Origin of the sequence: Microlunatus spumicola, assembly GCF_039536445.1 — a bacterium.
GTDB classification, from domain to species: Bacteria; Actinomycetota; Actinomycetes; order Propionibacteriales; family Propionibacteriaceae; genus Microlunatus; species Microlunatus spumicola.
The window spans coordinates 301,973-344,450 of record NZ_BAAAYR010000005.1; the positions used below are offsets into that span (position 1 = coordinate 301,973).

42 protein-coding genes, 1 other RNA gene and 2 pseudogenes (1 of these 45 only partly in view) are annotated in these 42,478 nt (G+C 72.8%); 17 read left to right on the forward strand and 28 right to left on the reverse strand.

Features of this window, described 5'->3' with window-relative positions; all coding sequences use genetic code 11:
- Positions 1-30, forward strand: partial view of an RNB domain-containing ribonuclease gene (locus ABD665_RS19285; RefSeq protein ID WP_204911251.1) — the end only. It extends 1,428 nt beyond the left edge of the window; 30 of the gene's 1,458 nt are visible here — the last part of the coding sequence; its start codon lies beyond the left edge, outside the window; the stop codon is at positions 28-30.
- Between the two features lie 185 nt (positions 31-215).
- On the opposite strand, the gene ABD665_RS19290 is transcribed toward ABD665_RS19285, so the two are convergent.
- The 3 genes from ABD665_RS19290 to aroQ form a co-directional block, all read right to left on the reverse strand.
- The gene (locus ABD665_RS19290; RefSeq protein ID WP_204911252.1) at positions 216-1,052 is read right to left on the reverse strand and encodes a DNA-formamidopyrimidine glycosylase family protein; all 837 of its coding nucleotides are present in this window, start codon (positions 1,050-1,052) and stop codon (positions 216-218) included.
- A gap of 57 nt (positions 1,053-1,109) precedes the next feature.
- A complete protein-coding gene (locus ABD665_RS19295; protein WP_204911253.1) occupies positions 1,110-1,349 on the reverse strand; it encodes a hypothetical protein in 240 nt (79 codons plus the stop codon).
- Between the two features lie 84 nt (positions 1,350-1,433).
- A complete protein-coding gene (aroQ, locus tag ABD665_RS19300) occupies positions 1,434-1,883 on the reverse strand; it encodes a type II 3-dehydroquinate dehydratase (RefSeq protein WP_204911254.1) in 450 nt (149 codons plus the stop codon).
- A gap of 174 nt (positions 1,884-2,057) precedes the next feature.
- Between aroQ and ABD665_RS19305 the strand changes: the two genes are divergently transcribed.
- A complete protein-coding gene (locus ABD665_RS19305) occupies positions 2,058-2,756 on the forward strand; it encodes a GDSL-type esterase/lipase family protein (RefSeq protein ID WP_204911255.1) in 699 nt (232 codons plus the stop codon).
- 50 nt (positions 2,757-2,806) lie between these two features.
- Here the strand turns inward: ABD665_RS19305 and rnpB are convergent.
- The 3 genes from rnpB to map form a co-directional block, all read right to left on the reverse strand.
- Positions 2,807-3,217, reverse strand: an RNA gene (rnpB, locus tag ABD665_RS19310) — RNase P RNA component class A.
- Positions 3,218-3,388: 171 nt separating this feature from the next.
- Positions 3,389-4,237 carry an alpha/beta fold hydrolase gene (locus ABD665_RS19315; protein ID WP_204911256.1) on the reverse strand — a complete coding sequence of 283 codons (849 nt, stop codon included), beginning with the start codon at positions 4,235-4,237 and terminating at the stop codon, positions 3,389-3,391.
- Positions 4,238-4,316: 79 nt separating this feature from the next.
- Entirely contained in the window at positions 4,317-5,168 is an 852-nt protein-coding gene (gene map / locus ABD665_RS19320) for a type I methionyl aminopeptidase (protein ID WP_204911257.1), read from the reverse strand.
- A 100-nt stretch (positions 5,169-5,268) separates the two neighbouring features.
- On the opposite strand from map, the gene ABD665_RS19325 reads away from it, so the two are divergent.
- On the forward strand, positions 5,269-5,442 hold the full coding sequence (locus ABD665_RS19325; RefSeq protein WP_204911258.1) for an SPOR domain-containing protein: 174 nt from the start codon (positions 5,269-5,271) through the stop codon (positions 5,440-5,442).
- A gap of 76 nt (positions 5,443-5,518) precedes the next feature.
- Here ABD665_RS19325 and ABD665_RS19330 read toward each other — a convergent pair whose 3' ends face one another.
- The 7 genes and pseudogenes from ABD665_RS19330 to ABD665_RS19355 form a co-directional block, all read right to left on the reverse strand.
- Complete coding sequence (locus ABD665_RS19330; protein ID WP_204911259.1) at positions 5,519-6,016, reverse strand: DUF2332 family protein; 498 nt, start codon at positions 6,014-6,016, stop codon at positions 5,519-5,521.
- Positions 6,017-6,126: 110 nt separating this feature from the next.
- Positions 6,127-6,498, reverse strand: a pseudogene (locus ABD665_RS21700) (DUF2332 family protein); the annotation flags it as partial.
- 46 nt (positions 6,499-6,544) lie between these two features.
- Complete coding sequence (locus tag ABD665_RS19335) at positions 6,545-7,558, reverse strand: TOBE-like domain-containing protein (protein WP_204911260.1); 1,014 nt, start codon at positions 7,556-7,558, stop codon at positions 6,545-6,547.
- 7 nt (positions 7,559-7,565) lie between these two features.
- Positions 7,566-8,438 carry a sulfate ABC transporter permease subunit gene (locus ABD665_RS19340; protein ID WP_204911261.1) on the reverse strand — a complete coding sequence of 291 codons (873 nt, stop codon included), beginning with the start codon at positions 8,436-8,438 and terminating at the stop codon, positions 7,566-7,568.
- Positions 8,431-9,309: a sulfate ABC transporter permease subunit CysT gene (gene cysT, locus ABD665_RS19345; protein WP_344742795.1), complete on the reverse strand. Its 879-nt coding sequence runs from the start codon at positions 9,307-9,309 to the stop codon at positions 8,431-8,433. Before cysT ends, ABD665_RS19340 begins: the two co-directional genes overlap by 8 nt.
- Before the next feature lie 4 nt (positions 9,310-9,313).
- Positions 9,314-10,387 carry a sulfate ABC transporter substrate-binding protein gene (locus ABD665_RS19350; protein WP_344742797.1) on the reverse strand — a complete coding sequence of 358 codons (1,074 nt, stop codon included), beginning with the start codon at positions 10,385-10,387 and terminating at the stop codon, positions 9,314-9,316.
- Positions 10,388-10,716: 329 nt separating this feature from the next.
- Complete coding sequence (locus ABD665_RS19355) at positions 10,717-11,109, reverse strand: SRPBCC family protein (protein ID WP_204911262.1); 393 nt, start codon at positions 11,107-11,109, stop codon at positions 10,717-10,719.
- A gap of 155 nt (positions 11,110-11,264) precedes the next feature.
- Between ABD665_RS19355 and ABD665_RS19360 the strand changes: the two genes are divergently transcribed.
- Together ABD665_RS19360 and ABD665_RS19365 are read left to right on the forward strand one after the other, a co-directional pair.
- A complete protein-coding gene (locus tag ABD665_RS19360; RefSeq protein ID WP_204911263.1) occupies positions 11,265-11,552 on the forward strand; it encodes a hypothetical protein in 288 nt (95 codons plus the stop codon).
- Positions 11,549-12,400 (forward strand): transglutaminase domain-containing protein, encoded by an 852-nt coding sequence (locus ABD665_RS19365; protein WP_204911264.1) that lies wholly within the window; start codon positions 11,549-11,551, stop codon positions 12,398-12,400. Before ABD665_RS19360 ends, ABD665_RS19365 begins: the two co-directional genes overlap by 4 nt.
- A 63-nt stretch (positions 12,401-12,463) precedes the next feature.
- Here the strand turns inward: ABD665_RS19365 and ABD665_RS19370 are convergent, their stop codons facing one another.
- Both ABD665_RS19370 and ABD665_RS19375 read right to left on the reverse strand, forming a co-directional pair.
- Positions 12,464-13,393: a DUF2510 domain-containing protein gene (locus ABD665_RS19370; RefSeq protein WP_204911265.1), complete on the reverse strand. Its 930-nt coding sequence runs from the start codon at positions 13,391-13,393 to the stop codon at positions 12,464-12,466.
- Between the two features lie 53 nt (positions 13,394-13,446).
- Positions 13,447-15,486 carry an NAD(+) synthase gene (locus tag ABD665_RS19375; protein ID WP_204911266.1) on the reverse strand — a complete coding sequence of 680 codons (2,040 nt, stop codon included), beginning with the start codon at positions 15,484-15,486 and terminating at the stop codon, positions 13,447-13,449.
- A 130-nt stretch (positions 15,487-15,616) separates the two neighbouring features.
- Between ABD665_RS19375 and ABD665_RS19380 the strand changes: the two genes are divergently transcribed.
- Positions 15,617-16,345, forward strand: a complete 729-nt coding sequence (locus tag ABD665_RS19380) for a hypothetical protein (RefSeq protein ID WP_204911267.1) — start codon at positions 15,617-15,619, stop codon at positions 16,343-16,345.
- Positions 16,346-16,353: 8 nt separating this feature from the next.
- On the opposite strand, the gene ABD665_RS19385 is transcribed toward ABD665_RS19380, so the two are convergent.
- Positions 16,354-17,205 (reverse strand): MmyB family transcriptional regulator, encoded by an 852-nt coding sequence (locus tag ABD665_RS19385; protein WP_204911268.1) that lies wholly within the window; start codon positions 17,203-17,205, stop codon positions 16,354-16,356.
- 85 nt (positions 17,206-17,290) lie between these two features.
- Between ABD665_RS19385 and ABD665_RS19390 the strand changes: the two genes are divergently transcribed.
- The 3 genes from ABD665_RS19390 to glnA all read left to right on the forward strand — a co-directional run bounded on the left by ABD665_RS19390 (position 17,291) and on the right by glnA (position 20,725).
- Complete coding sequence (locus tag ABD665_RS19390; RefSeq protein WP_204911269.1) at positions 17,291-18,109, forward strand: SDR family oxidoreductase; 819 nt, start codon at positions 17,291-17,293, stop codon at positions 18,107-18,109.
- A 34-nt stretch (positions 18,110-18,143) separates the two neighbouring features.
- Positions 18,144-19,322: a serine hydrolase gene (locus ABD665_RS19395; protein ID WP_204911270.1), complete on the forward strand. Its 1,179-nt coding sequence runs from the start codon at positions 18,144-18,146 to the stop codon at positions 19,320-19,322.
- 65 nt (positions 19,323-19,387) lie between these two features.
- Positions 19,388-20,725 (forward strand): type I glutamate--ammonia ligase, encoded by a 1,338-nt coding sequence (glnA, locus tag ABD665_RS19400; RefSeq protein ID WP_204911271.1) that lies wholly within the window; start codon positions 19,388-19,390, stop codon positions 20,723-20,725.
- Between the two features lie 233 nt (positions 20,726-20,958).
- Here the strand turns inward: glnA and ABD665_RS19405 are convergent, their stop codons facing one another.
- Complete coding sequence (locus tag ABD665_RS19405; RefSeq protein WP_204911272.1) at positions 20,959-21,765, reverse strand: sterol carrier family protein; 807 nt, start codon at positions 21,763-21,765, stop codon at positions 20,959-20,961.
- A 111-nt stretch (positions 21,766-21,876) separates the two neighbouring features.
- Between ABD665_RS19405 and ABD665_RS19410 the strand changes: the two genes are divergently transcribed.
- The 3 genes from ABD665_RS19410 (at position 21,877) to ABD665_RS19420 (ending at position 27,015) form a co-directional block, all read left to right on the forward strand.
- Positions 21,877-24,846 carry a bifunctional [glutamine synthetase] adenylyltransferase/[glutamine synthetase]-adenylyl-L-tyrosine phosphorylase gene (locus ABD665_RS19410; protein WP_344742815.1) on the forward strand — a complete coding sequence of 990 codons (2,970 nt, stop codon included), beginning with the start codon at positions 21,877-21,879 and terminating at the stop codon, positions 24,844-24,846.
- 137 nt (positions 24,847-24,983) lie between these two features.
- On the forward strand, positions 24,984-26,456 hold the full coding sequence (locus ABD665_RS19415; RefSeq protein WP_344742804.1) for an MFS transporter: 1,473 nt from the start codon (positions 24,984-24,986) through the stop codon (positions 26,454-26,456).
- Between the two features lie 19 nt (positions 26,457-26,475).
- Positions 26,476-27,015, forward strand: a complete 540-nt coding sequence (locus tag ABD665_RS19420; protein ID WP_204911273.1) for a universal stress protein — start codon at positions 26,476-26,478, stop codon at positions 27,013-27,015.
- Between the two features lie 37 nt (positions 27,016-27,052).
- Here ABD665_RS19420 and mshA read toward each other — a convergent pair whose 3' ends face one another.
- Together mshA and ABD665_RS19430 are read right to left on the reverse strand one after the other, a co-directional pair.
- Positions 27,053-28,339: a D-inositol-3-phosphate glycosyltransferase gene (gene mshA / locus ABD665_RS19425; RefSeq protein ID WP_344742806.1), complete on the reverse strand. Its 1,287-nt coding sequence runs from the start codon at positions 28,337-28,339 to the stop codon at positions 27,053-27,055.
- A gap of 74 nt (positions 28,340-28,413) precedes the next feature.
- On the reverse strand, positions 28,414-29,295 hold the full coding sequence (locus ABD665_RS19430) for an EamA family transporter (protein ID WP_204911274.1): 882 nt from the start codon (positions 29,293-29,295) through the stop codon (positions 28,414-28,416).
- 143 nt (positions 29,296-29,438) lie between these two features.
- Between ABD665_RS19430 and ABD665_RS19435 the strand changes: the two genes are divergently transcribed.
- The 5 genes from ABD665_RS19435 to ABD665_RS19455 all read left to right on the forward strand — a co-directional run bounded on the left by ABD665_RS19435 (position 29,439) and on the right by ABD665_RS19455 (position 33,693).
- Positions 29,439-29,795: a VOC family protein gene (locus ABD665_RS19435; protein ID WP_204911275.1), complete on the forward strand. Its 357-nt coding sequence runs from the start codon at positions 29,439-29,441 to the stop codon at positions 29,793-29,795.
- 211 nt (positions 29,796-30,006) lie between these two features.
- Positions 30,007-30,948 carry a carbohydrate ABC transporter permease gene (locus ABD665_RS19440; protein WP_344742809.1) on the forward strand — a complete coding sequence of 314 codons (942 nt, stop codon included), beginning with the start codon at positions 30,007-30,009 and terminating at the stop codon, positions 30,946-30,948.
- Positions 30,948-31,850 carry an ABC transporter permease subunit gene (locus ABD665_RS19445; RefSeq protein ID WP_204911276.1) on the forward strand — a complete coding sequence of 301 codons (903 nt, stop codon included), beginning with the start codon at positions 30,948-30,950 and terminating at the stop codon, positions 31,848-31,850. Before ABD665_RS19440 ends, ABD665_RS19445 begins: the two co-directional genes overlap by 1 nt.
- Positions 31,847-33,277, forward strand: coding sequence for an extracellular solute-binding protein (locus ABD665_RS19450; RefSeq protein ID WP_204911277.1), 1,431 nt, complete (start codon positions 31,847-31,849; stop codon positions 33,275-33,277). The genes ABD665_RS19445 and ABD665_RS19450 overlap by 4 nt, the downstream gene beginning before the upstream one ends.
- Positions 33,278-33,417: 140 nt before the next feature.
- The gene (locus ABD665_RS19455) at positions 33,418-33,693 is read left to right on the forward strand and encodes a hypothetical protein (RefSeq protein WP_204911278.1); all 276 of its coding nucleotides are present in this window, start codon (positions 33,418-33,420) and stop codon (positions 33,691-33,693) included.
- 95 nt (positions 33,694-33,788) lie between these two features.
- Here ABD665_RS19455 and ABD665_RS19460 read toward each other — a convergent pair whose 3' ends face one another.
- The 9 genes and pseudogenes from ABD665_RS19460 to ABD665_RS19500 form a co-directional block, all read right to left on the reverse strand.
- Complete coding sequence (locus ABD665_RS19460; RefSeq protein WP_204911279.1) at positions 33,789-34,526, reverse strand: HAD-IA family hydrolase; 738 nt, start codon at positions 34,524-34,526, stop codon at positions 33,789-33,791.
- 23 nt (positions 34,527-34,549) lie between these two features.
- Entirely contained in the window at positions 34,550-35,026 is a 477-nt protein-coding gene (locus ABD665_RS19465; RefSeq protein WP_204911280.1) for a ribose-5-phosphate isomerase, read from the reverse strand.
- A 103-nt stretch (positions 35,027-35,129) separates the two neighbouring features.
- On the reverse strand, positions 35,130-36,869 hold the full coding sequence (locus tag ABD665_RS19470) for a dihydroxyacetone kinase family protein (RefSeq protein WP_204911281.1): 1,740 nt from the start codon (positions 36,867-36,869) through the stop codon (positions 35,130-35,132).
- Positions 36,870-36,945: 76 nt separating this feature from the next.
- Positions 36,946-37,947 carry a substrate-binding domain-containing protein gene (locus ABD665_RS19475; RefSeq protein ID WP_204911282.1) on the reverse strand — a complete coding sequence of 334 codons (1,002 nt, stop codon included), beginning with the start codon at positions 37,945-37,947 and terminating at the stop codon, positions 36,946-36,948.
- A 62-nt stretch (positions 37,948-38,009) separates the two neighbouring features.
- Positions 38,010-39,134, reverse strand: coding sequence for an ABC transporter permease subunit (locus ABD665_RS19480; RefSeq protein ID WP_204911283.1), 1,125 nt, complete (start codon positions 39,132-39,134; stop codon positions 38,010-38,012).
- Positions 39,131-40,789 (reverse strand): ATP-binding cassette domain-containing protein, encoded by a 1,659-nt coding sequence (locus tag ABD665_RS19485; RefSeq protein WP_204911284.1) that lies wholly within the window; start codon positions 40,787-40,789, stop codon positions 39,131-39,133. Before ABD665_RS19485 ends, ABD665_RS19480 begins: the two co-directional genes overlap by 4 nt.
- Positions 40,789-41,469 carry a DUF2291 family protein gene (locus tag ABD665_RS19490; protein ID WP_204911285.1) on the reverse strand — a complete coding sequence of 227 codons (681 nt, stop codon included), beginning with the start codon at positions 41,467-41,469 and terminating at the stop codon, positions 40,789-40,791. The genes ABD665_RS19485 and ABD665_RS19490 overlap by 1 nt, the downstream gene beginning before the upstream one ends.
- Complete coding sequence (locus tag ABD665_RS19495; RefSeq protein ID WP_204911286.1) at positions 41,469-42,344, reverse strand: triose-phosphate isomerase; 876 nt, start codon at positions 42,342-42,344, stop codon at positions 41,469-41,471. Before ABD665_RS19495 ends, ABD665_RS19490 begins: the two co-directional genes overlap by 1 nt.
- Positions 42,341-42,478 (reverse strand): annotated as a pseudogene (locus tag ABD665_RS19500) (erythritol/L-threitol dehydrogenase); the annotation flags it as partial. The pseudogene ABD665_RS19500 and the gene ABD665_RS19495, both read right to left, overlap by 4 nt.

A 42,478-nucleotide genomic window follows, 5' to 3' on the forward strand; every position in this document is an offset into this window, starting at 1 on the left:
CAGGGCCGCGTCACCTTCGAACCCGCCTGAGCGCTGCTCGGTCGGGCCTCGCTGGGGCTGGGTCGGCTCGTCCCTCGCGTCCCAGGACTTTCACGTAAACGTGAAAGTCCGGTACTCACCACGGCAGATCTGCTGTTCCCAGTACCGGTCTTTCACGTAAACGTGAAAGTCCTGGGACTCGCGGGACCTCCCGGAGTGCGGGCGTACGGGGTGGGCTAGGTCTGCTCCTTGGGGCACCACCAGGTGGTGCGGCCGCCGACGGTGGCGCGGGTCATTTCCGTGCCGCAGCGGGGGCAGCGGGCGCCGGCGGCGCGGAACGCGATGATCTCGCCGGTGTGGACGCCGCCGTTGGCGATGGCGTCCTTGGTCGCGTGGTGCAGGGCGTCGTGGAGGCGGTCCAGCTCGGCGGGGCTGAGGTCGTCGGCCGGTCGCTGCGGGGAGATCTCGGCCTCCCACAGGGTCTGGTCGGCGAGGAGGTTCCCGACGCCGGCGACGACGGACTGGTCGAGCAGGCGCGCCTTGACCGGGGCCTTGCTGCGGCCGAGCCGGGTGGCGAGGTCGTCGGCGGAGACCTCCTCGGCGTCGGGTCCGAGCTTGCTGAGGTCGGGGTCGAGGCGGACGCGGCCGAGCCGCCGCTTGTCGAACAGCCGCAGCGTGCCGCCGTCGGCGAACGTGATCGTGAACCGGTCCCACACCGGCTTGCGGTCCGGCTGCTCGCCGCCCTGGCCGTAACGCCCGCCCTGCCAGTCGCCGCCCTCGTAGAGCGCGCCGTCGGCGTCGGTCACGAGGATCCGCCCGCTCATCCCCAGGTGCAGCCCGAGGGTCGGCCCGGGCGTGCGGGAGCGGCCGACGCCGGAGGTGTCGCACCACATGCTCTTGCCCTGGCGGTGCGCCGCGGTGATGGAACGCCCGACCAGCGCGTCGCGGATCTCGCCCGGCGGGTGCGGGCGGCACTCGTAGGTGTCGCTGTCGTCGACGTCGGCGATGCGGCGGTCGAGCGCCGCGGCCTGGATGGTCGCGCGGGCGCTCTCGACCTCGGGAAGCTCGGGCACGCGGGCCAGTGTGCCCGAGCGCCGAACCCGCTCACCGCGGGCGACGAGCGGCGGGCGTCAGCGGTAGAAGTCGGAGTCCGCGTACGCGTCCCGCTCGAAGAACGCCGAGACGCTGGCGGAGACGCCGAGCACGAAGGAGGTCCCGCCCAGCAGCGCGCCGACGGTGGTCACCGCGAGCGGGACGACGGGGACCGCGGCCAGCGCCAGGGACAGGCAGACGAGGGCGGTGCCCGCCAGGACCAGGACCGTGGGCCAGCCCGGTCGTCGCGGCCGCAGCAGCGCGACGAGGTAGGCCATGCGTCCACGGTAGGACCGTCTGCGCCGCGTCGGGGCCGATGTGACGGGTGGGCCCCGATGGACTGCTTCGGGGGTGTCGCGCGGCTAGCGGGTGTCCGCCTCCGCGAGCACCGAGGCCAGCCGCTGCACGGCGAAGACGTAGCCCTGGACGCCCGCGCCGACGATGACGGCGCTGGCGAGCGCGGCGAGGTAGGAGTGGTGACGGAACTCCTCCCGGGCGTGCACGTTGCTGACGTGCACCTCCACGAACGGCAGCGCCACCGACGCGAACGCGTCGCGCAGGGCGATCGACGTGTGGGTGTACGCGCCGGCGTTCACCACGACGCCGTCGCAGTCCTCGCGGGCCGCTTGTACGGCGTCGACGAGGGCCCCCTCGGAGTTGCTCTGGACGGCGCGCAGCTCGAGCCCGAGCGACTCCGCGGTCGTGCGGGCGAGGTCCTCCACGTCCTGCAGCGTCGCCGAACCGTAGACCTCCGGCTCGCGCGTGCCGAGCAGGTTGAGGTTGGGTCCGTTCAGGAGCAGCAGCCGGGGCACGCGCCCACGGTATCGACCCCGTCCGGCGCCCGGCCCGGACGCGGCGCCGGTGGTCGTCACCCCCACGGGTGACAGGGGGCCGGACGGCCTGCGGGCCGGGCGCGGCCTGCCCATGCTGACGCCATGGATCGGGGGATCTCAGGACCACGCACGTCTCGAGCACGGGGGACGGCGGTGCTGCTGGCGTTGCTCGTGACGCTCGCCGGCTGGACGACCGCCGGACGGGAGGCCGCGTGGGCGGCCCCGCCGGTGGTGCCTCCTCCGGCACCCGCGCTGCTCGACCTGCCGGTCCAGCCCCAGGTCCTGCTGATGGGGGACTCGTACACGGAGGGCTGGGGCGCGACGCCCCTGAGCGGGGGCTTCGCCTTCCAGATCGCGGGCCCCCTCGGCTGGCGCCTGACGCGGGACGGCATCGGCTCGACCGGCTACCTGAACCCCGGCCTCAAGCAGCAGGGCACCTACCCCCAGCGGCTCTGGCGGCACCCCGCGGACGGGTACGACCTCGTCGTCCTGCAGGGCGGGTCGAACGACGAGAAGGCACCGGAGGCCGACATCGCGAAGGCGGTCGACCTCACGGTCCGCACGGTCCACCGTCGCTACCCGAGGGCGCAGATCCTGCTCATGGGCCCGGTCACGCCGTACGCCACGATCGGGGCCAACCGGGTCAAGGTGAACCGGGTCCTGACCGCCTACGCCACCGCGCACTCCCTGCAGCTCATCAACCCGTGGGCGGAGCAGTGGTTCGTCGCGGGGGACGCGGCGACGATGGTCAACCCGGAGAAGGGGCACCCGAACAACCTGGGCTACGCGCGGATCGCGACGCTCTTCGTCCGCGACGTGCAGGCCCTGAGCGTCGTCCGACCACCGCGCTGACGTACGCGATTGCTAGCAGGGTTGCCGGCCGAGGCGCCGGTGCGGGCAGGGGGACGAGTCGGTCGATAAGCCGGATTCTGTCCCCCCGCCGAGGCGGAGAGGGCGATCATCCATCTGCGACCGCTGTTGCCAGCGGCCTGGTGCGACCTACCCGGGAGCTCGGGCGAGCAGCCCTCGAACGCTCCCGCGGCGTCCTCCTCTGCAGGAGGGCGCCTTCTTGGTCTTGCTCCCGGTGGGGTTTGCCTAGCCACCCCCGTCACCAGGGGTGCTGGTGGTCTCTTGCACCACCGTTTCACCCTTACCCGCGCCGCCGAGGCGGTGCGGGCGGTCTGCTTTCTGTGGCACTGTCCCGCGGGTCACCCCGGGTGGGCGTTACCCACCACCGTGCTCTTCGGAGTCCGGACTTTCCTCGACGCACAGGTTCGCGAGAACCCGTACGCCGCGACCGCCTGACCGACTCGTCCCGGCCCAAGGCTACCGCCGGACGCTCCCACTCTTGTCCACCCAGCCCAGCCCAGCCCCGCACCGCGTCCTCCCCCTGACGCGACGTCGACCACTGGTCACTTCGCGGCACCACGACGACGTACGCGGGTGACGAAGTGACCAGTGGTCGGCAGAGGCGGAGCCGAGGGCTACTTGGCGAGGAAGGCGATCAGCGCCTCGTTGAGCTCGCCGGCGTGGCTCACGTTGAAGCCGTGCGGGCCGCCCTCGACGACGACGAGTTCGGAGCCCGCGATCGCCTCGTGGGTCCTCTTGCCCGAGCCCTCGAAGGCGACGACCGCGTCGGAGTCGCCGTGGATGACCAGGGTCGGCACCGTCACGTGCTTCAGGTCCTCGCGGAAGTCCGTCGTGCCGAACGCGTTCAGGCACCCCAGCTCGGCGCGGTGGTCGGCCTGGGCCTCGAGCGCCAGCGCCTGCTGACGCTGGTCCTCGGTGACCGTGAGCACGCCGTCGGCCGAGAAGAACTGCGTCATGAACTGGTCGAAGAACTTCTCGCGGTCGTTCTTGACCCCGGCCTCGAAGCCGGACGCGGTGTCCTCGTCCAGCGGGCCGTCCGGGTTGTCGTCGGACTTCAGCAGGAACGGCGGGACGGCGCCGGCGAAGACGACGCTGCGGACGCGCTCGTTGCCGTGCTTCGACGCGTAGCGCGCGACCTCGCCGCCGCCCATCGAGAAGCCGACCAGGGTGACGTCGTTCAGGTCGAGCTCGGTGAGCAGGCCGTGCAGGTCGTCGGCGAGGGTGTCGTAGTCGTAGCCCGACGTGCCCAGGCCCTTCGGCTTGTCGCTGCTGCCGAAGCCGCGGCGGTCGTACGTGATGACGCGGTGGCCGGCGGCCGCGAGGGGGCCGGTCTGCTCGCTCCAGGAGTCGCCCGAGAGGGGCCAGCCGTGGATGAGGACGACGGGGCGGCCGGGGCCGCCACTGTCCTCGACGTGGAGGGTGATGCTGGTCAGGAGGCCGTTCTTGATCGTGATGTCGGTCATGAGCCCATCCTGACCGGTTGCGCACGACCGGACCCGTCGGGGTCGCGGCGAGCACCTGAACAGCAGGTGAACGCCCTCGTCAGGGCAGGGTCAGCACCTCGGCGCCGGTGTCGGTCACGACGAGGGTGTGCTCGAACTGCGCGCAGCGGCTGCCGTCGACCGTCAGCACGGTCCAGTCGTCGTCCCACATGTACGAGTCGCCGCTGCCGAGCGTGATCATCGGCTCGATGGTGAAGGTCATCCCGGGCTCGATGACGGTGTCGTAGCGCGGCTCGTCGTAGTGCGGGATGACGAGGCCGGAGTGGAACGCCGTGTGCACGCCGTGGCCCGTGTAGTCCTTCACCACGCCGTAGCCGAAGCGCCGGGCGTACGTCTCCACGACGCGGCCGAGGACGTTCACCTGGCGCCCGGGCCGGACCGCCCTGACCGCACGGTCCAGCGCCTCCTTCGTGCGCTCGGTGAGCAGCCTCGACTCCTCGTCGACGTCGCCGCAGAAGTAGGTGCCGCAGTTGTCGCCGTGCACGCCGTCCTTGTACGCGGTGACGTCGATCTTGACGAGGTCGCCGTCCTCGAGGGGGCGCGCGTCGGGGATGCCGTGGCAGATGACCTCGTTCACCGAGGTGCAGCAGGACTTCGGGAAGCCGCGGTAGCCGAGGGTCGAGGGGTAGGCGCCGTGGTCGAGCATGAACTCGTGCGCGACGGCGTCGAGCGCGTCGGTGGTCACCCCGGGGGCGATCGCCGCGGCGGCCGCGGCCATCGCCTGCGCGGCGATCCGGCCGGCGACCCGCATCCGCTCGATGGTCTCGGGCGTCTGCACGTCGGAGCCGTCGTAGCGGGTGGGGCCGGGGCGCCCGACGTACTCGGGCCTCGGGATGGACGCCGGGACGCTCCGGACGGGCGACACCGGGGCGGGCTGGAGGGCGGTCGGCACGACGTCGATGCTACGTCCGGGCGGCGCGGACCCGGCCGGTCGCGGGCGGTAGCGTCAGCGTCGATCGGCAGCGCACGGGCTGCCCGGGCACGGAGGCGACATGGCCGAAGGCGACTGGTGGTTCGACCTCAGCACCAAGCAGGTGGTCCAGGACGACAAGGCGGGCAAGGCGGCCGACCGGCTCGGCCCCTACCCCTCGCGCGAGGCCGCCGAGCACGCGCTCGAGACGGTGCAGCAGCGCAACGAGGCCGCCGACAAGTGGGACGACAACTGAGCGGCACCTCGCCGATACCGATGCGGATCTGACCGGGCAGACGCGGTCGGATCCGCATCGTTCCTGACCGCCCACCTCAGAGCCAGCGGATGCCCGCGCCGTGCTGGTGGGTGAGGGCGACGGCCTGGCCGTCGACGCCGAGCACGAAGGACAGCCGGTCGTCCGGCGGCGCCGTCGCGCTCGCGGTGACGCCGGGCAGGACGTCGCCGAGCTCGTTGCTGACCCAGTGGCAGCGGCCCGCGGCGACGAGCCCGAGCATCCGCTCCACGAGTGCCTCCCGGCCGGCGCGGTCCAGGTACATCGCGACGGCGCTGTGGAAGACCACCACCGAGCCATGCTCGGACGCCTCCGCCACCTGGTCGTCGACCAGCTCGAGCAGGTCGCCCTGCGTGATCCGCGGCGGGTCGGCCCGCGCGATCGCCACCGCGGCCCGCAGGCGCTCGCGCCGCTCCTCCTGCTCGGGCCACACGCACGTCTCGAGCCAGGCGACCGCTGCGTCGTCGCGCACGTCGACCGGGGAGATGTCGACCCCGGCCCGCCACGCGACGGGGAGCGGGGCCGTCGGCACCGGCACGGGCCTTCGGTGGCCGTGGTGAGCGTCGGCCCGCCGCTGCCCGCCAGCGTGCCGAGCGGCGGCCAGGCGTAGTCGTAACGGTCCGGGAAGAGGCAGAGGCCCGCGCTCGTGCCGAGCTCGAGCAGGGCGAGCGGCCCGGCCTCCGCCGCGATCCGGGCCAGCGCGGGCACCAGCGTCGCCAGCCGCCCGACCTCGTTCGTCTGCGTGCGGCGCTCGAGGATCGTCCGCCGGATCGTCCCGTCGTCGTCGAGCAGCGCCGCTCGCAGCCCCGCGTACGGTCCGGGTGCCGCGACCCCGTGCCAGCGCGCGGCGGCGAAGACGAGGCCCGGCTGCTGCTTGCCGCGGGGGAGCGTCGCGATCCAGCCGAGGACCTCGGGGTCGTCGGCCACGCCCCGGGACCACGCCTCGAAGCACGCCGACTGGCCGCGCGTGGACACGGCGAAGCCGCGGTAGTGCCGGGCGACGGACGCGAGGTCGGTCATGAGGGCACGCTAGCCAAGCCTCCGCCCGACCGCGCCCGGGCCCGGGTCAGGCGACGGGCGCGGCCAGCTCGGGTTCCGCGGCGACCGGGACCCGGCCGCTGACCGCGACGCGCGAGGCGCCCGGCACCGGCAGGATCCACACGCTGCTGCCCTCGGCCAGGTCCTTGCGGGCCGCGTCCGCTCTGGTCAGCGTGACCAGCACCGGGGCCCGCTCCCCGCTGACCGCGACCTCGAGGCGCACCTCGAACCCCACCCGCGTGAGCCGCTCGACCCGCCCGGCGACGGCGTCGCCGAAGGGGTGCGTCTCGACCTCGAGGTCGTGCGGGCGGATGAGGTGGCCCTGCAGCGTCGTCACCGGGCCGAGGAAGCTCATCACGAACTCGCCGGCCGGGTGGTCGTAGAGCTCGTCGGGCGTGCCCTCCTGCTCCAGCCGCCCGTTGTTGATCACGACGATCCGGTCGGCGACCTCGAGGGCCTCCTCCTGGTCGTGCGTCACGAAGACGGTCGTCACGTGCACCTCGTCGTGCAGGCGCCGCAGCCAGTCGCGCAGCTCCTTGCGGACCTTGGCGTCGAGCGCCCCGAAGGGCTCGTCGAGCAGCAGCACGGTCGGCTCGATCGCGAGGGCCCGGGCGAGCGCCATGCGCTGCCGCTGCCCGCCGGACAGCTGGGCGGGCAGCCGGTCGGCGAACTGGGCGAGGTGCACGAGCTCGAGCATCTCCTGCGTACGGGCGCGCACCTCGGCCTTGGGCCGCTTCCTGATCTTGAGCCCGAAGCCGACGTTGTCGGCGACGCTCATGTGCCGGAAGGCGGCGTAGTGCTGGAAGACGAAGCCGACGTTGCGCTTGCGGGCGGGCAGCCGGGTAGCGTCCACGCCCTCGATCTCCACGGAGCCGGTGTCGGCCAGCTCGAGGCCCGCGATGATCCGCAGCAGCGTGGACTTGCCGCCGCCGCTCGGACCGAGCAGGGCGGTCAGCTGGCCGCTCGGCAGGTCGAGGTCGATGTCGGTGAGCGCCGCGAAGTCGCCGAACGACTTGTTGACGCCGCTGATCCTGATGCTCACTTCTTGATCACCTGTCGTGCTCCTGGGGACGCAGGCTGGACACGACGACCAGCGCGATGACGGCGAGGAGGGCCAGGACGAAGGCGGCCGCGTACGCCGCCGTCTCGTTGTCCGCCCCGAACTGGGAGTAGCGCTCCTCGACGAGCAGCGTGGCCGTCTGGGTCCGCAGGGCGACGCCGCCCGAGACCACCTTGACGGCCCCGTACTCGCCGAGCGAGCGGGCCAGGCTGAGGACGACGCCGTAGAGCAGGGCCCAGCGGATGGCGGGCAGCGTGATCCGCAGGAACGTCTGCAGCGCGGAGGCGCCGAGGCTGCTCGCCGCCTGCTCCTGCTCGGTGCCGATCTCGTGCAGCACCGGGACGACCTCGCGGATGACCAGCGGCAGGCTGACGAACGCGGTGGCCATGATCATGCCGGGCTGCGCGTAGATCACCTGCAGCCCCAGCGACTCCAGCGTGGGCCCGAACCAGCCGGTACGCCCGGAGTAGACGAGCAGCAGCGCGAGGCCGACGACGACGGGCGAGACGGACAGGGGCAGGTCGATCAGCGCCGAGAGCGCGCGGCGGCCCGGGAACTCGTAGCGGACGAGCAGCAGCGAGATCCCGACGCCGAAGATCGTGTTGATCACCACGGCCCAGAAGGCGTTGGCGACGGTCAGCTCGAAGGCGAAGAGGACCTCGGGCTGGCCGAGGGCCTCCAGCACGGGGGACAGGCCCCGCTCGAAGGTCTTCACGCCGACGATGACGACCGGCCAGATCACCAGCAGCGCGAGGTAGACGATCACCGCGATCCGCAGGGGCCAGCGCAGCAGCGACGGCCGGCGGACCGTACGCACGCGGGTGCCGCCGGTGGCGGCGGGTACGGCGGCCCGGTCAGCCATGCCGCGCCACCCGCCGGGAGACGATCTCGAGCCCGACGATCACGACGAGCGCGACGACGAGCAGCAGCGACGCCACCGCGGCAGCCGCGGTCAGCTGGTCGCCCTCGATGAAGGACAGGATCCGGACGCTGGCCACCTCGGTGGAGTAGGGCAGGTTGCCCGACAGCAGGACGAGGGAGCCGTACTCGCTGATGGCGCGCGCGAAGGCGAGGGCCGCGCCGGAGGTGATGGCGGGCACGAGGCTCGGCAGGATCACCATCCGGAACACGGTGAAGCGGCTCGCGCCGAGGGACGCCGCCGCCTCCTCGACCTCCGGCTCGATCTCCATCAGCACCGGCTGGACCGTGCGGACGACGAAGGGCAGCGTGACGAACAGGAACGCCAGCGTCACCGCGTGCGAGGTGTTGGCCCACTGCAGGCCGAGCGGGGAGTTCGCGCCGTAGAGGCTGAGCAGCACGAGCCCGGCGACGATCGTCGGCAGCGCGAACGGGATGTCGATGACGACCTCGAGGACGCGCTTGCCGACGAAGGAGTCGCGGACCAGCACCCACGCGATCGCCGTGCCCGTGACGATGTCGATCGCGGTCACCAGCACCGCGTGCCCGACCGTCAGCTGCAGCGCCGCGACGGTCTGCGGGCTGGTGAGGGCGGCGGCGTAGGCGCTCCAGCCGCCGCGGGTCGCCTGGACGACGACCGCCACGAGCGGGATGAGCACGAGGAGGCTGAACCACAGCATCGCCACGCCCAGGCCGAGCCCGGAGGCGCGGGTGAGCGTGCTGCGGCGACGCCGACCAGAGGGGGCCCGGCCGGGCGAGGGGGAGTCCTCGGACGCCGCCGTGCCCGCCAGCGCCGAGGTGACGGCGGTCGTCACGGTCCTACTGGCTCTTGCCCGTGGCCTGCTGGACCTGGGGGACGATCCCGGTCTTGTCCTCGAAGAACTTCGTGTTGACCGACTCCCAGCCGCCGAGGTCGGCGATCGTGGTCAGCTTGGCCGGCGTGGGGAAGGGCTGGGCCGGGTCGTTGGCGCCCTCGACCGTGCCGGTCGGGGTGCCCTTGACGACGGGACGGAACCCCTTGGCGGCGAACTCGGCCTGCCCGTCCGCGGACAGCACGAAGTCGAGGTAGTCCTTCGCCTTCGGGGTGGCCTTGGTCGTGACGGCGGCCGGGTTCTCTATGAGCACCGTCTCGTCGGGGACGACGTAGTCGAAGTCCTCGCCCGACTGGCGGGCCAGGATCGCCTCGTTCTCGTAGCTGATCAGCGCGTCGGCGTCGCCGTCGAGGAAGGCGTTCGTCGCGTCGCGGCCGCTGCCCGGCAGGGACTGCACGTGGCTGAAGAACTGGGTGAGGTAGTCCTTCGCCTGCGCCGGCGTGCCGCCGTCGGAGATCGTGTGCTGGTAGGCCGCGAGGGTGTTCCAGCGGGCGGAGCCCGAGGAGGCCGGGTTCGGCGTGATGATCTTGATGCCCGGCTTGATCAGGTCGTCCCAGCCCTTGATGCCCTTGGGGTTGCCCTTGCGGACGGCGATGACGACGACCGAGTCGGCGACCATGCCCTTGGTGGGCCCCGCGTTCCAGCTGGTGTCGACGAGGCCGGCCTTGACCAGGCGGGTCACGTCGGGCTCCAGGGAGAAGCTCACGTAGTCGGCGGCGAGGCCGTTCACGACCGCGCGGCTCTGGTCGCCCGAGGGGCCGTACGCCTCCTCGAACGTGACGCCCTGGCCCGCCGGGCTCGCCTGGAACTTCTTCTCGATCGCGCCGTTCGCCTCCTTGGGCACCGAGTACCCGACGAGGTGGATCACCGCGCCACCCGCGCCGGAGCTGCCCGAGCCGGCGTCGCCCGAGCCGGTGGCGGACCCGCCCACGCAGCCGGCCAGCAGGAGGGACGACACGGCAGCGGTCGCGACGGCGGCGACGCCCCGGGTGTGCAGACGGCGGAGGAGCGGGACGGTCACGGTGGAGCCTGTTCTCTGGAGCGGCGCGGCAGTTTGCCTAGCGGTCGACTAGAGAATGCAGGCTCACTGCGGTTCGGTGAGACTTCTGATCGCATGCTGAGACGTTCGACGGGCCCGAGAACGCCTCACTGAGGCGTCGTGAACCCGAGAACGCCCCCTGAGCCTGTCGAAGGCCGAGCCACGCCCCTTGAGCTTGTCGAAGGGCCCGGAACGGGTCGGCGTTCAGGGGCAGGTAGCAGGAGCCGACCTCTTCGAGGCCCTTCGACAGGCTCAGGGGGCGTTCGCTCAGCCCTTCGACAGGCTCAGGGGGCGTTACGCCTACCTGCTGCTCAGGCGCCCACGAGGCGGGCGAGGGAGGGGCGGGTGAGGGGGCCGTACGTCGCGACGACGAGGGCGGGGCCCTCGAGGACCAGGCCGGCGCGGGTGCCGTCCGGGTCGGGCGTCAGGTCGTGGTGGAGGGTCAGGGCGAGCGGGCCGACGCGGGCGAGCCAGCTCCAGGTCCGGGCCTCGGCGTCGACGGCCGTGACGACGAACGGCACGCGGAGCCCGCCGAGCGCGTGCACCGTGCCCGTGCGGCCCACCGCGAGCCGGGGTCCGTCGGCCTCGACGGAGCGGATCTGCGGCGCCCAGGTCGGCCAGGCCGCGAGGGAGGCGTAGCGCTCCCAGGCGACGTCGGGCCGGGCCGGCCCGGTGACCTCCACGCGTCGTACGGCGCCGCCCACCGGCCCACCTCTCTCTGCTGGCGACCGACGGGCACCCGCGGCGCGTTACCGCCACGTTTCGGCCCCGGGCTGCCCTGAGCCCCGGTCGGTCTCCACCGTAGGCTTCCGCCAACCCGCTCTACGGCGGCCCTGCACGGCGAAGGATCGAGGAGCAGATGAAGGCGAAGACAGTCCTGGTGGCCGCGGTCGCGGGTGGCATCGGATACGTCCTGGGCACGCGCGCCGGACGCGAGAAGTACGAGCAGCTCAAGGCCCGCGCGAACGACCTCGCCCACAGCCAGCAGGCGCAGGACGCCGCGGCGAAGGTGGCCGCCGAGGTCAAGAAGAACACCGGCTCGCTGCCCGACCCGATCGCGAACGTCGTGAACAGCGCGGCGGACGCCGTCGCCGAGGCGCCGAAGCCCGACGCCGCGCCGGGTACGACCTCCGCCACCTCCGCGTGAGCCCGGGCGACCCGGGGACCCGCGAGGTCCGGATCGGCTGCGAGTTCGTCCACTCCTCGGCGTACGACGTCCCGGCCGTGTTCCAGGTCGAGCCCGCGCCCGGCCAGGACGTGGTGGTGCACGACGAGACCTGGACCTCGGTCCCGGACCAGTCGACGCACGTCTACCACGACCTCTACGACAACCTGTGCCGGCGGCTCACGATCCCGGCGGGTCAGTCGACTCTGCAGTACTCGGCGCTGGTGACCGTGCCCGACGCGACCGAGGAGGTCGACGAGAGCGCGGAGGAGCTGGCGCCGGAGGACCTGCCCGACGACGTCCTGATCTTCACCCTGCCCAGCCGCTACTGCCTGCCGGACGTCCTCGGCGCGGAGGCGTGGAACCGCTTCGGTCAGCTGCCGCGGGGCTACACCCGCGTCCAGGCGATCTGCGACTACGTGAACTCCCACCTGACGTTCCAGTACGGGAGCAGCAACGCGCGTAGCACCGCCGCCGACGTGCACGCGGCCGGCTACGGCGTCTGCCGCGACTTCACGCACCTGGCGGTCTCGCTCTGCCGGGCGCTGAACATCCCGGCGCGCTACGTCTTCGGCTACCTGCCGGAGATCGACGTGGCCGTGTCGCCGAGCCCGATGGACTTCGCGGCGTGGATGGAGGTCTACCTCGGGGGCCGCTGGTTCACCTTCGACCCGCGCAACAACGCGCAGCGCAAGGGCAGGGTGCTGATCGGCCGCGGCCGGGACGCGGGCGACGTCGCCATGGCGACGACCTACGGTGCGCCGTGGCTGCAGCGGATGACCGTGGTGGCCGAGGAGGCGGGCGTCCCGCGGGAGGCCGCCCTCGCCTGACCGGTCCCACGAGCGCCGGTAAGCGGAACCCCTCGGGGTGCGGGGGTCGTCCCCCCTCGTGGATCAGCCGACCTGGAGCTGCTCGACGGCCTGGTCGAGCCGGGCGGTGAAGGCGTCGCTACCGATCGGGGCCGACCCCCAGAAGAAGGCGAGCGCCTCGGGGGAGTCGAGGTCCACGACGACGATCTGCACGGTGTCGCCCTGGTAGCTCGTGCGGGCGTCGTAGGCGCGGACCTCCGTGCGGAGCGTCCAGGCCCGGTAGCCGTCGACCGTGGTCTCCTCGTCGACGAGGGTCGTGGTGCCGGAGACGTTGCTGTAGAGCGCCGACGCGACGGTGCACCGCAGCATCAGCTCGGCGGCCGTCCGCGGGTCCTCGAAGCCGTCGGCCACGGAGACGGCGCCCACGGCGTACGAGGCGAACCGGGTCTGGTCCAGCTGGATGTCGGTCTCGCCCAGGTCGTAGGCCCAGGTGAACGCGCTGGCCTGGGGGCCGGGGTCCTGCCAGCCGGGCTGCCGGGGGAAGGACAGGCCGCCGCCGTGCACCCGGTCGTCGCGCTCGTAGTCCTGGCGCGAGAAGGGGTTGCCGACCGGGCACGGCGGTCCGCTCGGGCTGGGGGCTGCGCTGGCGGTCTCGCTCGGGACGGGCGTCGGGTCGACGGCGGAGGGTTCGTCGGGGGTCGGTTCCGCGTTCGGGGAGGCATCGGCGCCGCCTGACGTGACGGAGGGCGCCGGACCTCCGTCGGCGGTCTGCCGGCCGGCGTCCCGGACGACCAGCGCCCCGACGACGACCAGCACCAGCACGGCCGCGACGGCGGCGAGGACGATGCCCCACCGGGCGCGCCCGCGGCGCGGAGACCGTGACTGTGCCCCGCGGTCGGGACCGGGAGGTCCGCCGGGGCTGGTGGAGGTGGTCTCCGCCCAGCTCTGCCCGTCCCAGTAGCGGTAGTGGCCCGGGCGCCCACCCGGGTCGGGATACCAGCCGGACAGGGGCACGCGCTCACGTTAGTGCCGCCGCGCGCCGATGCCCGTCGTCCCGCGCCGGTCCGTCAGGCGGGGACGTTCCGCTCGAGCTCGGCGAGCCAGGCCCGTGCGTTCCCGTCGGAGGGCGCCCGCCACTCCCCGCGCGGGGACAGGGCGCCGCCGGCGACGACCTTCGGGCCGTTGGGGATCGCCGACCGCTTGAATTGGCTCGTGCCGAAGAACCGCTGGCAGAACACGGTCAGCCAGTGCCGGATCGTCGGCAGGTCGTACGCCGTTCGCACCCCGTCGTAGCCGGGCGGCCAGGCGCCCGTCCCGGCGTCGGACCAGGCGTGGGCGGCGAGGAAGGCGATCCGGCTCGGCGGGAAGCCGTAGCGCAGCACGTGGAACAGCGTGAAGTCCTGCAGCGCGTACGGGCCGATCTTGGCCTCCGTGCTCTGCGGCCGCTCGCCCTCGGCGACCGGCACGAGCTCGGGGCTGATCTCCTGGGCCAGGATCGTGCTGAGCACGCGGTTGGTCTCCGCGTCGAACTCGCCGTTGCCGATCGCCCACCGGATCAGGTGCTGGATCAGCGTCTTGGGGACGCCGGCGTTGACGGCGTAGTGCGACATCTGGTCGCCGACGCCGTACGTGCACCAGCCGAGCGCGAGCTCGGACAGGTCGCCGGTGCCGAGCACGATGCCGTTGCGCTGGTTGGCCAGCCGGAAGAGGTAGTCGGTGCGCAGGCCGGCCTGGACGTTCTCGAAGGTCACGTCGTAGACCGGGTGCCCGTCGGCGAACGGGTGGTCCATGTCGTGGAGCATCTTCTCGGCGGCCGGGCGGATGTCGAGCTCGGCGAAGGTCGTCCCGAGCGCGAGCGACAGGTGGGTCGCGCTGTCCTTCGTCGCCGCGCTCGTCGCGAACCCCGGCATCGTGAACGTGAGGATGTCGGTCCGCGGCCGCCCGAGCCGGTCCATCGCCTTCGCGGCGACCATCAGTGCGTGGGTGGAGTCGAGCCCGCCCGAGACGCCGATGACGATCCGCGGGTTGCCGATCGCGACGAGGCGCTGGGTGAGGGCCGTGACCTGGATGTTGTACGCCTCGTAGCAGTCGAGGGCCAGCCGGTCGGCGTCGTCGGGCACGAACGGGAACCGGTCCAGGCTCCGCCGCAGCCCGAGGTCGACGCGCGGCGGGTCGAGCGTGAAGGTGACCGTGCGGAAGTCGCCGGCCCTGGCCGCGAGGGTGCGCCGGTTGTCGTCGAACGTGCCCTGCCGGACCCGTTCCTGCCGGAGCCGGAGCAGGTCGACGTCGGCCACGGCCCGGCGCGGCCCGTCGGGGAAGCGGTCGGTCTCGGCCAGCAGCTGGCCCAGCTCGTAGACCATCGTCTGGCCGTCCCACGACAGGTCGGTGCTCGACTCGCCCGGGCCGGCCGCCGTGTAGACGTACGCGGCGAGGCAGCGCGAGGACTGGGACCGGACCAGCAGGCGGCGGTCCTCCGCCCGGCCGACCGTGATCGGGCTGCCGGAGAGGTTCAGCAGCAGCGTGGCGCCGGCCAGGGCGGCCTCCGCGCTCGGGGCGACGGGCACCCACAGGTCTTCGCACACCTCGACGTGGAACGTCAGGCCCGGCACGTCGGAGGCGGTGAAGAGCAGGTCGGGCCCGAGCGGCACGGTCTGGCCCGCCAGCGTCGTCGACGCCCCGCGACGGTCGTCGCCGGGCGCGAAGTGCCGGCGCTCGTAGAACTCGCGGTAGGTCGGCAGGTAGGACTTCGGCGCCACGCCCAGCACGACGCCGCGGTGGATCACGACGGCGCAGTTCAGCAGCCGGTTGCCGTGGCGCAGCGGGGCGCCGACGACGCAGACGGTCGTCAGGTCGACCGAGGCCGCGACGAGGTCGGCGACGGCCACCTCCACCTCGTCGAGCACCGCCTCCTGCAGCAGCAGGTCCTCGATCGAGTAGCCCGTCAGCGCGAGCTCGGGGAAGACGGCGACCCCCACGCCCTCGTCCGCGCACGCCCGCAGCAGCTCGGCGACGGAGGCCGCGTTCACCCGGGGCTCCGCGATGGCGACGGCCGGCACGCACGCGGCGACGCGGACGAACCCCTGGTCGTAGATCGAGGCGAATTCCACGGCCCCAGTCTCTCAGCCGCGCCCCCGGTCGACGGTTCGGCGGTCGGGGGACTCGGCGTGCGGCGGTTCGTGAGGGTGCGGGCGGGTAGAGGGAAGACCTGGGTGTCGTGCGGCAGGAGGGTGGGACGGCGTGAGGCTGAAGAAGGACTACCTCGGGGCGGTGTCGGAGCGGGTCCTGTCGAGCCGGTCCGTCGACGTGAACCCGTCGTTGATGTGCGAGGCGTGCGTGGACGTCCTGCCGGTCGACGGCGCCGGCATCAGCCTGGTGCAGAAGTCGCTCCGCGTGCCGCTCGGCTGGAGCAGCCCGGCGGTCGGGGTCGCCGAGCGGGCGCAGACGACGGTGGGCACCGGGCCCTGCCTCTCGGCCGCGGAGGCCGGTTCCGCCCTGGCCGCCGGCGAGCGGGTGATCGCCGACCGGTGGCCCGTCTACTGGGGCGAGCTGCAGCGCCTCACCTCGTTCCGGTCGGTCGCCTCGATCCCGCTGAGCGTCGGCGACGACGCACCGTTCGGGGCGCTGGACCTCTACGCGGACGAGGCCGGTCTCACGCCGACGCTGGCCCTGCCCGACCTCACCGCGAGCGTGGCCGAGCCGATCGCCGTGATGCTGTCCGGGGCGTTCGCCCGGCTCTACGACGAGGAGGTCGGGGTGCCGGACTGGCTGACGGAGGACCCTGCCGTCGGACGCGTCGCCGTCTGGACCGCGGTCGGCATGGTCGTGGGCAGCTCCGAGCAGGACGACCTGGACGCGCTGGCCACGCTGCGCGGCTGGGCCTACAGCCACGGCCTCAGCCTGGACGAGGTGGCCGACCGTCTAGTCGAGCGCGACCTGCCTGTCGAGGCGGTCCTCGGCGACAGCTGAGCGCGGCGTCAGAGCGCGGCGGCGACGCCCTGCGGCCCGAGCACGCCGAGCAGCGCCAGGGCCTCGCCGTCATGGGAGCCGACGGCCGCGCTGTAGAGGACCAGGTGCTGGTCGCGCTCGTCGAGCGCCAGCGCGTCGCAGTCGACGGTGACGGGGCCGACGACCGGGTGGTGGAAGGTCTTGCGCAGCGTCGGCGGCGCCTGGACGTCGTGCTGTTCCCAGAGCCGGGCGAACGTGTCGCTGCCCGTACGGAGGTCGTGGACGAGCCGGGCCACGACCGGGTCGGTCGGGTAGCGGGCGGCGGTGGTGCGCAGCTGCACCACGACGTCGTGCTGGAACTCGCTCGGGTCGGAGACGCCGTAGAGGCCGGCGGCCGAGCGGGTGGACCCCAGGAACGCCCGGCGGGCGAGGTTCCGGTCGTCGGGGTGGAGCGGGCCGAAGTCCTCCATGAGGGCGGCGGCGAGGTCGTTCCAGGCCAGGACCTCGAACGCGGCCGAGACGACGAAGCCGGCCGTCTGCGGCAGCCGTTCGAGCAGGGCCAGGATGCTCGGCCGGACGTCGCGCCGGTGCAGCCCGGTGCGGCTCGGGGCCGTGCCCGCCAGCAGGTGCAGGTGGGCGGACTCGGCCGCGGTCAGGCGCAGGGCGTCCGCGATCCCGGCCAGGACCTCGCCGGACGGTCGTGGCGCCCGCCCCTGCTCGAGACGCACGTAGTACTCGATGGAGATGTGGGCGAGGACCGCCACCTCCTCGCGCCGCAGCCCGGAGGTCCTGCGGCGCGTGCCGGAGGGCAGGCCGACGTCCTCCGGCCGCAGCCGCTCCCGCCGGCTGCGGAGGAACGTCCCGAGCTCGACCCTGTCCACGTCCCCAGTCTGGCCGCTGCCGGCGGCGCCAGCCTGGTACCGCTCGTACCTGGTTGGGGCCGGTCGCGCGAACCACGCTTCGAGCATGACCACCACACCGACCACCTCCTCCGCCACCTCCTCGACCTCCGACCTCCGACGCGCGCCCCTCGGCCTCCTGGCCGGCAAGGTGGTGCTGATCACCGGCGCGAGCCGGGGGATCGGCGCGGCCGCCGCACACCTCTTCGCCGCCGAGGGGGCGTCGGTGGTGCTCGCCGCCCGCGGGGTGGACGCCCTCGACCGCGTCGTCGCCGAGGTCCGGGCCTCGGGCGGGACGGCGGACGCCGTCGGCCTGGACCTGGCCGACCCGGAGAGCATCCGGCGGGCCGTCGACCAGGTCGACGCGCTGCACGGGCGTCTGGACGGGGCCTTCAACAACGGCGCCGTCATCCAGCAGCCGGGCCCGCTCGAGACCACGAGCGAGGAGGACGTCGACCGGCAGTTCGTCGTGAACTTCCGCGCGCACTGGACCGCCATGAACGCCGAGCTCGCGCTCATGCGCCGGACCGGCGGCGGCGCGATCGTCAACACGTCGAGCATCGGCAGCCGGCGGGCGAACCCGGCGCTGCCCGCGTACGGGGCCATGAAGCGCGCGCTCAACAGCATCACCGAGACCGCGGCCGTCACCTGGGCGCCCTACGGCGTCCGCGTCAACGGCATCACGCCGGGCGGCACCGCCACGGAGATGATCGACGCCTGGGAGGCGGCGACCCCGGGCATCGTCGACGCGATCAACGCCTCCGTCCCCCTCGGCCGGATGGCCGAGCCCCGCGAGGTCGCCGAGGTCGCGGCCTGGCTGCTCAGCGACCGCGCGTCGATGGTGACGGGCGCGATCATCCCCGTCGACGGGGGTGCGGGTGCCTGAGCCGTACGGGGTCCCGCCCCGCTAGCCTGCCGAGATGCCTGACTCCGTCTCCGGCGAGGTCGCCGAGGGCTTCGGCCCGGTGGCCGACGCGTTCCTCCGGAACTTCGACGACCCGGGCGAGGACGCGGCCGCGGTGACCGTGCTCCACGACGGTGTCGTGGTGGCGGACCTGTGGGGCGGGACCGACGTCGTGCTCGGCCGCCCCATGCCGGACGACGCGCTGATGATGGTGGCGTCGTGCAGCAAGGGCATCACGGCGACCGTGCTGGCCGTGCTCGTGGAGCGCGGCGAGGTGGACCCGGACGCCCTCGTCACGCGCTACTGGCCGGAGTTCGCGGCGGGCGGCAAGGCCGGCACCACCGTCGGGATGGTCGCGGCGCACCTGGCGGGCCTGCCGTACCCGCCGCTCGGCACCGGCCTCAAGGGGCTCGACCTGCACCGCGGGCCCGCCGTCGCGGAGGCCTTCGCCCGGGCGAACCCGCTGTGGGAGCCGGGCCTCGCGATGGCCTACCACCCGGTCAGCTACGGCACCCTGCTCGACGAGATCGTGCGGCGGGCGACCGGTTCGTCGATCAGCGAGCACCTCCGGGTGCTCGTCGCCGAGCCGCTCGGCCTGGACATGTGGATCGGCCTGCCGTCCCGCCTCGACGGTCGCGTCATCCCCGGCCGCTGGGAGGACGTCGGCCCCATGGCCCCCGACGCCGGGACGGCCCCCGAGCCGGGCTCGTACGCGGAGCAGCGCCAGCGGTTCCTGGCCGAGAACCCGCCGATGGACCCGGACTTCGCCGACCTCGAGGAGGTCCGCGCGCACTACGGCGCCGAGCGGCCAGCGGTCGGCGCGATCACCGACGCCCGCTCGCTGGCCACCATGTACGCGGCGACGCTGCAGCCGGTGAACGGCGTGCAGCTCTACTCCGAGGTGACCCGCGCCCGCGTGACGGCGCCCCGGACGGACCACGTCGAGACGCTGGTCGAGAGCGGCACGGCGGGCCCGGACATCCGCTTCGGGCTGGGCTACCAGCTGGCCTCGCCGAGCATGCCGGGCTTCGGGCCGGGCTCGTACGGCCACACCGGCGCGGGCGGTCGGCTGGGGCTGGCCGACCCCGAGCACGGCCTCGGGTTCGGCTACGTCTGCAGCCGGATGCGGAACATCGGCGCGGGCGGGGACCCCCGCTGGAAGCGCCTGACCGACGCCGTCCTCGCCTGCCTCTGAGGAGGGCCCCGGACGGGCCCGCGACCGTAACCTGAGTGTTACGGCGGGGCAGGCACACTGACCCGGTGGACAAGCAGACGGAGTTCGTGCTCCGCGCCATCGAAGAGCGTGACGTGCGGTTCGTCCGGATGTGGTTCACGGACGTCCTGGGCTTCCTGAAGTCGGTCGCCATCGCGCCCGCCGAGCTCGAGGGCGCCTTCGCGGAGGGCATGGGCTTCGACGGTTCGGCCGTCGAGGGCTTCGCCCGGGTCTACGAGTCGGACATGATCGCCCACCCCGACCCGTCGACGTTCCAGATCCTGCCCTGGCGCGACACGAACCCGGCGACGGCGCGGATGTTCTGCGACATCTCGATGCCCGACGGCTCCCCGAGCTACGCCGACCCGCGCTACGTGCTCAAGCGGGCGCTGGGCAAGGCGGCCGACCTCGGCTTCACCTTCTACACGCACCCCGAGGTCGAGTTCTACCTCTTCAAGGACCCGCTGCCGACCAACGAGACGCCGGTCCCGGTCGACCGTTCGGGCTACTTCGACCACACCCCGCAGAGCACCGGCAGCGACTTCCGTCGCAAGGCGATCACGATGCTCGAGCAGATGGGGATCTCGGTCGAGTTCTCCCACCACGAGGCCGGGCCGGGGCAGCAGGAGATCGACCTGCGCTACGCCGACGCGCTGTCGACCGCGGACAACATCATGACGTTCCGGACGGTCGTCAAGGAGGTCGCGCTCAGCCAGGGCATCCACGCCTCCTTCATGCCCAAGCCCGCCACCGACTGGCCGGGCTCGGCGATGCACACGCACATGTCGCTCTTCGAGGGCGACAACAACGCCTTCTACGACGCCAGCGCCGAGAACCACCTGTCCAAGGTCGCACGGCACTTCATCGCCGGGCTGCTGAAGCACGCCGCCGAGATCAGCGCCGTGACCAACCAGTTCGTCAACTCCTACAAGCGGATGGCGGGCGGCGGCGAGGCGCCGAGCTACATCTGCTGGGGCCGCAACAACCGCTCGGCGCTGGTCCGCGTGCCGATGTACAAGCCGAACAAGGCGTCCTCCGCCCGCGTGGAGCTGCGCTCGATCGACTCCGCGGCCAACCCGTACCTGGCCTTCGCCGTCACCCTGGCCGCCGGCCTGGCCGGCATCGAGGGCGAGTACGAGCTGCCGGACGGCGCCGAGGACGACGTGTGGTCGCTCACCGAGCGCGAGCGCCAGGCCCTGGGCATCGAGCCCCTGCCGCGCAACCTCGACGAGGCCATCCGCGCGATGGAGGGCTCCGAGCTGGTCGCCGAGACCCTGGGTGACCACGTCTTCGACTTCTTCCTGCGCAATAAGCGCGCGGAGTTCAACGAGTACCGCCGCCAGGTGACGCCGCAGGAGCTCGAGCGGCTGCTCCCGGTCCTCTAGGACGTCTGACCCGGTACGCCCCCTGAGCCTGTCGAAGGGCCCCGAAGGGGTCGGCCTCCTGCTGAGCCGACCTCTCCGAGGCCCTTCGACGAGCTCAGGGGGCGTTCCTCGTCCGGCCGGCTCCTCGCCGCTGTGCTCGATTCCGCCCCCGAGATGCGCCTCGCCGTCTGCTCCCACGCTCAGACGGGTGCGCCGGGCGCGAACGAGGGGTCGGAACTGAGCACCGGTCGGGCTCAGCCCAGCAGCGGGACCATCTCCGACAGGTCCGCGCGCAGACCCGACGCGGCGATGACGCCGGAGCTCAGAGCCTCGGACCAGGCCGTGCGCCCGGTGCAGAGGCGGAAGAACGTGACGGCGTCGGTCTCGACGACGTTCGGCGGGGTGCCGCGGGTGTGGGTGGGTCCCGGATCAAGGACGCCGCCGCGGACGGCCGAGCACTGCACGGCGGCGTACGGCGGGATGCGCACCTCCACCGAACGTCCGGGGTAGCGGTCGGCCATGATCCCGGCGAGGGTGCGGGACGCGACGCCGAGCGCGGGGCGCACGAGCGGCACGGGCTCGCGTCCCGGGAACGTCCGCGACAGGTCGTCGGCGTGCACCACGAGCTCGACGACCCGGGTGCCGATCAGGTCGGTCGGCGTCACGGGGCCTTCGGCGCTGCTGACCGTCGTGGGCAGGCCCGTTCCCGGGACGACGGTCGCCTCGACCGTGCCGACGATCCCGGCCAGCCGGTCCAGCAGCTCCGCCGGTGAGGTCGCGGCGGCGAGCGCGACCTCGCGGGCCTGGATCCGGGCCGCCCCGGCGGCGTAGCGGGCGACGAGCACGTCGTTCGCGAACGCGGCCTCGGGCGTCGGTCGACGGAGGTCCGCGAGCATCCCGTCCAGGAGCTGGACGAGGTGCGCGAGCAGCGCGTGGACGTCCCAGCCGGGCAGGACCGTGGGGTGCCCGAACGCCTCGGGCCCGAGCTCGGCGAGCCAGTCGTGCACCGCCCAGCCCTGCTCGACGAGGGCCTCGCCCGGCGTCTTCCGCGTACGCGCCACGATCCTCCGCTCCGCTGCCCGTCGGACAGGCTCGGGAACGTACCCGAGGCGCGGGGAACTTACCCGCGCGACCAGCCCCGGCCGACCCACGTCCGTAACATCGCGTCCGTGATGAGGATCGAGACGGCGCAGGGGGCGCTGGCGCGTCGGGGGTTCACCGACGCCGCCGCCGCCGAGCGCCTGCTGGCCTCCTGGTCGCTGCACCAGCTCCAGCTGCTCGGGACCGTCGGGCAGGCCGCCGACCCCGACCTCGCGCTCGCCACGCTCGACCGGCTGAACGACGTCGACGCGAACCTGCTGGACCGCCTGGTCGAGGACCGGCAGCTCGCCGCCCACCTGGTCGCGGTGGTCGGGGCGAGCATGGCGCTGGGCCAGCACCTCGTCTCGCACCCCGAGCTGGTCGACGCCCTGGCCGGACCGCTGAGCCGGACCTCGGCCCCCGACCTGCGGGCCGAGCTGCTGCGCGCGGTGGGGTCCGACCCCGCCGACCCCGCCCCGGTCGCCACGGACCTGGTGGGCGACGGCCTGCGCCTGGCCTACCGGGCCGCCCTGCTGCGGGTCGCCGCCCGCGACCTGTGCGCGCCCGAGCCGATCGAGGCGGTCGACGGGGTGGCCGACGAGCTGTCCGACCTCGCCGACGCGACCCTGGAGGCGGCGCTGTCCATCGCGCGGGCCAAGGTCGGCCCGGAGGCGGCCCAGACGCGCCTCGCGGTGATCGCGCTCGGCAAGACCGGCGCGCAGGAGCTGAACTACCTCAGCGATGTCGACGTCCTCTTCGTCGCCGAGCCGGTGCGCGACGCCGACGGCGAACCGCTCATCCCGACCGACCGCGCCGTCAGCCTGACCACCCGGATGGCCGCGGAGATGACCCGGATCTGCTCGGCCCACACCGCCGCCGGGACGATCTGGGAGGTCGACGCCGCGCTGCGGCCGGAGGGCAAGGCCGGGCAGCTCGTCCGGACGCTCGCGAGCCACCGCGTCTACTACGAGCGCTGGGCCAAGACGTGGGAGTTCCAGGCGATGCTCAAGGCCCGGCCGGCCGCCGGCGACCTGGAGCTCGGGGCCGAGTTCGTCGGCGTCGTCTCCCCGTACGTCTGGCGCGCGGCCGAGCGCGAGGGGTTCGTCCACGACACCCAGGCGATGCGGCGCCGGGTCGTCGCCCACATCCCCGCCCGTGACGCCGGGCGCGAGCTCAAGCTGGGGGAGGGCGGTCTGCGCGACGTCGAGTTCTCCGTGCAGATGCTCCAGCTCGTGCACGGCCGGGTCGACGAGTCGCTGCGCGTACGCGCCACGCTGCCCGCCCTCAAGGTCCTCGTCGAGGGCGGCTACGTCGGCCGCGAGGACGGCAAGACGCTGACGCTGGCGTACCGCTTCCTCCGCGTGCTCGAGCACCGCATCCAGCTCTTCCGGCTGCGGCGGACGCACGTGCTGCCGGAGGCCGAGGAGGACCTGCGCCGGATCGGGCGCTCGCTCGGCTACCCGGAACCGGTGACCGAGCTGCTCTCCACCTGGCGGCACGTGGCGGCCGCCGTCCGCCGCCTGCACGAACGGCTCTACTACTCGCCGCTGCTCGAGGCGGTCGCCCGCATCCCCACCAGCGAGCTGCGGCTGACGACGCGCTCGGCGGAGGACCGGCTGCAGGCGCTGGGCTACGACGACCCCGCGGCCGCGCTGCGCCACATCGCGGCGCTCAGCCAGGGCGTGACCCGGCAGGCGGGCATCCAGCGCCAGCTGCTCCCGGCGATGCTCGGATGGTTCGCCGAGGCGCCGAACCCCGACGCCGGCCTGTTCGCGTTCCGGCAGGTGTCCGAGGCGCTCGGCTCGACCCCGTGGTACCTCCGCGCGTTGCGCGACGAGGGCGCGATGGCGGAACGTCTGGCCCGGATCCTGGCCAGCAGCCGCTACGCGGTCTCGCTGCTGACGCGGGCGCCGCAGACCGTGCAGATGCTCGCCTCGGAGTCGCGGCTGCAGCCCCGCCCGCTGGCCGAGGTCCGCAGCGAGATGCTCGCCGCCGCGCGCCGCCAGTCCGACAGCGCGGCCGCGGTCGAGGCGGTGCGCGCCATCCGGCGGCGCGAGCTGTTCCGCGTCGCCGCGGCGGACGTGCTCGGCGAGATCGACGTGCTCGAGGTCGGCGAGGCGCTGACCGACGTGACGTCGGCGACGATCGACGCCGCGCTGGAGATCGTGCGCGCCGGCTCCGACGTCCAGCCGGTGCCGCGGATCGCCGTCATCGCCATGGGCCGCTGGGGCGGGCGAGAGCTCTCGTACGCCTCCGACGCGGACGCGATGTTCGTGATGGCGGACGTCGTCGCGGGCGAGCAGGCGAGCGACCCGACGAAGACCGCCGCCGCGGTGATCGCGCTGCTGCGCAAGCTGTTGAGCCGCCCGGGCGCGGACCCCGCGCTCTCCGTCGACGCCGACCTGCGGCCCGAGGGCAAGGGTGGCGCGCTCATCCGCTCGCTCGCCGCCTACCGGAACTACTACCAGCGCTGGTCCTCGACCTGGGAGCTGCAGGCCCTCGTCCGGGCCGACGCGCTGGCCGGCGACCCCGAGGTCGGCGGTGGGCTGATGGCCGAGATCGACCGGCGCCGCTGGCCCGAGGGCGGGCTCACCGACGCCCAGCTCGTCGAGATCCGCAAGCTCAAGGCCCGCGTCGAGGCCGAGCGGCTGCCGCGCGGCGCCGACCCGGAACGCCACACCAAGCTCGGCCCGGGCGGTCTCGCCGACGTCGAGTGGACGGTGCAGACCCTCCAGCTGCAGCACGCGCACCGGGTGCCCGAGCTGCGGTCGACCCGCACGATGGTGGCGCTCCGGGCGGCACGCGAGGCCGGCCTGATCGATGGGCTCGACGCCGGCCAGCTCGAGGAGGCGTGGCTCCTCGCCAGCCGGATCCGGAACTCGATCATGCTCATGCGCGGCCGCGCCTCGGACTCGATCCCCTCGGACACCCGCGAGCTCGCGTCGCTGGCCGAGCTGCTCGGCTACGGGCCGGGGGAGTCGTCGCACCTGCTGGCCGACTACCGGCGCGTGACCCGGCGTGCGCGGGCGGTCGTGGACCGCGTCTTCTGGGGTCTGGGCTGAGGTCGGCGGCCGGCTCCCCGACCCTCCGCGGGCCCGACGTATAGGCCGCCCAACGAACGAGGAAGCACCAGGAGTAACTTCCCGTCCGACATGAGGGAGCCCCAGGCTCCCCCGGGTGCGAGCGGAAGGTGCCGACGATGACATCACCAGCGCAGGCGGAGGAGAGGCCCGTACGGAGCCTCGTCCCGGTGCGGATGGACAAGATGCCGTGGTCCAGGTTCCACTGGATGGTCATCTTCGGGCTCGGCACCGCCTGGATCCTCGACGGCCTGGAGATCCAGATCGTCGCCTCCGCGGGCTACGCCAAGGACCTCGGGATGTCCGACGCCCAGGTCGGCTTCACGGCCACGGTGTACCTGCTCGGCCAGGTCGCCGGAGCCCTGTTCTTCGGCCGGCTGACCGACAAGCTCGGGCGCAAGCGGCTCTTCATCATCACGCTGCTCGTCTACCTGATCGGGTCGGGCGTCGCCGGGCTGTCGCCCAACATGGGCTTCCTCTGGGTCTTCCGGTTCATCGCCGGCATGGGCATCGGCGGTGAGTACTCGGCGATCAACTCCGCCATCGACGAGCTGATGCCCGGCAAGTACCGCGGCCGGGTCGACCTGGCCATCAACGGCACCTACTGGGGCGGGGCCGTGCTCGGCTCGCTGGGCAGCTTCTACCTGCTCGACACCGACCGCTTCGCCGAGAACATCGGCTGGCGCATCGCGTTCTTCATCGGCCCGGTCCTCGGCCTGTTCATCATCTACCTGCGCCGCCACATCCCGGAGAGCCCGCGGTGGCTCGTCACGCACGGCCGCGGCGAGGAGGCCGAGCGCATCGTCTCCGGCATCGAGCAGTCGGTGCGCGATCGCGGGCAGCAGCTGCCCCACCTCGAGGAGTCGCAGGGCTGGTGGATCAAGGCGCACGAGGGCGTGACGTTCAAGCAGCTGCGCTACGTGTTCTTCAAGCTCTACCCGACCCGTACGGTCCTCGGCCTGACGCTGATGATCACGCAGTCGTTCCTCTACAACGCGATCTTCTTCACGTCGTCGCTGGTGCTGCAGAACTTCTACGGCAAGACGTCGTCGAGCGCGGCGCTCTACTTCTTCCCTTTCGCGATCGGCAACCTGCTCGGGCCGCTGCTGCTCGGCCGGTTCTTCGACACCATCGGGCGCCGCAAGATGATCGGCGGCTCGTACAGCATCGCGGCGGCCGTGCTGTTCGTCTCGGCGCTGCTCTTCCAGGCCGACCTGCTCTCGGCGGGGACGCACACCGCGCTCTGGTGCCTGTCGTTCTTCTTCGCCTCCGCCGGTGCGTCCGCGGGCTACCTGACCGTGTCGGAGATCTTCCCGCTCGAGGTGCGCGGGCAGGCGATCTCGTACTTCTTCTCGATCGCCCAGATCTTCGGCTCGATCGGGCCGCTGATCTTCGGCGCCCTCATCGGCGGCGGCAGCGAGCGCGGCCCGCTCACCTGGGGCTACATCGGTGCCTCGCTGATCATGCTGATCGGCGGTCTGGTGGCCTTCAAGTTCGGCGTCGACGCCGAGGGCAAGGCGCTGGAGGACATCGCCCCGCCGCTCAGCACGTACGACGAGCACGGCAACCAGCTGACCAAGCTGCCCGTCTAGACCGGAAGGAGCCGGGAGAATGGCTGCACGTCCCTACACCGTCGTCGTCGGCGTCAGCGCCACGTCGAAGTCGCCCACCGCGCTCGACTGGGGGCGGGCCCAGGCCGGCAGTGACGGCCGGCTCGTCGCGGTCCGGGCCTGGCGCCTGCCCAACCCGCAGGCGACCCCGTCGGGCACCCCGGCCGGCCGGATCTCGCGGGCCGAGGAGATCGAGGCCGAGGCCCGCGCCGCGCTCCAGCGCGACGTGGCCGCGACCCTCGGGGAGGACCACGGCGTCGAGCTCCGGCTCGTGCGCGGCAGCAAGTACGCCGTCCTGCTCAAGGCGGCGGAGGACGCCGACCTGCTCGTGGTCGACGCGCCCCGGCAGCTGCTCGCGGGGCCGATGTTCGCGCACCGGCTGGTCTACGCCGCGTCCTGCCCGGTCGTGGTCATGCCGCCGCACATCTCCGGCGAACCGCCGTCGGTCCTGAGCCGGGTCGCCGGCGCCGTCGGCCGGAACGTCCTCACGGCCGCGGCCACCGCCGGACGTCCGGGTTACCAGCGGCCCCTGTCCCGCTAGCGCGGTCGGAGCTCATGGCTCGTCGGGGTGAGCGGGGTCAGCGACCGCGCTCGAACCAGGCGCCGGTGATGAAGGCGCGGCGGCGGGCCGCACGGAGGGCCTCGCCGTACGCCTCGAGCGTGGCCGCCGCGGTCGTCGACCAGCTGAACCGGGAGGCGTGGGCGGCGGCGTTGGCGCCGAGGCGGACGCGTTCGGCGGGGTGGTCGAGCATCTCGGCGAGGGCGTCGGCCCAGTCGTCGGCGTCGTGGCCCTCGACGAGCCGGCCGGTGTGCCCGTCGTGCACCGCGTGCCGCAAGCCGCCCGCGTCGGTCGCGACCACCGGCCGCCCGCAGGCCTGGGCCTCGAGCGCGACGAGGCCGAAGGACTCGCTGTAGGAGGGGACACCCACCACGTCGGAGACGCAGTAGTAGCGGAACAGCTCCGAGCGCTCCGCGTGCGGACGGAACTCGACGAGGTCGCCGACCCCCAGCTCCGCCGCCAGCGGGGCGAGCGTGCCGGACCAGCCGGCGTCGGGCCCGCTGGCGCTGCCGATCACGATCAGGCGCAGGCGCTCGCGCCGGCGCGGCTCGCGCTCGACGAGGCGGGCGACGGCGCGGATGAGCACGTCGGGCGCCTTGAGCGGCTGGATGCGGCCGACGAAGAGGACCACCTGGACCTCGGGGTCGACGCCGAGCAGCTCGCGCGACTGCTGCTGGTCGCAGGGGTGGAAGGTGTGCAGGTCGACCCCGGGCGGCACCACCGCGATCTTGTCGGGGCTCGCGCCGTACGCGCGGACGAGGTCGGCCGCCTCGTCGGTGGTGTTGGCCGTGAGCGTCTCGGCACCGAAGACGATCTGCGACTCCCCGAGCGCGCGGAGGTCGGGTTCCGTCGGGCCGGCCGCCGGACGCGCGCCGTTCTTGACCCGCGCCATCGTGTGCATCGTGTGGACGAGCGGCAGCCCGTGGCTGCGGCGCAGGGCGAGGCCGGCCATCCCGGACAGCCAGTAGTGGCTGTGCACGAGGTCGTACGCCGACGCCCGCGACTCCAGCCGCGCGGCGAACTCGGGCACGAGGTCGGGGAGCTGCTCCTTCGCCACGACCGCGCGGGGTCCGGCGGGGACGTGGACGACGCGGAGGTTCTCGCTGACCTCGACGACCTCGGCCGGGGCGGTCCCGTCGTCGCGGGTGAAGACGTCGACGTGCAGGCCGCGCTCGCCGAGGCGGCGGGCGACCTCGTTGACGTAGACGTTGAGCCCGCCGGCGTCGCCGACGCCCGGCACAGCCAGCGGTGAGGTGTGGAGGCTGATCATGGCGACGCGCCGCGGGTAGTCGACGGACACGTCCACGCCGTCGGTTCCCGTCTGTCCGCCGGTCGGGGACCGGGTCGTCGCGCCGCGGGGTGCCCCGTGGCCTGCCGTGCTCAGCCTAACGGCCCGCTGACCAGCAGCAGCGCCGCGAGGGCCAGCACCAGACCGACGACCTGCAGGGGCCGCAGCCGCTCCCGGTCGACGGCCAGGGCGAGCAGCACCGTCGTCACCGGGTAGAGCGCGGCGAGCGGGGCGACGAGGCTCAGGTCGCCGTACCGGGTGGCGACCAGGTAGAGCGCGTTGGCCGTCATGTCGAAGGGCCCGGCGACCGCCGTCCAGACCAGGGACCAGCCGCGGGGCCAGCTCCCGCCCCCCGCGTCCCTGCTCCGGGCCCGGGCGACGAGGACCAGGAGGCCGGTGAGGACGAGGGCGGCGAGCTGGGCGCTGCCGACCGGCCACAGCCCGGCGTCGCCACCGGCCGCGACGTTCGCGCGGGCGAGGAGGACGAAGAAGAGCGCGAACCCGACCCCGGCCAGGACGGCCTGCCCGACGAGCCGGCCGGTGACGACCGAGACCACGCCCGGCCGCGGGGGAGCGAGGCTGACCAGCGCGATGGCGACGAGCGCGCACGTCACTCCGGCCAGCGCCACCGGGCTCGGACGCTCGCCGGAGGCCAGGCCGACGACGACCGGGATCGCCGCGGAGGTCACCGACGCCACGGGCGCGACCACCGTCATCGCCCCGGCCGACAGCGCGCGGTAGAAGACGATCACCCCGACGGCGCCGAAGAGCCCCGCCAGCGCGCCCCAGGCGAGACCGCCGAGGTCCGCGCCCGTGGGCAGGAGGACCAGGTAGAGCGCCAGGAGCGGCAGGCTCGCGAGCTTGCTCAGCCAGACGACCCGCAGCGCGTCGGCCCGCTGCGTCGCCTTGCCGCCGGCGAAGTCGCCGACCCCCCAAACAAGGCCGGAGAGCCCGGCGAGAACGACGAACAGCACCGGCTCAGGCTAGGGGAGGCGTCGACCGAGAACGTTCCGCTGTCCGACCACCTATGCGGTGGTCAGACGGCGGGAAGTTCAGGAGTGCGGCCGGGGATCGCGGGTACGTAGGAGGAGACAGAAATCCGATCGAGGAGGAACGCGTGGCGAAGTCAGTAGCGACCGTGTGGGTGCCCGTGGACGACATGGACCGGGCGAAGGCCTTCTACGGCGAGACCCTGCGCCTGGAGGTGGGCAAGGAGACGCCCGAGTGGAGCGAGGTCGACGCGGGCAACCTGACCATCGGGCTGAACGCCCGCGAGGGGACCGCGGCGCACGCCGACGGCGGGGCGGTCATCACGTTCACGCCGGAGGGCACCATCGACGACGAGGTCGCGCGCCTGCAGGGCCTCGGCGTCGAGTTCGCCGGCGGCATCAGCGACCACCCGTGGGGCCGCATCGCGCCGTTCAAGGACACCGAGGGCAACGACCTCCAGCTGTACGCGCCGCCGCAGGACTGACGTACGGGATGGTTCGGCCGGAGGGCCGCGGGGCTCCGGCCTCGCGGTCCTTCGCGCGTCCGAGGGGCGGCCGGCGCGTCGGACCCGGCCGCGCCGTGAACGGGGCCTGAACGCCGGGTGTCGTGCTCCGGGCCACGAGATGTCCCCGGTGTAACGTCCGGCCTGTGCTGCCCCTCACACAAATGCAGTCACTCCCGTCCCAGGCGGAGACGTGACCGCGACCGCCGCCCCGTCGGCGCTCGTCACCTCCGCGGACGAGACCCGGGTGCGCTCGCGGCGCGAACCGGGTTCGTGGGGCGCGGTGCTCTACCTGGTGCCCGCGCTGATCGTCTTCGTGGCGTTCTTCTTCTTCCCGCTGGGCCGCTCGGTCTACCTCTCGTTCCAGCGCAGCGACCTCTTCGGCCGGCCGCGCGGCTTCGTCGGGGTGGAGCACTACACGAACCTCTTCACCGACCCGGGCTTCGGCAAGACCCTCCTGGTGACGCTCGGCTTCACGCTGCTGACGGTGATCCCGAGCATCCTGATCGGGCTCGTGCTGGCGCTGCTGCTGCAGGAGCGGATCCGCGCGGTGCGGTTCTTCCGCACCGCCTTCGCGCTGCCGTTCGCCTTCTCCGTGGCCACGGCCGCCGTCGTCTTCGGCGTGATGCTCAACCCGGCCACCGGCGTGATCAACGGCCTGCTCTCGTACGTCGGCGTCGCCCCGGTCGGCTGGCTCACGGAACCCTCGACCGCGCTGCTCGCGGTCGCGGCCACCTCGGTGTGGATGCAGGTCGGCTACAACCTGCTCGTGCTCTCGGCCGGGCTCGGCGCCGTGCCCGACGACGTCCTCGAGGCGGCCCGGCTCGACGGCGCCTCGGGCCTGCGGCTCCAGACCGGGGTGGTGCTGCCGCTGATCAGCCCGCAGCTGTTCTTCCTCGCGGTGACGGGGACCGTGCAGGCGCTGCAGAGCTTCGGCCAGATCCACATCCTGACGCGCGGCGGGCCGGACCGCTCGACCCAGACGCTCGTCTACTCGATCTACGACGTCGCCTTCGCGAACAACAACTCGAACTTCGGCGCCGGCTCGGCGCAGGCCATCGTGCTGCTGATCGTGGTGCTGGCCATCACGGCCTTCCAGTTCGGCTTCCTCCAGCGGAAGGTCTTCTACTCCTGATGGCGACCGTCACCTCTCCTCTGCCCACCGCGGCACGACCCGGGGCGCGGCGTTCCCCGTCCTCGTCCGGGGGTTCCGGCCACCGCCCGCGCGGCGGCCGCGTGCTGAACTACGTGCTCCTGGGCCTGCTCTTCGTCGTGCTGCTGTTCCCCGTCTACTACGGGTTCGTCGGCAGCTTCATGAGCCCGAGCGACATCAACACCTTCCCGCCGCACCTGTGGCCGCTCGGCGGCTTCGTCGCCGAGAACTACGCGAACGCGCTCGAGGTCATCCCGCTCGCCCGGCAGTACCTGAACTCGGCCGCCGTCGCCGTGCTCGTCGTGCTCGGCCAGCTGGTCACGAGCGTGCTGGCGGCGTACGCGCTGGTGTTCCTGCGGCTGCGCGGACGCCGCTTCTGGTTCGCCCTGCTGCTCAGCACGATGATGATCCCCTGGGAGGCGATCATCATCCCGAACTACCTGGCCATGGCCGAGCTCGGGTTGATCAACACCATCGCCGCCCTCGCCCTGCCCTACCTCGCGGCCGGGTTCGGTGTGTTCCTGCTGCGCCAGGCCTTCCTCACCTTCCCGATGGAGCTGCGGGACGCCGCGCGCGTCGACGGGGTGAGCACCTTCGGCTTCCTCTGGCGGATCCTCGTGCCGCTGACCCGCCCGACGATCGCGGCGCTCGGCGTCTGGTCGTTCCTCTCGGCCTGGAACATGTACTTCTGGCCGCTGCTGATCACGCAGGCGCCCGAGAACCAGACCATCCAGATCGGCATCGCCCAGCTGCAGTCGGTCGACGCGAACGACCCCGGCATGGTGCTCGCCGGCGTGGTGCTGGCGCTGCTGCCGACCCTGGCGCTCGTCCTCTTCGGCCAACGCTTCATCGTCCGCGGGCTGACGGCGGGGTCGGGCCGATGAGCGCGCTCACCTCCGCCCGCCCCGTACGTGGTCGCCGCGGCCTCGCGGCCCGCCGGCTGCTCGCCGGGCTCGGCGTCCTGCTGCTCGTGACCGTGGCCGGCTGCGGGGGCAGCCGACCCGAGGGCAACCTCGACGTGCCCGCCGCGGACGCCCTCGAGGCGGCGCCGGGGATCACCAGGGTCACCTTCTGGCACTCCATGGACGCCAGCAACGGCGTGGCGCTGAACAGCCTGGTCGCCAGGTTCAACGCGGCGCACGCCGGCAAGGTCGTCGTCGAGCCGATCTTCCAGGGCGACTACGACACCGCGATCACCAAGTACAAGGCGTCGGTGCAGTCGAGCACGACGCCGTCGATCATCCAGATCTACGACATCGGCACGCAGTTCATGGTCGACTCGCAGGAGGTGGTGCCGATCGCCGGGTTCGCGAAGCGCGACGGCTACGACCTCGGCGCGATCCAGAAGAACATCGCCGGCACCTACACCGTCGGCGGCACCCAGTGGTCGATGCCGCTGAACAGCTCCGTCCCGCTGCTGTACTACAACAAGACCGCCTTCAAGGCGGCCGGACTCGACCCCGACAAGCCCCCGCAGAACCTGGCCGAGATCCGGGCCGCGGCGGAGAAGCTCAGCAAGGTCAACGGCGGGCCGGTCGCGTACGGCTTCGGCGCGGCGATCTACGGCTGGTTCCTGGAGCAGTTCGCCGCCACGAACGGCGAGGAGTTCTGCAACGCCGGGAACGGGCGTACTGGGCAGCGCGTGACCGCGGCGAACATGTCGGGGCCCACGATCACCGAGGCCGTCGAGTGGTGGCAGAAGATGGTCGCCGACGGGCTCGCCGTGAACACCGGGCGGGTGACCAAGGACGCCCAGGACGCGTTCAAGGCCGGGCAGACGGCGATGACGCTGGAGTCGACCGGGCAGGTCAAGGGCTTCACCACGGCCGCCAAGGGCAAGTTCGAGCTCGGGGCCGCGCCCTACCCGGTCGTCTCCGGGACGGAGAAGCCCGGCAACGGCCCGTCCATCGGCGGCGGCAGCCTGTGGATCTCCGGCCCCGGGCACAGCGAGGCGGAGAAGGAGGCGGCCTGGGAGCTGGCGAAGTTCCTCGCGCAGCCCGACTCGCAGGCCGTCTGGCACACGCAGACCGGCTACTTCCCGGTCACCAGCAAGGCGCTCGACGAGCCCGTCGACAAGGAGTTCGTGGCGGCCAACCCGCTGTTCACGGTCGCGATCGACTCGCTGAACAGGACGCAGGTCTCCCCGGCCACGACGGGCTGCGCGGCGGGCCCGATGCCGCAGATGCGCAAGGCGCTCGAGGACGGGCTGGAGCGGGCGCTGATCGGCAAGGACGCGAGGACGTCGCTGGTCAAGGTCCAGGAGAACGTGGCCGAGTCCGTCGCCAGCTACAACGAGTCCGTCGGCGGCTGAGCGGGGGCACCTGACCGGATTCGGTTCGGAGGAACCGGGGTAACTGGCCGCGTACGACGCGGCGACGAGGCGGTGTCGGGCCTGTCCGCGCCTCGAGGAAGTCCTGCCGTGCCCCTGCCCCTCTCCCACCGGCCGTCCGCATGATCGGCATGGGCTCGCTCGGGATGCGGTGGCTGCGCCTGACCCTGCCGCTGCCGTTCGCGGGTGACGCACGCCCGACCCGCCACGACGGGACGCTCCTGCGGGCCTGCCCGCACTGCACCAACGTCGACACCCTCAGCCACCACTGCGCCAACCCGCGCTGCGACTGGGTCGCCTGCACCTGCGGCGCGCTCGTCTACACCCGCCGGCGCCACCGCCACCCCAGCCACGGCAGCGACCGCGACACCTGCCACGACGTCTCCGCCGCGGTCTAGGCCCCTTCGACCGGCGAGTGCGCGCAGAACGCGTGACCCACCGGCGTGTCCCCGCGGTTCGCGCGCACTCGGGAGCGGCATCGCGGTCCGGCTGGTCAGCCGAGCAGGTCGACGACCTCGGCCCAGGTCTCCACGATCGCGGTGACGCCCACGTCGGTGAGCACCTGCCGGCGCTCCTTGCGCTCGGCGGGCTGCACGAACTGCAGGTTGCCGATCGTCGGGATGCCGGCGGCAACCGCGGAGGTCGCGCCCGTGCCCGAGTCCTCGACCGCGACGGCCTCGGTCGCCGGCAGCCCGAGGGCGTGCAGCGCGTAGAGGTAGATCGCGGGGTCCGGCTTGCTCGTCGGGACGGGCAGCGAGTCCTCCGCGCTGAACCGCCGCTCGGGTGGGAACCAGCCGGCCATGCCGGTCACCTCGAAGCACGCGGCGATCCGGTCGTCCGCGCTCGAGCTCACCGCCGCGAGCCCGCGGTGCCCGGCCAGCTCGGTGAGCGGGCCCAGCACGTCGGGGTCGGGCCGGAGCTCCCGGCGCAGGTGCGCGGTCACGGCGACCTTCTCCTGCCGCACCCACTCCTCGAGCTCCGCCGGGGCGGGCGTGGGCAGGCCGTGCTCGCGCGCGAGCGTGGCCAGGACGACGCGGTAGCTCATCCCGGTCACGGCCAGACGCAGCTCCTCCGCGCCGTAGCGGCGGTGCACGCCGTGCTCGGCGAGGAAGCGGTTCGTCACCTCGACCGAGGCGACGAAGGCCGGCTCCTCGGAGGGGAAGAGGTTGCCGTCGGCGTCGCAGAGCACGACCCGGGCCGTGCGCAGCCGGTCGACCTCGGGGGTGGGCACGACGGGGATCCTAGGCTCTGGCCTCAGTCGCTCGGTGCGCCCTCGTAGTCGACGATCTCGTCCACGTTGGCCTTGGAGTGGCTGCTCGGGTCGAAGGCGTAGCCGAGCCACTCCTTGGCGAGGCGCCGGGCCAGCTCCAGGCCGATCACCCGCTCGCCCATGGTCAGGATCTGGCAGTCGTTCGACAGGATCGAGCGCTCCACGCTGAACGAGTCGTGGGCCACCGTCGCGCGGATGCCCTTGACCTTGTTCGCGGCGATGGAGACGCCGATGCCGGTGCCGCAGACGAGGATCGCGCGGTCGGCCTCGCCGGCCATGATCTTGGTCGCCGCGGCGATCGCGACGGACGGGTAGGTGCCCGCCTTGGGGTCGCTCTCGTTCACGCCGAGGTCCTCGACGCTCGCGACGCGGGGGTCCTCGCGGGCGTCCGCCAGGATCGCGTCCTTGTAGTGGTAGCCGGCGCTGTCGCCGCCGAGCAGCAGACGGATGCCGTCAGCCATGGTGAGCCTCTCTTCGTACGTGGTCGGTCCGAGGTGGTCGGGGGTGCCCGGCCGACGTCCAGTCTGGCGCGGTCGGGCGGCGCGGTCGGGCGGGGAGCGGCCGTCAGGCGGGGGAGGACGGGCCGTCGGCGAGGACGTCGCCGATCGCCGTGACGATCAGGGCGAGGGAGATCGCGCCGGGGTCGGGCGTGCCGACGCTGCGCTCGGCGAGCGGGCGGGCCCGGCCGATCTTCGGCGTGAGGGACGCCGTCGCCTGCGCGGCCTCGGTGGCGGTCGTCGCGGCGTCGCGCCACGCCTGCGCGAGCGGGGTCCCGCCGTCGACGGCGCCGACGAGGGCGTCGACGAAGGGGAACAGCGCGTCGAGCATCGTCTTGTCGCCGAGGCTGGCCTTGCTGAACTCCTGCAGCCGGGTCGTGGACGCCTGCACCGCGTGCGCGGCCGCCTCGTCGGTGACCGCGTCCTCGTCGCCCAGCTGCTGCCCGACCCCGTCGAGGAGCAGGCCCCAGAGGATGCCGCTGGTGCCGCCGGCCTTGTCGCCGAAGGCCGAGCCGGCCGCCGCGAGCAGCGACCGGACCCCGGCGCCGGCCTCGGCCGCCGTGTCGGCCGCCTCGGTTGCCGCCTTCGCCCCGCGCGACATGCCGATGCCGTGGTCGCCGTCGCCGGCGACGGCGTCGAGGCGGCCGAGCTCGTCCTTGTGCTCCTCGACGGTCGCGCTGAGGGCGGCGACGGCGCGACGGGCGACCTCGGCGGCCCGACGGGACTCCTCGCTCGCCTCGGCGACCGCGCTCTGCGTGGTCTCGCGGGTGACCTCGCGACGTTCGGTGAACCGGTCGCTGGTCACCGGGGTGCCGCGGCGGTAGGCGGGGGTGTCGGCCGGGGCGGTCCAGAGCTCCTCGAGCTCGTCGTCGAGCCAGGTGACCGAGAGCGAGCACCCGGCCATGTCGAGGCTGGTCACCAGCTCCCCGACCTCGGGCTGCACGAGCGTGACGCCCGCCTTCTCCAGCAGCGGGGCGACGTGGGCGAAGAGGACGAACAGCTCCTCGTACTTCGTCGCACCGAGACCGTTCACGAGCACCGCCGCGCGCCCGTCGGCGTCGGCGGGGCGCTCGGCCAGGACCGTGTCGACCAGCCGGGCCGCGAGGGCCGGGGCCGGCATCCAGGCGTCGGAGGTGATGCCGGGCTCGCCGTGGATCCCGAGCCCGAAGTCCATCTGCCCGGGTTCGACGTGGAAGAGCGGCTCGCCGGCGCCCGGCATGGTGCAGCCGTCGAACGCGACGCCGAAGGAGTACGTGGCGGCGTTGGCCTTGGCCATCACGCGCTCGACCCCGTCGAGGTCGAGGCCGGCCTCGGCGGCCGCGCCCGCGACCTTGTAGACGGTGAACGTGCCGGCGATGCCGCGGCGCTTGGCCTGCTCGTCGGCCGAGGCCGAGGCGATGTCGTCGGTGACCCAGACGATCCGCACGTCGATGCCCTCGGCCTCGAGCCGGTCGGCGGCGACCTTGAAGTTGAGGCGGTCGCCCGCGTAGTTGCCGAAGCCCATCACGAGCCCGGCGCCACCGTGGGCGGCCCTGCAGACCCGGTAGACCTGCTCGGCGGAGGGGGAGGCGAAGAGGTCGCCGAGCACCGCGCCGTCGGCGAAGCCGGTCCCGACCGTGCCGCTGTACGAGGGGTAGTGCCCCGACCCGCCGCCGAGGACCAGGCTGACCTTGCCCTCGAGGGGTCCGCCGGCCCGGACGAAGCCCGAGGCCTCGGGCACCCGCTGGACGTAGGTGGGGTAGGCGGCGGCGAAGCCGACGAGGACGTCGTCCTTGAAGGCGGCGGGGTCGTCGTAGACGTGGGTCATGCGGAGCTCCTGGGACGACGGCGGGACAGGGCGGGTGGAGGTCCCGGGCCCGTGGGCCCGGGACCTCCGGCTCGGACTAGCTGCTCAGCTGGAAGTTGTTCACCTGAGCGGCGTTGTCCTTGTTGATCAGGGTGCAGTCCAGCGCCTGCTTCTCGTCGGGCACCCCCGTCTGACCATTCTTGATGACGCCGTCCAGCTCGGTGATGGCCTTGTTCGTGCCCTCCACGATGGGCTGGAGGACCGTGGCCACCATCTCGCCCTTCTTGACCGCGTCGACCGCGTCCTGGTTGCCGTCGAAGCCCAGCACCTTGACCTGGTCGAGCTTGCCCTTCTCCTTGAGCGCGTTGATCGCGCCCAGGGCCATCTCGTCGTTGCCGGCGATGACGCCCTTGACGTCGGGGTTCTTGCTCAGCAGGGACTCCATCTTCTCCTGGCCCTGCTGGCGGTCCCAGTTGGCGATCTCCATGCCCACGCTCTTCAGGTCGGGGTACTGCGAGATGACCGACTTGTAGCCGTCGGATCGGACCTGCGCGTTGTTGTCGCTGGGCTTGCCGAACAGCTCGACGTAGGTGCCCTTGTAGTCCATGGCCTCGGCCCACGCCTCCGCGCCGAGACCGGCGCCCTGCGCGTTGTTCGACACGATCTGCGCCTTGGCCAGGCCCGTCTTGGAGATCTCGGCGTTGATGAGGACGACCGGGATCTTGGCGTCGACCGCCTTCTGCACGGCCGCGACGCTCTCGTCGGCGCCGGCCGGGTCGAGCAGGATGCCGGCGACCTTGTCGTTGATCGCGGTCTCGATCAGCTGGTTCTGGGTCTCGGGGTCGTTGTTGTTGGCCGACACCGTGGCCTTGTAGCCGAGCTTGGTCACCGCGGCCTGGGCCGTGTCGGCCTCGGCCTTCCAGTACGGGTTGCTCGGGTCGACGGTGATGATCGCGATGGTGCCGCCCGCGGCGCCACCTCCCGCGCTGCCGCTCGCGGAGGCGGCGGGCTGGGCGTCACCGCCACCGCCGCAGGCGGCGAGGGTGACCATGAGGGCGGCGGCGGTCAGCAGGGGACCGCTCCGGCGGAGGTTGAACATCAGTGTTCCTTTCGGTGGCGTACGGGGTGGGTGGGTGGCTGGACGGGGTGATGGAAGGAAGGTCAGCCGGTCTTGGTGGCGCTGCCCTGGCGGACCGCGGCGACGGCTCGGCGGGCGTTGCGGCGCCGGCCGATGATCTGCTGGATCTGGTCGACGGCGACGGCGAGGATGATCACGGCTCCGGTGATCACCTTCTGCCAGAAGGGGGAGACCCCGACGATCACGAGGCCGTTGGCGAGGAAGCCGATGACGAAGGCGCCGATGATCGTGCCGCGCACCGTGCCGCGGCCGCCGGAGAGCGCGGCACCGCCGATGACGACCGCCGCGATGGCGTTCAGCTCGTAGTAGGTGCCGAGGTCGGCGGTGGAGGAGCTGATGTTGGCCATCTGCAGGATCCCGACCACGCCGGCGCACAGCCCGGAGAGGACGTAGATCCGGGTGCGGATCCGCTTCACCGGCACGCCGGAGAGCTGGGCGGCGCGCTCGTTGCTGCCGGTCGCGTACAGCCAGCGTCCGAAGGGCGTGCGGGTCAGCACGATCGAGAAGACGACCGCGAAGAGGATCATCACCCAGGCAGAGATCGGCAGGCCGAGCGGGCGGCTCGCGAAGACCGTGAAGAAGCCGGTGTTGTTGAGGTAGGGCTGCCCGCTGAGCTCGTTGGTGATGTTCTGCCCGTTCAGCAGGACCTCGGTGAGGCCCCGGGCGACGTAGAGCATGCCGAGCGTCGTGATGAAGGGTGCGAGGTTGAGCCGGGCTATCAACAACCCGTTGACCCAGCCCACCAGCATCCCGACCGCGACGGAGAGCACCACGATCACCCAGACCTGGGGGAACATGATCGCCTCGGTCAGCGGGAGGTTCAGCCCGCGGAACAGGGTGCCGGCCACCGCGGCGGTGAGGCCCACCGTGGAGCCGACCGAGAGGTCGATGCCGCCGTTGAGGATCACCAGCAGCATCCCGAGCGCGACGATGGCGTTGAACGCCACCTGCTTGGTGATGGTGGTGAGGTTGCCGGCCGTCAGGTAGTTGTCGCTCAGCACCGCGAAGATCGCGATGATGATCAGCAGGGCGATCAGGGCCCGCCCCTCGACGAGGACCGAGTTCAGGTTGAACGACCCCCGGGCCGGGGTGCCGGCCGGGGTCGGCCCGGCGGCCTGCGGGGCAGGCGCGGTGCTCGTGGTGCTCATGACGCTCCGTTTCGGTCAGCGTTGACGGCGGTGGGGACGGTGCCGGTGGGGGACCCACCGGGGCGGTCGGCGGCAGTCCCGCCGTGCGGGACGTCGTCGGCGGGCTCGTGCTCGCCGGACGCCGCCATCACCTCGTCCCGGGTGCACGTGCGCGGGTCGAGCTCGCGCACGAAGCGCCCGCGGCTCATCACGACGATGCGGTGCGACGCCGTCAGGGCCTCGCCGACCTCGGAGGTGACGTAGAGGACGGCCAGGCCCTTCTGGGCCTCGCGGAACAGCAGCGAGAAGATCTCGCCCTTGGCCCCGACGTCGATGCCGCGGGTCGGCTCGTCGAGCAGCAGCACCTTGGGTGCGGTCAGCAGCATCTTGCCGATGACGACCTTCTGCTGGTTCCCGCCGGACAGCGACGTGATCAGCGCGTTCGGCCCGGAGGTCTTGACCCGGACCTCGGCGATCTCCTTCTCGATGTTCGCCCGCTCCGGCCGGCGCTGGATGAAGAGGTTCTTGACCGTCGACAGCAGGCTCGCGAGCGACATGTTCGCGCCGACGCTCATCATCTGCACGAGCCCGTCCCGCTGCCGGTCCTCGGGGACCAGGCCGAGGCCGAGGGCGATCCGGTCCTTGACGCTGGTGGTGCCGAGGTCCGTCCCGCCGAGCAGGATGCGCCCGCCGGAGATCGGGTCGCGGCCGGCGACGGCCTCCATCAGCTCGGTCCGGCCGGCGCCCATGAGCCCGTAGAGGCAGACGATCTCGCCCTCCCGGACGTCGAGCGAGACGTCGTTGACCGCCACGCGGCCGGTGTCGAGCTCGGCGACGGTGACGTTCTGCAGCGACAGGGCGACGTCGCCGTACTCGCGGGGTGCGTCGCGGAAGTCGTAGTCCGCCTCACGGCCGACCATCTGGCGCACGACCCACGAGAGGTCGATGTTCGCGGCCTCCTCGGTCGCCACCAGCTCGCCGTCGCGGAAGACGACGGCGTGGTCGGCGATCTCGATCGCCTCCTCGAGGTGGTGGGAGATGTAGACGATCGCCACGCCCTGGCTGGTCAGCTCACGGATGACCTTGAAGAGCACCTCGACCTCGGTCGCGCTGAGCGCGGAGGTGGGCTCGTCCATGATCAGGATCCGGGTGTCGGTCTGCAGCGCCCGGGCGATCTCCACGATCTGCTGCTGCCCGACGCGCAGGTCCTGGACCAGGGTGGTCGGCCGGATGGGCTCCTCGAGCCGCTCCATCAGCCGGCGGGTGATCTCGCCCTCGCGGGCGAAGTCGATCCCGCCGGTCCGCGAACGCAGCTCGCGGCCGATGAAGATGTTGTCCCGGACGCTGAGGTTGGCGCAGAGGTTCAGCTCCTGGTGGATGATCGAGATCCCGCGGTCGACGGCGTCGGTGGTCGAGGCGAGGTCCACGGCCTCGCCGTCGAGCTCGAGCCGGCCGCCGGTCGGCTTCTCGACGCCCGACAGGATCTTCATCAGCGTCGACTTCCCGGCGCCGTTCTCCCCGAAGAGGACCGTCACCTGGCCGCGCCGGACCTCGAAGTTGACGCCCTTCAGGGCGCGGGTGACGTCGTACGTCTTGCTGATGTCGATCGCCCTCAGGACGACCTCGCCGGCGCGGTCGTCGGCGGCGGTCGTCGTCACGGTGCTCGCGGTGCTCATCACGCCGCCTTGATGCTCAGCGGCTGCACGTTGACCGGCTTGGCCCGCGGCACCGGCGAACCGCCGGTGGCGGTCACGCTGACGACGCCGACGACGTCGACCTTCTTGCCCTGCAGCGACGCCGGGTCCGGCACCGAGGACTGGACGTCGGACAGCATCAGCTTCTTCAGCTCGTCGGCGACGTACTGGTACTGCGTCTGACCCGGGGCGTCCGCGAACTTGAAGCCCATCGCGTCACGCAGGACGCTGCCGTTCACGGCGGTCGTGAGGGGCACGAGGACCACCGTCTGGCCCGGCACGCCGTCGACCTTGAGCCGCAGCGAGGCGTCGGTGGCCTCGACGACGGTGCCGGTCGCCTTCACGTCGAAGACGTAGGCGTTCTCGCTCGGCGACACGGCCTTGTAGGTGTCGGCCGCGCTCCGCGGGTCCGACTGGAAGGCCGGCACGACCTTGCCCAGGTCGGCGGCGTCGCCGGGGATCTGCGTCTGCGCCCGGCCGTAGAGGTCCTGGGCGGTCGCGACGGGGTCGAACGGCTTGGGGGCGATCGTCGACAGCTCGGCTGGCGTCAGGAACTTGGTGCTGAGGACCATCGCCACGACCAGCGCGACGAGCACGACGGCTCCGACGACCCGGCTCGTGGAGAACCGGCGGGTGGGGGTGGCGGTCTTGACCGTGGCCATCAACGGCTCCTCTGCGCGGGGGTGGGGGACAGGTGGCGGCGCTCGGCGGCCGCCCGGCCGGCGGACGCGAGGAGCGCGGTGAACCCGTCGGCGGTCCAGGCGGCCCGGCCGACGAACAGGCCGTCGAGCTCGCCGAGCGCCAGGAGGTCGTCGGCGTTGCCGGTGCTCACGCTGCCGCCGTAGAGGAGGCCGCGCAGCCGTGCCCCGGGCGCCAGGGCGGCGACGGTCGCGTGGATCCGGCCGAGCACCCCGACCACGTCCCCGGGGGTCGCGGCCCGGCCGCCGGCGCCGATCGCCCAGACCGGCTCGTACGCGACGACGACCCGTGACAGGTCCTCCGGGGCGACGTGCGCCAGGGCCCGGCGGACCTGGTCGGCGACGTGCTCCTCCGCGCGTCCCTCCGACCGGACCGACCAGGGCTCGCCGACGCAGACCAGCGGGACGAGCTGCTGGTCGAGCGCCGCGGCGACCTTGGCCGCGACCGTCTCGTCCGTCTCGCCGAGCCCGTCGCGCCGCTCCGAGTGGCCGATCTCGACGACCTGCGCGCCGGCGTCGCGCACCTGGTGCATGGAGACCTCGCCGGTCACGGCGCCGTCCGGCGCCCAGTGCGCGTTCTGCACCCCGACGAGCACGGGCGACCCCTGCGGCAGGGTCGCCCGCACGACGTGCAACGCCGTGAGCGGGGGGAGCAGGAAGGCGACGACACCGTCGGGCACGGTCGCGGGCCCGAGGCCCTCGACGTACGCACGCGCCTCCGCGAGCGTCTTGGTCATCTTCCAGCTGGTGCCCAGCCAGACCGGGCGCGGCTCCGTGGGCGCGGAGCGGGTGGACGGGTCGGCGACGCCGTCGGCCGTCCGGGTGGACGAGGCGTTCACGGGATCAGCGTGACCTTGATGGATTCCTTGCCGCTGGCGACGAGGTCGAGGCCGCGCTGGAAGTCGGTGAGGGGGAGCTGGTGGCTGCAGATGTCGTCCATGGGCAGCGCGCCGGACTCGATGAGGCGGATGGC

Coding starts and splice junctions, on each gene's coding strand:
- ABD665_RS19465 (WP_204911280.1), bottom strand. CDS start 35,026: ATGGCTGACGGCATCCGTCTGCTGCTCGGCGGCGACAGCGCCGGCTAC.
- ABD665_RS19420 (WP_204911273.1), top strand. CDS start 26,476: ATGGCTGCACGTCCCTACACCGTCGTCGTCGGCGTCAGCGCCACGTCG.
- ABD665_RS19455 (WP_204911278.1), top strand. CDS start 33,418: ATGATCGGCATGGGCTCGCTCGGGATGCGGTGGCTGCGCCTGACCCTG.
- ABD665_RS19415 (WP_344742804.1), top strand. CDS start 24,984: ATGACATCACCAGCGCAGGCGGAGGAGAGGCCCGTACGGAGCCTCGTC.
- ABD665_RS19410 (WP_344742815.1), top strand. CDS start 21,877: ATGAGGATCGAGACGGCGCAGGGGGCGCTGGCGCGTCGGGGGTTCACC.
- ABD665_RS19475 (WP_204911282.1), bottom strand. CDS start 37,947: ATGTTCAACCTCCGCCGGAGCGGTCCCCTGCTGACCGCCGCCGCCCTC.
- ABD665_RS19360 (WP_204911263.1), top strand. CDS start 11,265: ATGAAGGCGAAGACAGTCCTGGTGGCCGCGGTCGCGGGTGGCATCGGA.
- ABD665_RS19340 (WP_204911261.1), bottom strand. CDS start 8,438: ATGGCTGACCGGGCCGCCGTACCCGCCGCCACCGGCGGCACCCGCGTG.
- ABD665_RS19295 (WP_204911253.1), bottom strand. CDS start 1,349: ATGGCCTACCTCGTCGCGCTGCTGCGGCCGCGACGACCGGGCTGGCCC.
- ABD665_RS19470 (WP_204911281.1), bottom strand. CDS start 36,869: ATGACCCACGTCTACGACGACCCCGCCGCCTTCAAGGACGACGTCCTC.
- ABD665_RS19395 (WP_204911270.1), top strand. CDS start 18,144: ATGCCTGACTCCGTCTCCGGCGAGGTCGCCGAGGGCTTCGGCCCGGTG.
- ABD665_RS19445 (WP_204911276.1), top strand. CDS start 30,948: ATGGCGACCGTCACCTCTCCTCTGCCCACCGCGGCACGACCCGGGGCG.
- ABD665_RS19315 (WP_204911256.1), bottom strand. CDS start 4,237: ATGACCGACATCACGATCAAGAACGGCCTCCTGACCAGCATCACCCTC.
- ABD665_RS19490 (WP_204911285.1), bottom strand. CDS start 41,469: ATGGCCACGGTCAAGACCGCCACCCCCACCCGCCGGTTCTCCACGAGC.
- ABD665_RS19325 (WP_204911258.1), top strand. CDS start 5,269: ATGGCCGAAGGCGACTGGTGGTTCGACCTCAGCACCAAGCAGGTGGTC.
- ABD665_RS19390 (WP_204911269.1), top strand. CDS start 17,291: ATGACCACCACACCGACCACCTCCTCCGCCACCTCCTCGACCTCCGAC.
- ABD665_RS19480 (WP_204911283.1), bottom strand. CDS start 39,134: ATGAGCACCACGAGCACCGCGCCTGCCCCGCAGGCCGCCGGGCCGACC.
- ABD665_RS19450 (WP_204911277.1), top strand. CDS start 31,847: ATGAGCGCGCTCACCTCCGCCCGCCCCGTACGTGGTCGCCGCGGCCTC.
- ABD665_RS19485 (WP_204911284.1), bottom strand. CDS start 40,789: ATGAGCACCGCGAGCACCGTGACGACGACCGCCGCCGACGACCGCGCC.